Here is a 57671-nt window from a genome sequence, read left to right on the forward strand (position 1 = left end):
CAAATAAGCGCGTTCATCTTCCGTTAGTCGTACTATGTATTTCTTTTTCAATGGTGTTTATTAATGGCAATGTAAAGACATTATATGGGGGCTATCATTCGACATATCAACGCTGACTGAGTACTAGGCTTGTACCCTAATAACTGAATACTGGACGGACTAATCTCGTAATAATCACCTTGGCAATTTTTTGTTGTATGTGCAGCAAAGACCATCGAAAATTCACCGGCGACTTTTTTTACCGTTCACACTGAAACCACGAAAGCCACTATTTTTAATTTTACCAAACACCGGTTCAACAATCGTTTTGCATTTACAGTAAATCACTTTGGAGTGTTCCTTTGCCATTTTTCTATTCATCTGTTGAAGTAGTGGTTCTTTGTTATCGGTGTTGATCGTTCGAGCTTCCCCCCCTCCTTTAACCATAGCTATCTACACAACTTTTCATCATAATAAAAACAATGAAATGCAGAAACGCCAAGCTCCCTCTCTTGTTGGAGAAGGAGAAGTAGGACTTGTGTAGATACCTATGCCCTTTAACTGATGGATGGTTGCTGCAGTAACTCCTCAGACACTATATTTTCAAGCAAGATTTGCAGGCTTTAGTGGACGAAATAGGCATTGAAATACGGATAGCGCATTTTCCGTCGCATACGTCTAAATAGAATCCCATTGAGCATCGAGTATTTCCTCATATTACTCGCGCCATGTCTGGCATGGTTTTAACCAGCCATCTATTTATGAAAGTGTTAATAGAAAAAACAACAACAAAAGCGGAATTAAAAGTCTTTGCCTGTATTTTTAACAAGGTTTATGAAACAGGCAGAAAAGTCGCCGAGAGGTTTAAAGAATCAATGCGAATTGTATTTGATGAGCATCTGAGACAATGGAATTATGTCGCCATGCCTGAAGCAGCAATTTTATAAGTTGCTCAAGTTATTTCGTGCTCGTTCCTTAGCGGTTTTTGAAGGCAGGTTATAAAACAACCGCCCATTAAACAATCGCTAACTCGTCATAGTCATTATCATCTTCCGGTAAAATATCATCATGAAAGTTCTCCACCTGCTCTGCAACTTCCCGGGAATCTTCAAATTTTGCAATATGATAGACAGCCTCACCTTCGTGCACTAAGGGTATTTCACTACGACCTATAATAATACCGCTGAATGGCGAAATAACTTCGATTTCAAGACTGGAAACCGGATCGCTAATCATGCCCAACAGCTCATTCTTGGCAACTCGACAACCCAATGATTTTAAGGTACGGAAAATACCACTACCGGGTGCTCTTATCCAGCTACTGGATCGAGCGATATACGGTTCTTTGGCCGTAGCCATCTTACGGGTTTTTCTGCTGGTAATCATGCCCAAATGACGCATTACGTTTAGAATTCCCCGTACACCGGCACGAATTGATATTTCATCGAAACGCAACGCTTCGCCTGCTTCATACAGCAGCATGGGAATCCCCAGCTCAGCTGCCGACTCTCTTAAGGAGCCATCGCGCAGGTTGGCATTAAGCAAGACGGGAACGTTAAACGCCTTGGCCAATGACAACGTTGTTTCATCATCCAGATTGGCACGTATTTGCGGCAAATTGCTGCGATGAATGGCCCCCGTATGTAAATCAATACCATGTGTACTGTTTGCCACAATTTCAGTCATAAACAGATCTGCTATTCGCGAAGCCAGCGCACCGGATTTGGAGCCGGGGAAAGAACGGTTTAAATCTCGCCGGTCCGGCAAATAACGTGAATGATGAATAACGCCATAAACATTGACCATGGGGATCGCAATTAATGTTCCGTTTATGCGTTTTAAGGCAAGGTCTTTTAACAAGCGACGAATAATTTCGATGCCATTTAGCTCGTCGCCGTGTATTGCCGCACAAATAAATAATCGGGGCCCGAATTTTTTACCATGGATAATGTGTACCGGCATGGTCATCGGTGTATGCGTGTACAACGGCGGTAAGGGTAAATCAATAAAAACACTGGTATCAGGTAAAACGATTTGGCCGCTAATAGTCAAGATCTGTTGCATATAATGAATATTTATCGCAACTATGGCGATGGATTGTTAATTAATAAGGCGATATCCAAGAATGAATATACCCAAGTGGTGCAGGATTTTTATTTATTTTCAAGGCGGAAAAATAGGCGCGTAGCTGGCTACGTAACTATTTTGACAACGCAGAAAATAAATAAAAAGACCAGCGAATTGAGTATATTCTTCGCAGGAAATAGCCTAAGTACGCCTTAACTTACCAGCTTTTGTTACGATCATAATTATTTTTTGTATTTAAGGACTTGAGCGGCCGCCACCAAATCAGCAATACCCGTACGAATTATACCTATATCAATACCTTCGAGTACTTTCCGTAATTTCGTGATTTGCTCTCTAATCATTAATTCCTCGGACTCCGTTATGCGAGTGTAATAGACATTCAATGAAAGCTCGATTTCAGAGGCAAGAACTTCGGCATGGTTGCGCACGTCTGCAAGTTCGCGCAGCCGCTGCGTCGCTTCAGCATAATCTTCAGCACGTTTTATCATACAGCTAATTTCATTCTCACTAAGGCTGGTGCTACCTTCGATTCTTATCTGCTGCTCGTTACCGGAGACGATATCTTCGGCCGTTACGGTGATAATTCCATTGGCATCAATGTCAAAGGTAACATCAATTTCAAGTAAACCACGCCGCACGGGTGGCAGGTCAACAAGTACGAACGTGCCTAACGATTTATTGAAAGCAGCCATCTCCGACTCACCTTGGAGAACGTGAATTTCTACCGAGTCCTGATTATCCTCAGCCGTTGTAAATGTTTGTGTTTTACGGGTTGGAATACTGGTATTTCGCTCAATCAATTTCGTAAAGACACCGCCCTTGGTCTCTATCCCCAATGAAAGCGAAGTGACATCAAGCAACAGAACATTGGTGACTTCACCACGGAGAACCCCAGCCTGAATTGCCGCACCAACAGCAACAACCTCATCGGGATTAATGTCCTGGTGCGGCTCCTTACCGATCAACGCCCTGACTTTGTCCTGAATAGCCGGCATACGGGTCATACCACCAACAAGTACGACGTGATCAATCGCCTCGGCGTTAATGTTCGCATCAGCCAGTGCCTGCATAACCGGTCTTACGATACGAGCAATCAAGGTGGCACTTAGTTCGTTCAACTGTGTACGTGTAAGTTCGAAGTTAAGGTGCTTTGGGCCTGCAATTGTAGTTAAGATGGACGGCAGATTAATGTGCGTCACCAGCATCGTTGAGAGTTCAATCCTGGCTTTCTCTGCAGCAGCATAAAGGCGCAACATGGCAAGCGGATCTTTGGCCAAATCACAGGCTTGCTCACGCTTAAATTTGTCGAGTAGCCAATCAACGATAGCTTTATCAAAGTTATTGCCACCCAGATGGTTATCACCGCTGGTAGCCTTCACCTCGAACAGACCGGCATCAAGCTCCAGGATTGAAACATCGAAGGTACCGCCACCGAGGTCAAAAACAAGAATCATCTGGTTAGCTGCTTTATCCAGTCCGTAAGCGAGCGAAGCGGCAGTCGGCTCGTTAATTACGCGCAATACATTAAGCCCGGCGATTCTTCCGGCATCCCTGGTGGCTTTGCGCTGCGCATCATTAAAATAAGCCGGGACAGTAATGACAGCGTCAGTCACGCGCTCACCCAAATAAGTCTCGGCATCAGTTTTCAATTTCTGAAGGATTATTGCACTGATCTCTTGAGGTGCGTACGTTATATCGTTAACAGTAATAATAACATCACCGCCCTCAGCTTTTCCGACAGGATAGGTAACAATGGCCATTTCCTCGGTAACCTCATCCCACTGACGACCCATAAAGCGTTTTATTGAAGTGATGGTGCCCTGCGGATTATCGGCATGTTGTTGCTTGGCAGATAAGCCTGCCAGCCGTTGTCCGTCTTTAGTGAAAGCAACCACGGACGGCGTTGTCCGCTCGCCCTCTGCATTCGGGATAATGAGGGGCTTTCCGCAAACAAGTACCGCCATACAACTATTCGTGGTGCCAAGATCAATGCCGATAGCCTTATTCATACAGCGGACTCAGACTTACCGGCGCGAGCCAATACCGCGCCCTTATTATCAACGATAAAAGATTGCTCGACCGCCTCCCTGGCAAAAGAGTATTCATTAAGCGTTAATGACTCCCTAAATTCGGGCAGACTATGACAATACGCGCTAACAATTTCGTAAGCTTCAACTATGTCTTTAGTGCGTTGTGCTGCTTTTGGATCATCAGGATTTCTATCGGGATGATTAGCCAGAAGCAGCTGTCGATAAGCAGCTTTTATAGTCTCCCAAGAAGCCTTCTCAGGTAACTGCAATAGCTTTCGTGACTTGTCTACCATCGAAAAATTACCTTGATTCAACTCGATATTAACAAAACTATAAACTGGCAAAGGTCCTATATAACGAAAGCTTAAATAGTCTTCAAGTTCAGTCGCTATAGCATCGACAGCATCGTCAAATAATGGCTCCTGCTTTTTTTCAACCAGATAACTTCTATTAAAAATCATTGCCTCTGTTTTGAGTGGTGCATCCAGGTAGTCTTTTGACAGCGGTGATAGCTTGCCATGGATAGCCGCAATCAGCTTGCGCTTTTTTACCTCAGCTGCTTCAAAAAGCAGCTTGCCAGTCTGTACTGCATCTGCACTCGCCAAGTCAGGATTATTCTTGACGATATCCTGTAGTATCTTTGGCAGCTCCCACGAGGCTTGAATTACCAGTTCCATCGTCCCTTGTAGTCTGTCAAGGCAGGTTCTTAGATGAATATAGGCCTGCTCCAGAACCTTTTCAACTGCTTCATTACTGCTGGCTGTAAAGCCGAATTTTAGTGGCAGCATTCCATCGCTACCGATTTTTTCAAAGAGGAATGAATTGACTTGTTGATACTTTAGCAGATATGCCTTGTAATTTTCTTGTTGTTGTTCAGTTAATGCTCCCAGCGGCAAATGAGGAGCGAGCTGGTCAATATCAATGGCGCTCACAACTGCGGCAATATCCCGGTAACAGACAACTTCAAGGGGCGCAGCATTTATTCCACCCGCCGGGTATTCAGTCAAATTGGGTATTTCTGAGCGATTATCGATTGTCGCATAAATAAAGCGTTTTAATTTCATACCTGTTACCTCACAACTAACGGATAAAAATTACAATTATTCACGGCGGTTTTACCGCCAGACCCTTACCATGATAATTCCATGACCAAGCGCGGGAAACCTAATAAGCTTGCCTCTATTTTTGGAGCATGATGCACTTGGGGCGAAACACTGTCAAACCGGGATTGGTTCAGATGACAAAATTACTTTGGTTTAGATTATATTGATAAAATGCAGGCTGCCTGTTTTTTGGTCACTACCAATATTGCAAAGAAACTTCTTGTCCCTAAAATGCTGGTACTATAGCCATTTATGGCGAACTCAAGCTACAAATTCCTGTTCCTGAAATTGACTAATTATCCCAAGGAGAAAAGATGAATAACCTAAATTATGATAGTAATTCAGAAACCGACAGACTTATTGTCGTCGTGACCCATCTTGGTGGTATTTTTTTTGGATTCCTGCCGTCGTTATTGGTATATCTGGTCAAAAATGATGGTTGGATAAAGGAGAATGCAAGAAATGCACTCAACTGGCAGCTAACAACGCTTATTTATTATGGCATTAGCTGGATTCTGGTAGTGGTACTTATTGGACTATTTTTACCTTGGCTAATAGTCGTTTTAAATATGGTTTTTTGTTTGGTTGCGGCAGTTCGTTCGAGTAAAGGCGAGGCATATAGATATCCACTGACCATTGAATTTATTAAATTTTAATGTTTAACAGTTATCCCGGCAGATGCCTGTATTGGTTGCAGAATAGCAAACCTCGTTATATTTTTTAAGCGGACTTAAATCAATGAAAATACCTTCTCCCGATGAGCGCCATGCCATATTGATTGCAAGACGCAATAAAAAAATGGCTCGTTCGCCTCATGCTTATATGCGCGGTAATACTGCCCAGTATTACGAATGGCTACACAGTCAACGTGGTCACGCCTTACCACATGGACCGGCTATTTGGATTTGTGGTGATTGCCATCTTGGTAATATTGGTCCGCTAGCTGATATTCATGGCAAGGTCGATGTACAAATACGCGACTTTGATCAGACGGTTATTGGTAATCCGGCACATGATCTTTTAAGGCTTGCCCTATCATTGGCAACAGCCGCTCAAGGCTCAAACCTGCCAGGAGTGGTTACAGCACATATGCTTGAGCACATGATGGAAGGTTATGAACAAGCCCTCGGCACAGATGAGGAGCGAGTCTTTATCAAAAAACCTGATTTGGTAAAAATAGTTATGCGCGGCGCGGTCAGACGCACCTGGAAAAAGCTTGCCAAAGAACGAACGGTCAATACACAATCAGAAATTCTGCAAGGGAAAAAATTCTGGCCACTATCCAAGGCCGAGAAAAACGGCATCAAGCAATTATTTGAAACCCCCCAAATATTAGCGCTGGTCACTAAATTAAAGTCGCGCGACAATGATGCCAAGATTGAGGTATTGGATGCGGCTTACTGGGTAAAGGGTTGCAGCTCATTAGGCTTGATGCGCTATGCAGTTTTGGTCAGTGTCGATAGGGATGACTATTGCCTTATCGATATTAAAGAAGCCGTACATTCAGCAGCTCCGCGTTATCAGCATGTCAGTATGCCTCGCCATAATGCAGTGCGTGTCGTTGAAGGAGTGAGTCAAATGTCGCCAGCTCTGGGTGAGCGTATCATTGCCCAGCGTTTCCTGGATCATGGCGTATTTATTCGCGAGCTGTTACCACAAGATCTTAAGCTCGATCTTGATCAAATGAGTATAGAAGAAGCTATTTGTATGGCAAATTATCTTGCCTATGTTGTTGGTTGTGCACATGCCAGGCAAATGGATGATAGCACCCGCAAAAGCTGGCGCAGTGAACTGAGGCTTAATCAAGGCAAGTCACACAACACACCAACCTGGTTATGGAAAAGTGTTGTACAGTTAATGGCGAGTCATGAAGCCGGTTATTTGGATCATTGCTATAAATATGCGTTACCATTAGATGATGATTGATAAATACAGCTAAGTTGTCATTTTTGGTTATGTTAGATAACATAATTTGCAGGTAATGAAAATGATTTTATCTACTGTCGTGCAGACACAAGACACAAAAAGTTTTCGGTTATTTAAGGTTATTTTTTACAAGAAATACTTTCAGAAGGTAATCTTTTTATTTATTTTCTACTTTATTAATATAGCTTAGTTAGCGAGATACCTATTTTATCGCCGTAACAATAAACAAAAATCATGTACTACTTGGGGATATTGATTCTTGAATATCACCTAAACAATTCATCCCGATAAAAAAGAGATTATAAAACACCTGTGACAACTCTATTCCCGATCCCTGAAAATCATCCGCAACGCTTTGTTCTTCACAATGAAGTTCACGCCAGAGCGCCAGTTATGCTCAATTTACCGGTTAGAGCCAGTCATCTTGCGTTATTACTGTCCAGTGATGAAAAATTACAGGAACGTCAGCACTTGATCATGCTCTGTGAAAGATTTGGTGTGGCTCCGCCCGAAAAAGAAGTGGATCATTTTAGTGCCAGCTTTAATTCTTTTCAAATACGCTGGGAACAACACGGCGAGTTTAGTACTTACAGTTTTTATGTACATGATACCCCTAAAGATCCTTTTATGGATTCTGCCTTAAAAAAAGTACCGGTGGATTGGTTAGCGGCATTAACCGGGCAAGTTATTGTTGCAGCACATGCAACCATTGTCTGTGCCGATGATATTAATTATGAGGAAAGTAACGATTTAGGCGCACTCTCGGTTTACTTTGCCGGAAACTCTGTTGTTGGCTCTAAAGTAACCGGTGGGGCGGCCTCAGTGTTTACTGATTTCAGGATACATATTGATGGATTTAGCCGTTTTTTAGTTATTAATAATGACTTAAGAGCCGAACAGGCAGGACGGTTGTTACAACGGTTATTTGAAATTGAAGTCTATCGAGTGATGGCATTACTGGCTTTTCCTATTGCTCGCAAACTATATCCGGCCTTAAATAAGGCCGATCGTCAACTGTATACGATTACCAACGCAATGACGCTGCCTGATAATAATGATGCTGAATTATTGGATGAGCTAACTACTCTGGCTGCTGAAGTTGAAAACTATATATCCGGCAATCATTTTCGCTTTGCCGCTGCCAGCGCCTATTATCAATTAGTGGAACAACGTATTAGTGATTTACGTGAGGTTAGAATTCAAGGTATTCAGACTTTGGGTGAATTTACCAAACGACGACTGGAACCGGCGATTAACACTTGCGAATCCGTTTCGCACCGTTTTACCTTGCTATCAGAACGCGTCAGTAACGCCAGTCAACTATTACGAACCAAGGTCGATATTATTATTGAGCGACAAAATCAGGGCTTACTGACGTCAATGGCTTTGCGTGCAAAAATGCAATTACGTATGCAACAAATGGTTGAAGGTATCTCAATAGTTGCTATTACTTACTATCTGGCCGGCCTGATTGGTAAAATAGCCGAAGCATTCAATATTCTTGGCTGGGAAGTCAATCCAGAACTTATTGAAGGTATTTCTATTCCCTTTATTTTAATTATTATTGGTATTGGCACTAAACTAATCCATAAAATTATTGCCAACACCACTGAATAATCCGCTTATATAGACTTTCAGAAATTAACTTTCCATTTTTCAAAACTACAAACCCGAAAAATTAGTGCTATGTTGCACAGTACATGGAAAGTATTTATATGAAAGTCTATAGGCTATTAAATTAAAAGATTGATAATTTGCCTTTACAGCGTATTTCTTATCTCGTGAATAATAAAAAACATTTTTTCTCACAATACAGAAAGTGTCAGGGCAAAAATAAAAGCAATCATCAAAAAAATAGTGAATAGTGCCTTTTTAGACAGCCCTTCTTTTATCTGCTTAAGTTCGTTCAGTAACTCTTGCTTTTTATCATCTGCAGCCAGTATCCGTTTGCAATAGCCACGAAAAGAGTGCCTTTCTTCATTAGCTTCTTCTTCGGCAATAAGCTCTGCTATTGTCGGATAAAAGCTTCCGCATTCAGGACACCTAATATCAAAGTTCTCACGTTTATAGCCACACGCTAAACATTTATTCATGTCGTACTCCTAAAAATAATTTTCATAAAACCAAGGCGTGCACAGCATGCCCTAAAGGCAAGATAAAACTTGCCAGGATAACTATGAACCCGTTATCGAATTAACATAATATTATCGTCATTAAAAAGCAGATCCTGTTCCAACAGATTGTACGCAATAAAAAATCTTAAAATAGCGTTATGAATTAAAAATTCATCCATAGCAACAGCATGATTTAAAGTATCGGGATTCATTTTTATCTCTATTTAAATAATTTGCTATCATGGCATCTGGTTTGCTGACTATTACACTTCACTTACAATCATTGTGGATACTGGTTTGGTAATACTGTTCAAGGCTCAATACCATTAATTTAAGAAAACAGACGACTTCTTTCAGGGAAGCTAATCGGCATTAGGAAATTTAAAAATATCTCGCGTTTTATTTATACCTTGTCTGCAGTTCAGTCTGAAAGTTAGGCATTTTAAATAATTTATAAGGAGTTCGTTATGCTGGAACAATACCGCAAACATGTTGAAGAACGAGGCGCTGAAGGCGTTGTACCCAAGCCGCTTGATGCAGAACAAATGGCTGCTTTGGTTGATCTGATTAAAAACCCACCAGAAGGCGAAGAAGAATTTATTTTAAATCTGTTGGCTAATCGCGTTCCTGCAGGTGTTGATGAAGCCGCTTACATTAAAGCGGGTTTTCTGGCGGCGATTGCCAAAGGTGAAGTTAGCTCACCTATTTTAACAGCTGCCGATGCAACAGAATTATTGGGCACCATGCTCGGTGGTTATAATATTACGCCTTTAATAGACTTGTTGGATAACCCTGAACTGGCAGCCATTGCCGTTAAAGGCTTGTCTCACACCTTACTAATATTTGATGCCTTTCATGATGTGCAGGAAAAAGCTGATGCAGGCAATAATTTTGCCAGGCAAGTCATTCAATCCTGGGCAGATGCACAATGGTTTACCAGTAAACCACGTGTACCCGAAAAAATGACAGTGACGGTTTTTAAAGTAACCGGTGAAACCAATACTGACGATTTATCGCCGGCCCCTGATGCCTGGTCAAGACCTGATATTCCTCTTCATGCCAAAGCCATGCTAAAAATGCCGAGAGAAGGCATTACTAATGCGGAGCTTCAAATCGAAGAGTTACATGAGAAAGGCTTTCCAGTAGCTTATGTAGGCGACGTAGTAGGCACAGGATCATCGCGCAAATCAGCAACCAATTCGGTATTATGGTATATCGGTAATGATATTCCTTTTATTCCCAATAAACGCGACGGTGGTGTTTGTATCGGTAATAAAATTGCTCCCATTTTTTTTAATACCATGGAAGATTCAGGCGCCTTACCGTTTGAATGTGATGTTACCAATATGGCCATGGGAGATGTTATCGATATTTATGTCTATGAAGGCGTTATTAAACGTCACGATAGCGATGAAGTTATCTGTACCTTTGCCTTAAAAACCGATGTTATTCTTGATGAAGTTCGTGCCGGAGGACGTATTCCATTAATTATCGGACGTGGTTTGACTGACCGTGCCCGGAAAGCCTTAGGATTAGAAACATCTACCGTATTTCTACGTCCGGTTGACAAAAAAGACAGCGGTAAGGGCTACACTTTGGCCCAGAAAATAGTGGGTAAAGCTTGTGGTGTAGCGGGCGTTCGTCCCCATACTTATTGTGAACCCCGCATGACGACTGTAGGCTCGCAGGATACAACCGGCCCGATGACCCGCGACGAATTGAAAGATCTGGCCTGCTTGGGATTTTCAGCGGACCTGGTATTGCAATCGTTCTGTCATACGGCGGCTTATCCCAAGCCGGTTGATGTCGTTATGCAGCATACTCTGCCCGACTTTATAATGAATCGTGGCGGCGTGTCGCTGCGTCCTGGCGACGGCATCATTCATTCATGGTTAAACCGCATGTTATTGCCGGATACCGTCGGTACAGGCGGAGATTCGCATACCCGCTTCCCGATAGGTATTTCTTTTCCTGCAGGTTCAGGTTTAGTCGCTTTCGCAGCGGCTACAGGCGTTATTCCACTAGACATGCCGGAATCGGTACTGGTCCGTTTTAAAGGTGAGATGCAGCCAGGTATTACACTACGTGATATGGTTAATGCCATTCCTTATGCAGCCATACAACGCGGCTTACTGACCATTGATAAAAAAGGTAAGGAAAATGTCTTTTCGGGACGAATTCTGGAAATCGAAGGTTTGCCTGATTTAAAGGTAGAACAGGCGTTTGAATTATCCGATGCCTCAGCAGAGCGTTCAGCGGGTGGCTGTACAATTCGTTTAAATGAAGCACCAATACGCGAATATCTTAATTCCAATATTGCGCTATTAAAATGGATGATTACTGAAGGTTATGGTGATGTCCGCACCCTTGAACGTCGTATCAAAAGTATGGAAGAATGGCTGGCTAATCCGGTATTACTGGAGCCTGACGCGGACGCCGAATACTTTGAAATCATCGAAATTGATATGAGTGAGATCAAGGAACCGCTGCTGGCATGCCCCAATGACCCGGATGATGTAAAAACCCTCTCCGATGTCGCCGGTACCAAAATTGATGAGGTTTTCTTGGGCTCTTGTATGACCAATGTTGGTCATTTTCGGGCTGCCGGAAAGTTACTTGAAAAACATGACGGTGAATTACCAACGCGGTTGTGGATTGCTCCTCCTACCAAAATGGATCAAACCCAATTAACCGAAGAAGGTTATTACAGCACTTTTGGCAAAGCCGGCGCCAGAATGGAAATGCCGGGGTGCTCATTATGTATGGGTAATCAGGCACGAGTAGCGGAAAATTCCACCGTGGTGTCTACCTCAACACGAAATTTCCCTAATCGTTTGGGGAATGGTGCCAATGTTTATCTGTCATCTGCCGAACTGGCAGCAGTGTGTTCAATTTTGGGTAAAATACCTACGTTTGAAGAATATATGCACTACGCCGAACAGATCAGCGAAACAGCTGAAGATACTTATCGATATCTTAATTTTAATCAGATGGCTGCTTATCAACAAAAAGCCGAGGTCTAAAAGACTTAAAGCAAGCTAATGAGCTTGAGCTTAACTGCTCAGAAAGATTGATGGTTAAGCGGTTCTTGGTGAATTTTATCGAACCAAGGACCGCTTAACCTTTACTATGCTGGCTTAATTACCAACCCTGTTTACTTTGCGAATGGCTCTATTAAATTAACAACTAACTGAAGATGCTGTTAATAAAAATTGAAATATGTTCTATTTCTTCAGTGCAAACTGAGTGAGCCATCACGTAATCATGCCATTCAATATTATATTCCAAGGCATGCAGTGTATTGAATACGGCTTTACTTGATTCTATAGCCACCACTGTATCCAGTATGCCATGCGCCATAAACACCGGCATAGACTTGTTGACTGTTGGCAGTTCGATTTTTAATTTTTCAAGGGTGGGTAAATAAGCCGAAAGTGTAACAACTCCAGCCAGCTTATGTGGAAAATTTAGCCCGGTATGCAACGCAATCACCCCGCCTTGAGAAAATCCAGCCAATAAAATATGCTCTGAAGGAATGCCTTTAGCCATTTCTTGATCAATCAATTGTGTCAGTAGTTTTTCTGATTGGTAAATCCCCGCCAGATCAACTTTTCTCTCCAGTGACGATTCCAAAATATCGTACCAGGCGCGCATATGCATTCCACCATTAATGGTAATTGGCTGAATAGGCGCATTGGGGAAAATAAAATGGATATTAGGTGCCGCACTTAAATGTAATTGGGAGGCAATATCTTCAAAATCGTGCCCATCAGCACCTAATCCGTGTAGCCAGATGATAGAGTACTTGTGCGCTGATTCCGGCTGAATTTCTATTATACTAAGTTCAGAATGCATCGGTATTTTTCCATAAAATCTATAAAATTAATCAAAGTGCCTTTGCGTAAATTACCGTCCAAAACTCCCTTCCTAATTTAGGCAAGTCAGAATTAATAAACGCCAAGGCCAAACAACATAATGCTTACAACTATAAAAACTGCCTGAATAGCAACGATTACTTTAATAGTAGGCTTGCATTCAGTAGAATATCCGATTGTAGCGGTTCATATCAAATACTAAACCATGTTAAGCGATATTATTTTAATAAGTTTTATGTGTCTGGCATACGGATACTGGTTTAATGCCCAGAAAGCCAAAGAAATTGCGCTTAAAATAGCTAGCGGCCATTGCCTGTCTATGGAGGTACAAATGCTGGACGGTTATGTAGCATTAAATGGCATTGGGCTAAAAAGAAACAAAGCAGGAAAAATACGCTTGCGGCGATCATTTCTGTTTGAGTTTTCGTCGACAGGTAATGAGCGTTATAACGGGACGGTATTAATGTTGGGTCGCCAAGTCGAATCCATTTATATGGATCCGTATCGAATTGAATAAATCAGCCCATAGTATTGATCAATATTATTGCTATTGCACCCTGTTGAAACTTAAGGTACACCGGTAAAAAATTTTATTTCTTTAAAATACTCTCAAACTAAATCTTACATGCGGTGTTTTTAACCATATAGTATAAAATAATTAAGGTCATTAAATATTAACTAATCCCCTGATAAAACCATGCCTCATAGACGATTCAAAAAAAGCCAACCCGTATTTTCAATTACGACACTTCCCGATTTAGGTAATGATAAAAATGAAATAATAAGCGATTTTAAGCGCTATTATGGCCATAGACTCGGCAGAGATGAAGACTGTAGATCAGTTCATTATGTCTATGAAGCTTTATCCATGGTAATTAGCGATCGACTCACAGAGCGCTGGAAAAAAACTTATAACATCTATAAAAAAGAGGACTGTAAGAAAGCCTATTATTTATCAATGGAATTTTTAATGGGCCGAACACTCAGTAATGCCATGTTAAATCTGGGTATAACAGATAATGTGTCACAAGCCATGTATGATTTGGGTCTTGATATTGAAGAGTTAATTGATGCAGAACCCGATGCCGGTTTAGGCAATGGTGGTTTGGGCCGTTTAGCGGCTTGTTTTATTGATAGCTGCGCAACCTTACAATTACCGGTAACCGGTTATGGCTTACGTTATGAATATGGCATGTTCTCCCAAACTATTGTTAATGGTGAACAAGTAGAAGAACCTGATCATTGGCTACGTAATGGCAATGTCTGGGAAATTGAACGTCTTGAGTACAAGCAGCGTATTAAATTTGGTGGTCGTACCGAACGCCACATTGATGACAAGGGCACGATCCGGGTAAGTTGGGTAGATACTCACGATATAATCGCCGTGCCTTTTGATACGCCAATTCCCGGCTACCAAAATGGTACAGTGAATACCTTACGCTTATGGAAAGCGACAGCAACCGAAGAATTTGATTTACAAGAGTTTAATGCCGGTGATTATGCAGAATCAGTCGCTGCGCAAAATACCGCCGAAAATATTACTATGGTTCTGTATCCAAACGATGCTAATGAAAATGGTAAAGCACTACGTCTACGCCAACAATATTTACTGGCTTCAGCCAGTTTGCAAGATATTCTTGAACTTTGGTCCGGTCGACATCGTAATGATTTTTCCAAGTTTGCCGAAAAAAACTGCTTTCAATTAAACGATACCCATCCAAGTATAGCCGTTGCAGAACTGATGCGCCTGTTGATTGACAATCATGGTTTGGCGTGGAATGAAGCTTGGGCGATTACCCGTAAGACTATGGCTTATACCAACCATACACTGTTACCAGAAGCATTGGAACGCTGGTCCGTCAATCTTTTTAAACAATTATTACCACGCTTAATGGAGATAATTTTTGAAATTAACGCCCATTTTCTGGTAGAAGTATCGGCACGTTGGCCGGGTGATAAAGATCGGGTGGCGCGGATGTCGCTAATTGAAGAAGGTGGTGATAAACACGTTAGAATGGCTTATTTAGCCATAGTGGGTAGCTATTCAGTAAATGGCGTTGCCGAATTACATTCCAAATTACTACAACAAGGCTTGTTTCATGATTTCTATGAGCTATGGCCAGAAAAATTTAATAATAAAACTAACGGCGTCACACCACGCCGTTGGTTGGCTTCATGTAATCCGGAACTGGCTGAATTAATAACAGAAACTATTGGTGATGCCTGGCTAACTGATTTATCGTTATTAAAAAAACTGGAGCTTTATATTAACGATCAGGCGTTTTGCAAACGCTGGCATGAAGTTCAGCAAATGGCCAAGCAAAAGCTGATTGACTTTAAAAAGCAAGAGTTGGGGGTTGACTTAAATGTGAATGCTTTGTTTGATGTACAAGTTAAACGGATTCACGAATACAAGCGCCAACTATTAAATATTTTGCATGTTATTCATCTTTATGATCGTATCAAGCGTGGTGATACCGCAAACTGGACCGATCGTTGTGTATTGATTGGAGGTAAAGCAGCTCCCGGTTATTACATGGCGAAAAAAATTATCAAACTGATCAACAATGTTGCCCATATTGTTAATAACGATGCTGAGGTAGGTGACAAATTAAAACTTGTTTTCCTGCCTAATTATCGAGTCTCCGCAATGGAAAAAATTTGCCCTGGCGCCGATCTTTCTGAGCAAATATCAACTGCGGGAAAAGAAGCTTCCGGCACGGGTAATATGAAATTCATGATGAACGGCGCATTAACCATTGGTACGTTGGATGGAGCGAATATTGAGATTCGTGAAGAAGTCGGTGATGATAATTTTTTCCTGTTTGGCTTAACTGAAGACCAGGTTGAAAACTTACGTGGTCACTACAATCCCGTTGCAATCATTAATCAGGATAACGATCTGAAAAGAGTAATGAATCTGCTTGAAACCGGGCATTTTAACCAATCGGAACCGGGTATTTTTGAAGGCATTATTGACTCAATGAAAAGCCCTCATGATCCTTGGGTAACTATTGCTGATTTCCGTAGCTTTGTCGATGCACAAAAACGTGTAGAAGCAGCTTTTCAGGATAAAGATCGCTGGACAAAAATGAGTATTATAAATTGTGCCAACAGTGGTAAATTCTCTACTGACAGAACGATTTCTGAATATAATAATGAACTATGGAAACTCACTCCAGTTGATGTTCCTAAATAACTTTTGATCACTGTTTCCCTGTAAATGTAACATGGAAAATAGTCGTCGGAGCATACAACCAATTTAATCTTTCCACCAAGCTCAGTCGTAGTAAAATTCTAACGGTTGTGATTTACGTCAAATCATTATAATAACCTGATCCAATTCCCCTCCGGGATTGGATCAGGTTAAGATCGGGCGAAAACAGAGCAGTCAAAAGCAGATATCAATGGCAATTGAGCATTCTGGAAGATATATTTGTAAAAGGGAGTCGCTATTTTTGCGAAAGATTTTTCCAGGCTTCCTGCTCGAAAAATCAGCAAAAAATTACGCAACCGCCAATACCTTCGGCTGCCCCGATTCGTCCTCGTCACCTCGTTTCGACCCAACAAGGAGTCGAATCATAGCTTCCAAATAACTTGGCGCCGTTTCCTAAAGCCTGCATTTTATCGGGTCAGAGGAGGCCGCAGCCTCCGTCTGCCTACAGAACCGTGCGTACGGATCCGTACACGACTCCTCACGTAAGGCGTATCCATTGAGAAACCTCAAACCAATGTGCCATTTTCTGGTCGGATCGTACTTTCTATCTTTTCAGGTTAATAAACCAATTGTTGGGATAAGCCCGCGTCACCGCTCGCTCGGCTGAGAGCGCCCAACGGCTGTTATTTGAAAAGACGGCATTAGCGGCCTGTTTTCGTGGCACACCCTGCTTGACCAGCGAGTGATAAAGAGGCTTTTTACGCTTTTGCTGATAAACCAACCTTGACCGTAATCGTCGCCGAATGTGGGCTTCGATTTTCATCAATTGGGATGGGTAATAGGTCAAGCAGTAATAATTTGACCAACCTTTAATAAGCGCTCTTCATCGTCAATGCTTAATGCATCATCTTTCAGCATCTGACCAATTGTTAAAAAAAGCTGTTTTACTGGCCAAACTTGCATGGCTTTTTGATTAGCTTTAAACCAGGTATAGAGGCTTTTAGCTTCGTCATAACTAACGATACCATCAAACAGGATACCTTTGCATATTCCTATTAGTTCATCAGTTTGACGTTCTGATAGGCGCAGGCTATCTATTACGGAGTTGTTATGGTCTTGCATTGGTGTCTCCTAACATTAAATTAACGACATCTCTTTCCCGGCTGAAAATCACTCCTCCTCACCCGCGATGTTTTTACATTTTTTTTGTGTATTGAAATATCGAGCGCACAAATTTAGTACGCCTATGATTCCTGAAGGAATCTTAATTAGTGGGGTTTTAGTGATTTTTTTATTTTTGAAATGCAATCGAATGTTTGCAATATTTGAACAGAAAGTGGTGGCTCTGAAAAAATTGAACCGCCACTTTACCGCCAATCATTAATTTATAAATATAAATTAATCTTATAAATCAACAAGCTATATGGGCGGGGACAACCGAATATCGCCCTGTATCTCTTATTATTAAAGGGTTTCCTGATTAGCAAGATGCTTCAGCTGACCGAAGCCATACCTCTGAACGAGGCCCAATGGCAATAGCTGCGACAAGAAGACGCGATTGAAGCTTATCGAGTTGGAAGCGGCGATTGAAGCGATAGGCAAATGCTGCCAAATAGCGCGAGGTGTATTTTGCGAAACCAAAGGCATGATAAGCACCACCCAAGCTAGTTTTTAGATTACCTAATATCGTATTAATCCAAAGAAATTCCGGCATATCTTTGGGTTTTCGACCGCCGACTATAATACCCCGATGTTGGCACCCAGCTTCGGATACCGCAGCAAAACAGCTTAAGCGATCAGAAAGCACGGAGCAACCAGGTGCAAGATTGGTTTTGGCCCAGTCAGCAATGGCTTTTTTAGTGAAGCCAGAGACCGGTGTTAATTTGATGCGTAAAGGATGGCCATCGTCATCAAGTGATAACGCAGCAACAAAAGGTACCTTATTTTCGGAACCCCGCCACCAACCCGTACCATCACCACACAGAACAATCATATTTTTATGTCCATTTACGCGGTATTCAAGCTGGAATGTCTGAAGATAAAACACAAGGCCAATCATTTTGCATTACGAACTAAGCTATTCATCAAGGCGAACCAAATGGCTTATGCAGAGCTGCAAAAATTACGGACTGCGTAACATCAGTTAATAACATTAATTATTTACCCACGCGTGTGCGAAGTACATTTTAATACTAACTTTTACTAACAACCTTGTCGCCAATCCTTAGCACTTCACGCCTTATCCGTGGACACAGCTTTGGATACCACTTACCAAGGAGCGTACCCTTGTATAAACCTTGGTTTCTTCGGCACTTCTCGACACTCTGCCGATAATTGACAGTGTGATAATGTAACATCGGCTGATTACCCTACCCGTAACCACCCCGTCATTGATTAATTACCCTTACCGTTAATCGGTTTTAATCTCGTTGTTACATCGTTGTTTAGTCGTGCCGTAATCGTGCCGTTACCCTATGGGTAATATGGGGGTTACATCGCCGTCAGATATTCTTTAGCCTCGCTATTACATCGCTATTTAGTCGTGTGGTAATCGTGGAGTAACTTTTTTTGTTTAGCCCTTTGTTTAGTGTTTAATATTTCTGCTTTGAATCTCAACATTTCTCAACTTTCTTTTCTCCCCATTCACAGGCGATATGTTCAAAGCTATTGATGATGGTTAGCCCTGCATCAAGGCGGCTTTCATTTTCTTTGGCTACTTGTTGAGCTACTTTTGTTTCTTTTCGTGTGTTGCTGGGGTCGATACCATTTGAAACCTTGGCGCGTGTTGTTTCGGCCTTACGTCTGGCATCGCCTAATCCAGTGGCAGGATAAACCCCTACTGATAAAGTTTTACGCTTGCCAGCAAAGGTATAGTCGAATCTCCACCATTTAGCGCCATTGGATTTAATAATGATGTAAAGCCCTTCACCATCATTTAGACGCTGGTCTTTGTCGGTGGCTTTTGCGTTGCGAATAGTAACGTCCTTTAGAATTTCTTTAGCCATGCAGTAACCCCTTGAAGTAATACAGTAGATTTCCTCAAATGCAGTAACTTTTAATTTTAGTTACTGCAAAAATAGGGTTACTGTAAATCTTACTGCATAAATTGTCGACTGTTACTGCATTTCATTGCATTTCGTTGGACAATAAAAAACCCGCTAAGCCTTATGACTTGCGGGTTTCTGTACTGCTTTGAATCTTGTTGAATCAGTGTTTGGTGGAGGCGGGGGGAATTGAACCCCCGTCCGCAAGCACTCCGCCTTAAGGTCTACATGCTTATCTCGCTCTTTATTTTAGCTAATGACTACCCGTCGAGCCAAGAAAATCATCAGCGATTCCGTAAAGTTTTAGCGCATCCACACCGGACGGATTTCAACGCGATCTTATGTAAATGACCTCTGAACGTTCAGCGAACCGAACTCCACCCGCATAAGCACAGATGGTCAAAGGAATGGTGCTGTGTTTAAGCAGCTAAAGCCATTGAGTAGTTTTCGTCATTTGCGAATACTTAAGTTTCAGTAGATTTTACGAGGTGTACTGTCCTCGGCATGCGCTTAAGGTTTTGCTACCCACGTCGAAGCCATGTCGCCCCCTTGTGGTTTGCAGGCTAAAAACTCAGCCCTTATCAAGAAGTTCCATTTCACAGCTAACATAATAAATGAGCTGGCTATCTTTGTAAACTATCTTTTATTTTTAGACTCTGTTGCTGCGCACCGGGTGCCCAACAACAGACGCTAGGCATTTAGATAACGGTTACGTTTTCTGCTTGTGGGCCTTTTTGACCTTGAGTAACAGTAAACTGTACTTTTTGGCCTTCATCAAGAGACTTGTAGCCACCTGAGTTTTGAATTTGTTGAAAATGTACGAAAACGTCAGGACCTGATGCTTGTTCGATAAAACCGAAGCCTTTATCAGAGTTAAACCATTTGACGGTACCAGTTGTAATTGTAGACATGATGAATCCTATAAATATTAAATAATAAAGCCCTTAAGGCCAGTAAAGCAGGTAAATTTGGAAATTACAAAATGAAAAACAGGACGAGAAACTACAAAATAGATATCGAAATGGTAAGCAGAGGGTAAATCTTATTTTCAAGCTAGGCATATCTTAAGCCTTTATCTATCAATGTCAATTTATATTTTTCACTAGCCAAACAAACAAGCTTTAAAGATTGATTATAAATTGGCTTATTGTTGGTTATATACTCCCTCCGGTCAAATTTTCTGAAAATAAAGCTGATATAATACCCAAATTTAAACACAAAACCTGACATACTAAAGATTAATTTTATCGCAAAAGCCATTGATGAAGTGTGCCGACAATTCATGGAGCATCCATCAGGGCTGATCAAGAAAAAATTGCATATGGTTTATCTTAAAGCACTGGGCTTAGCGCATAACGAAATTGAACGCATTACATTGCCCGCACCAACCCTGATAGCCTGACGCGTTACCTAAAAGACTATGCCGAGGGCAGTTTAGCCGACCTTGGTGTGTCGCGCACTGACCGTCCGATCAGTTCATTACAGCCTTATCATGAGCAAATAAAGTCGCACTTTCTAAAGCAGCCACCTCATACTGTTTCCGAGGCATCCCATGAAATCGAGATACTGACTGGAATCAAGCTAAGCCCCAGCGCTTGTTACGACTTTATATACAAGCACCTGGGTATGAAGTTCCGAAAAATGGGGGTTATTCCTATGAGTGTTTCCCTTAAAGCCCAGGATAACAAGGAAATACTCAGGCCAATAGCTCTCTAAAGAGTGCAGTGAAGTTTTTCTTTGTATTTTATAAAATAGAGTGACGGCTACCAAAAGAAGTGACTATGGATGTATAAATTAAATAAAAAAGACTTGCAATTATAAAATAAATTTTATCATATTTTACAATTTTTTACCTTTTAATGGAAAATCTGCATGAATAATAACATTCCATTAATGATTACCTCCTTGCCCACTGCAATGAAAGCATGGAAAGAGCGCTAGCCGCAGAACGCCACCCTGCTTGGCAGCGATCATGCCCCGAAATGAATGATATCAACTTCATTCGTCTCGGACTATTGCGCTGTATTAGCGTGGTTGACAGTAGTCGTCATTTTTTACAGACAACGAAAGAGATTGATGGTGAACTCCTGCCTCACTCGACTTACTTTAAATCACTTAAGTCTTCAAGACGCGCCAGCATGCTTGAAGCAATCGAACGGCAAAACTATAAAATCCACTGTGAGCAGTTAACTGCCTCTGGCATTAGATTACCTACAATCATTTTCTGAGCTTGATGGGTATGCGGTAGAAGTCGCTGACGGACATTTTATTGACCATGCCTGTCATACTCCAAAAGGGGATAAGGGAAAAATCTACGCCGCTGGATTTATTTATGCCATGAACCTCAGAAATGGCTTACTTAGACCGCTTTGCTGTATTACTAATGGGACAAAACGACATCATGAGATCCCTATTTTACGCAATCATATTGACCATCAAAATAGTCACAGTCGCCGGCCAGAAAAAAACATCTATGTGTATGATAAGCCTGTTACCGTCTTTCCTTGGTGGGCAAAACAGAAAGGCCATCAAAATTACATGATATCCGTTTTAAAAGAAAACTCAGTGGCAACATGGATTGAATCGACTGACTTTGATGCATCTAGTGTCAGTCTGTGTGCCTGTGGCACACTCCAAGATTTTCAGCGTAAGTTTCTCGTTGCCCGGCCAAAGTAAATGGCATTTCCAAAAATCGGAACTTTACAAGAAAATCAAAGCCGCCCGATTACCCTGAATTAGCATATAACCGGCTATAACGTTCGCAGAGTAAATTAAGTCGTTCATGCGGAATGTCGGTTAAAGTTATCAAATGGTTCCATCGAAGTTGCAAACTCTGACCGAATCGTTTGATGACACCTGTACAGTGGAATATTAGTGGCACCCTTCGTAGTAAAAACTCAGCGCTCGCTCACGGCATCCAACACACATAGCGCGGTCATATTAACGATACGGCGAACGGTGGCGGAGGGCGTGAGGATATGTACCGGTCGGGCACAACCCAGCATGATAGGGCCTATCGCAACACCATAGCCGGCTGCGGTCTTAAGCAGGTTATAGGAAATATTAGCGGCTTCAATATTGGGAAAAACCAGCAGATTGGCACTGCCTTTCAACGTTGTATCGGGCTGCATCTTTTTTAGCAGATCATGGTTTAACGCGGCATCGCCATGCATCTCGCCATCAACCTCCAGTTCTGGCGCCTGTTGATTAATAATCGCCAAAGCAGCACGCATCTTTTGCGCTGACTCACTGTTGCTTGAACCAAAACTTGAATGAGACAGCAAGGCAACACGCGGCAGCATGCCTAAATTACGCATTTTTTCTGCGGCTAACAAAGTAATTTCAGCGATCTGCCCGGCCGTTGGATTTTCATTAACGTGAGTATCCACCAAGAGTATCTGCCGTTCCGGCAATACCAGCACGTTCATGGCCGCATAGATATTGGCTCCGGCGCGCTTGCCCAAGACCTGATCAATATAATGCAGATGCTGAATATTATCGCCAAAAGTACCACAAATCATGCCGTCAGCATCGCCTTTATGAACCAACATGGCACCGATTAAACTGTTGCGACGACGCATTTCCAGCTTGGCATATTGCTCGGTGACGCCTTTGCGATGAGTCATTTGCAGATAAGTCTCCCAGAAATCTCGATAACGTTCGTCAAGTTCAGGATTAACAATCTCAAAATCGACGCCGGGAGTGAGCCGTAAACCAAACTTTTCAATGCGAAATTGCAATACGGCCGGACGGCCAATCAAAATAGGCGTAGCGATTTTTTCATCGACAATTACCTGTACGGCACGCAATACACGCTCTTCTTCACCTTCGGCAAAGACAATCCGTTTTTTATTGGCGGGTGTATTTTTGGCAATCTGAAAAATCGGCTTCATGAAGGTGCCGCTGTGATAGACAAATTGCTGCAAGCGGTCAATATAAGCCTGCATATCTTGTATGGGACGCGCAGCAACCCCCGACTCTTCGGCAGCTTTGGCAACCGCAGGTGCAATTTTTGTCATCAGACGAGGATCAAAGGGCAACGGAATCAGGTAATCCGGACCAAAAGACAAGTTGGCGATGCCGTAGGTGCTGGCAACAATATCCGATTGTTCCGCCTGCGCCAACTCGGCAATGGCTCGCACGGCAGCAATTTCCATTTGACGGGTGATGGTGGTCGCACCACAATCCAATGCGCCCCGAAAAATATAAGGAAAGCATAAAACATTGTTAACCTGATTAGGATAATCAGAACGTCCTGTGGCAATAATGGCATCTTCGCGTACCGCCTTGGCATCTTCCGGCAAAATTTCCGGCGTCGGATTGGCCAGCGCCAATATCAAAGGTTTTGGTGCCATGGTTTTAACCATGTCTTGCTTTAAAATACCACCTGCCGATAACCCTAAAAAAATATCGGCGCCGGGCATAACCTCAGCCAAGGTTCGCGCACTGGTTTGCTGGGCAAAACGGGCTTTATGAGCATCTTTTTCAATGCGACCTTTGTAAATAACACCGGCGTGATCGGTAACAAAGATATTTTCAATCGGAAAGCCCAACTCTACCAGTAAATCCAGACAGGCAAATGCCGCAGCACCGGCACCAGAGACGACCAACTTACAATTTTTAATATCCTTACCGACAACTTTCAGGCCATTTAAAATAGCCGCACCGACAATAATCGCCGTGCCGTGCTGATCGTCATGAAATACCGGAATATTCATCCGTTCGCGTAATTTACGCTCGATATAAAAGCATTCCGGGGCTTTAATATCTTCCAGATTAATACCACCAAACGTTGGCTCCAAGGAGGCAATAATGTCACATAATTTATCAGGGTCCAGCTCATTAATCTCAATATCAAAGACATCAATACCGGCGAATTTTTTAAACAATACACCCTTGCCTTCCATGACCGGCTTCGCTGCCAAAGGCCCAATATTACCCAAGCCCAACACCGCTGTACCATTGGAAATAACAGCGACCAGATTGCCGCGCGACGTATATTTAAAAACGTTGGCAGGATCAGCAACAATTTCTTCACAAGCCGCCGCAACTCCCGGTGAATAAGCCAGGGCCAGATCACGCTGATTGGTCAGTTGCTTGGTAGGCGTAACACTGATTTTTCCTGGTGTAGGAAACTGGTGATAGTCGAGCGCCGCATCATGTAACTGCCGACTGATTTCTTCTTTTGGATCAATAGGGGTATTCATGTTCTGCCTTGTGCATAACGATTATTTTAACGATCAAAGCCAAGGTTATCACAGTTGTGATCATCCTAGTATGACCCGGGATTTATGTAACAATTAACGGCGAAAAAAGCGGTGTATTATAAGTTTCTTAATCACTACCCGGATAACCTGAGGCCATTAACCCAAAGCATAACAGGGTATTTATCTCCTGACCATAGTTGATAAAATCATATGGCGACCCTATCGAGACTGTATTAAGTATTCGTTTTTTGTACAGCATTAAAAAACTCACCACGAAAGACACGAAGCTTTCAAGACATTAAATAAAAGCAATTATTTTTCTTCGTGTCCTTCGTGTCCTTCGTGGTGAAGGATATTTTCAACCTGTCTTTCGATAAAAAACTAATTAATCGCCAGCATGTTATCCAATGCCCGCTTAGCCAATCCGGCCTCTTCAACCGGTACTGAAATCCGGTTAATCACATTACCCGCAGCGAGATTTTCCAACACCCACGCCAAATGTTGCGGATCCGTTCTAAACATGGTTGAACACATGCACAGCGTCGGCGACATAAAGTGGACATTTTTACCCTGCGCTTTACATTCTTCATGCAAACGATTGACCAAATTTAATTCAGTCGCAACCAACCAACGGGTATTGGGTTCAGCTTCACGAACCGTTTTTAAAATGTATTCAGTAGAGCCGACATAATCGGCTTTCTCGCAAACTTCAAAACAGGCTTCAGGATGCGAAATCACTTTGGTTTCCGGAAAACGTTCCAGAAAGTTATCAATTTGTTCCGCTTTAAAGACTTGATGCACCGAACAATAGCCATTCCAGAGTATGATTTTAGCCTTACGGATTTGTACTTCCGTTAAACCGCCCATGGGTTTATTAAAATCCCAGGTAACCATATCTTCCAACCCAATACCCATGCGATAACCAGTATTACGACCTAAATGCTGATCAGGGAAAAACAGCACCTTGGAGCGTTTGGAAAAACTCCATTCCAGAATTTTTTGGGCATTGGAAGAAGTACAAACAATACCGTCATGCTTGCCACAAAACGCTTTTAAATCAGCCGCTGAATTAATGTAAGTAACTGGTGTTACTTCATTTTCCACATCAATAACTTGTGCCAATTCCTGCCAACATTTCTGCACTTTTAATAAATTGGCCATATCTGCCATGGAGCAACCTGCCGCCAAATCAGGCAAGATGGCTATTTGTTCGGGACGGGACAATATATCGGCAACTTCTGCCATAAAATGCACGCCGCAAAAAACAATATATTCGGCTTCCGATTGTGCCGCATCTCTGGAGAGCTTTAAGGAATCGCCGGAATAATCGGCATGTTTAAACACTTCATCGCGCTGATAATGGTGTCCCAGTATGACACAACGCTTACCCAATTTGGCTTTGGCGGCAATAATGCGGGCATCGCATTCTTCATCATCGAGTAATGCATAATCTTGAATAGGAAAGGCTGTTGAAGTCATATTTTTTCCACTAGACAGGCGTTAAAAAGTTAAAGAACTTTAGTATGGCTGGCCATTGCCAGTTCATAAAAATACATGGTAAAAATTAATTCTACGCACCCAGTCGGTTTTAACACCTTAAAACGCGATAACCGGTTTATAAATAACACAGGGCAATGAGCTATTGATAAACTGTATAGCGGTTTCATTACTGTAGACGTGCAATAACTGAAGGTAATTTTTTCGGCGCTTTAATACGCAATTGCTTGTTAATATTCATGCGCCCAAATACTACGGCAATATCAGCAGTCGCAACATCGAACTCTTTGGCTAAAAAACGCACCATATAATCTGTAGCCTTTCCTGCACGGGGTGCTTCGGTGACACTGATTTTAAGTTGATTGCCTTTTATTTTGCCAATAACATCATGCTTGGCACCGGGCGTACCCAATATATTCAGTATGAGTGTATCGCCATCCCAGGCAAAAAAAGAGCTCATTTTTTTAGGATTGGTTGATATTTTGGGGTCTTTTTTTTCTTTACTTGTTTTTTTTTCTGCCATGGTTCCAATTTTATTTTTTTGATTTCCAGTCAACGCCAAAAAAATCTGACATGTAAATGTTTTGTTATAGCTGATCAATCCACAAAAAACCTAAAAACAGGATCACCACAAAGACACGAAGGATAACAAAAAAACTTCACATCCTTCGTGTCTTCGTGGTAAATAAAAACAGTTTAATCCTGCTTAACTTTTTCTTTGGGCTCTTTGCCTGCCGGTCTGATCAAGCGAATCCCCAACTCTTTCAATTGCTCATCAGTAACCACTGCAGGTGCACTAACCAATGGACAGGCAGCAGACTGGGTTTTAGGGAAAGCAATGACATCACGGATAGAGCTTGATCCGGTCATCAACATAACCAAACGATCCAAACCAAACGCCAAACCACCATGAGGCGGCGCACCGTATTTTAAGGCATCCAATAAGAAGCCGAATTTTTCTCTGGCTTCTTCTTCGCCAATACCTAAAATGCCAAACACAGTTTGTTGCATGGATGTACGGTTGATACGAATTGAACCACCACCGACTTCGGTACCGTTTAACACCAAATCATAAGCGCGTGACAACGCTGCACCCGGATTTGCTACCAAGTCTTCTACCAAACAACTAGGCGCGGTAAAAGGGTGATGAATGGCATTAAAACGGCCGCTTTTTTCATCCCAGTCAAACATAGGGAAATCAACCACCCAAACCGGCTTCCATTCACCTTCCAGCAAATTAAGGTCATGTCCCAGTTTAACGCGCAACGCGCCCATGGCTTCATTAACAATACTGGCTTTATCCGCACCAAAGAAGATTAAATCGCCGTTTTGGGCATTTGTTTTAGCCAGTACACTATCCCAAACTTCTTTGGGAGCAAACTTAACAATCGGTGATTGTAAGCCTTCAAGACCAAGCGCCAGATCATTAACCTTAATGTAAGCCAAACCTTTAGCGCCGTAAATACTGACAAATTTAGTTAATTCATCAATATCTTTACGACTTAAACTACCGGCATTAGGGACACGCAGTGCAACAACACGGCCTTTAGGGTCATTGGCAGGTGCTGAAAACACTTTAAAATCGACATTTTTCATGTCATCGCCAATATCGATTAATTCCAACGGAATTCGCAAATCAGGACGATCAACGCCGTAGCGTGACACAGATTCCTGATAGCTGATACGTGGAAATTCGGCATCCAACTCGACATTAATTACTTTCGCAAATAATTGACGAATCATTTCTTCCATAACTTCCATGATTTCGTTTTCATCCATGAAAGACGTTTCTATATCCAATTGAGTAAATTCGGGCTGTCTGTCAGCACGTAAATCTTCATCGCGGAAACAACGCACGACTTGGTAATACCGATCCATACCGGCAATCATCAACATTTGTTTATACAGTTGCGGTGATTGAGGTAGGGCAAAAAAGGCGTTTTCGTGAGTACGGCTAGGCACAATGTAATCACGCGCACCTTCCGGTGTTGCTTTGGTCAGGTAAGGCGTTTCAATTTCAAAAAACTCATTGTCATCCAAAAAGTTTCTTAAAACCCGTGTAACATCACGGCGAACTTTCATTTTTTCCTGCATCACCGTCCGGCGCAAATCAATATAACGATAACGTAAACGCAGCTCTTCGTTGACTTCAATATCGCTTTCTATCGGAAACGGCGGCGTTTCCGATTCATTTAACACTTCAATTTCCCCAGCCAATATTTCAATAGCACCAGAGTGTAGATTAGTATTGACTGTACCTGTTGGACGATCACGTACAACGCCCGTTATTTTTAATACATATTCACTGCGGACATGTTCAGCAATGGCAAAAGTGTCAGCTACATCGGGATCAACCACGACTTGAACCAAACCGGCACGGTCTCTAAGGTCGATAAAAATAACGCCGCCGTGGTCGCGACGTCTATGTACCCAACCGCAGATTGAAACGGTTTCGCCTAGCTGTTGTGTATTTAATTCTCCGCACTTGTGGGTACGCATAAATTTTCCCTGTGGATTAAAAAGTTGTGTATTGTTATTTATTAATGAGATAAAAGCATTAGGCGCAAAATAATAGTGCACCCTGATGCCATTATTGCTCTTTTTTACTACTGGCAGGAGTGGAACTACCGGCTTTTGGGGTACTGGGCGTTGGAGAAACATCACCTGCTACATTTTTCTTGTTGCCACTCTTAAAATCAGTTTCATACCAGCCAGTACCTTTTAGTCTGAATCCGGCAGCAGAGATTTTTTTCATTAACTCCGGCTTCGTGCAGGCCGGACAAATCAGTAAAGGGTCAGCACCCAGTTTTTGTAACGCTTCGTGCTCATGGCCACAGGACTGACATTGGTATTCGTAAATTGGCATTAACCACTCCGACAACAAAAAATAATAACTATAAATAAGGTCTGCATTTAGCTTTTCCAGATACTTACTATAAAATAGCGGCCTATTTTACAGACACACCGCCAACAATGAAAACATTAACCATAACCCGCCCCGATGACTGGCACTTACATGTACGAAACGGCGCCATTTTAAAAACCGTGTTACCGCATACGGCCCGGCAATTTGCCCGTGCCATTATCATGCCTAATCTTAAGCCTCCCGTGACCACGGTGGCTCAGGCTCTGGCCTATCGCGAAGAAATTTTACAAGCGGTGCCTGCCGGCATCGATTTTACACCATTAATGACCTTATATTTAACCGGTGCCACGACAGTCGCTGAAATAAAAGCCGCCGCCGGGTCTGACTGTGTTTATGCCTTTAAATTATATCCGGCAGGCGCTACCACCAATTCGGATTCAGGCGTTGCTGATATCACGGCTATTTATCCGTTACTGGCTGCCATGGAACAAGAAGATATTCCCTTGCTGATTCATGGTGAAGTTACCGATGAGCAATGCGATATTTTTGACCGTGAACGGGTGTTTGTTGACACCAGTTTGAGTGCTATTGTAAATAACTTCCCTGGTTTGCGCATCGTCGTTGAACACGTCACCACCACAGAAGCCGTACAATTTGTGCAAGCCGCCAGCAATGCTGTTGCCGCAACCATCACCCCCCAACATCTTCTGTTTAACCGTAACGCCCTACTGGCAGGCGGCATACGTCCACATTATTATTGTCTGCCTATCATCAAACGTGAAGATCACCGCCTAGCATTGGTTGCCGCTGCAACCAGCGGCAACCCAAAATTCTTTTTAGGTACCGACAGTGCGCCGCATACGACTTTGTCAAAAGAAACCAGTTGCGGCTGTGCCGGTTGTTACAGTGCTCACGCGGCGCTGGAACTTTACGCGGAAGCCTTTGACCGTGCTGGGTCATTAGACAAACTGGAAGGCTTCGCCAGTTTTTACGGTGCGGATTTTTACCGCTTACCCAGAAACTTAAACACGATTACCTTAGAAAAAACCGCCTGGACAGTGCCAGCCAGTTACGGAGAAAACGACACACTTATAACGCCACTTAAATCCGGTGAAGAGCTGAGTTGGAAAATACGGTAGAGACGCAAAATATTGTCTCTCTACGGCTAACTTGGCGTAACATGTTTTATTTTTTTACTATCTTTGGATACCACCCAACCTAATGGATACACCTGCAATTCCGCTGGCCCAACGCTTTAGAGGCTACCTTCCTGTCATCGTCGATATCGAAACAGCCGGCTTTAATGCCAAAAAACATGCTTTACTGGAAATTGCTGCCGTTATTGTTGAGCTTGACAGTAACAATGATTTGGAGGTCACCGAACGCTATACAACGCATGTTGTGCCCTTTAAAAATTCCGAACTGGATCCAGCTGCCCTCAAATTTAACGGCATCGATCCGTATCACCCTTTTCGTATGGCAATAGATGAAAAAGATGCCCTGGAGATGCTCTTTAAGCCGATTAAACAGGCCGTAAAACGTAACGATTGCACCCGGGCAATTTTAGTGGGCCATAATCCGGCTTTTGACATCGCGTTTTTAAATGCTGCTATCCAGCGAACCCAAATAAAACGTAGTCCTTTTCATCCGTTTAGCACGTTTGATACGGCAACACTAGGAGGCTTGGCTTATCAGCAGACGGTACTGGCAAAAATTGCTCAGGCCGCAGGTTTGGAATGGGACAATGAAAAAGCGCATTCCGCGTTATATGATGCAGAACAGACAGCCCAACTGTTCTGTATGATCGTCAATAAATGGAAACGACTTGAAATGCTTGATGTTTAATACGCCAAGGACACAAGGATGACAAAGAGCTAACGGGTAACGCGACAAAGTCCGTATAACCTGGTAAAAGCCTATGTCATCCGTGTGCTGTTTACTTAGGCCTCGACAACGCCAACAGCTGTCAGCATTGTCAGCAACTCGCCTTTTTTATACAAATCAATAATGATGTCACAACCGCCGACTAATTCACCATTGATATACAATTGCGGATAAGTAGGCCAGTTAGAATACTCTTTAAGGGCTTCACGCAGTTCTGCATCTTCAAATATATTGACGTACATAAATTTTGCCTGGCAGGCATTTAATATCTGTACAGATTGACCAGAAAAACCACATTGTGGAAAATCAGGTGTACCTTTCATGTATAAAACGACCGAATTGTTTTCAATTTGGTCTTTAATTCTTGCTATAACGGTCATAATAATTACTCAATTAGATTAGATCCGGTTAATTTTATCAACTTTATGCCACTAAAAAAAGCAAATTTTCTAATCCATCACTTGCCTGAGACCAGATAGGTACTTATAATCGAACATTTTTTATCAGGTAATCGATAGATGCCTGTTTTTCGTTTGCAGGCAGAAGAAACCATGACCAGCCATATTATGCCAACTTACAATCGCTTACCTGTCACTTTTGAACGGGGAGAAGGCGTGTGGTTGTTGGATGAAGATAATAATCGTTATCTGGATGCCCTGTCCGGTATCGCCGTATGCAATTTAGGGCATGCTCACCCGGCCGTACATAAAGCTATCTGCACACAAAGTGAAAAACTGCTGCATACCTCCAATATTTATAAAATCCCCAATCAGGAACGTCTTGCCGATAAACTAACCGAAAAAAGCGGCATGGATAACGTGTTTTTTTGTAATTCGGGTGCTGAAGCAAATGAAGCGGCTATCAAACTGGCACGCAAATACGGCCATGAAAAAGGCATAGAAAATCCGGCCATTATTGTTATGGCGAAAAGCTTTCATGGCCGTACCTTGGCAACGCTAAGCGCGACCGGAAACAGCAAAATACAACAAGGCTTTGCACCACTGGTTGAAGGCTTTGTACGGGTTCCCTATAACGATATCAGTGCCATCAAGCAAGCGCTTGAGCACAATAAAAATATCGTCGCCGTGTTGGTTGAACCCATCCAGGGAGAAGGCGGTATTAATATTCCCGCTGCTGATTATCTTAACCAGATCCGCAGTCTGTGTGACGAGCATGAGTTGCTCATGATGCTGGATGAAATCCAGTCAGGCATAGGCCGTACCGGAAAATTTTTAGCCTTTCAGCACAACAATATTATTCCCGATGTCTGTACTTTGGCTAAAGCACTGGGCAACGGCGTACCTATTGGTGCCTGTCTTGCGCGAGGTAAAGCCGCCCAACTACTTACTGCAGGCTCACACGGCTCTACCTTTGGCGGCAATCCGTTAGCTTGTAGCGCAGCTTTAGCGGTACTGGCGACACTGGACGAAGAAAACCTGATTGAACAGGCCGGACAAAAGGGCCAGGTTATTTGCGCCGGATTTATTGAGCACCTGCAGGGTAACCCGCATATCGTCGATATCCGCAATAAAGGCTTGATGATCGGTATCGAACTCGACCGTCCTTGCGCCGATTTGGTTAAATTAGCCTTACAACAGCGCTTGTTGATTAATGTCACCAATGAAACAACCATTCGTTTGTTACCGCCTTTAATCATCGACGAGCAACAAATCAAACTACTTGTAGAAACTTTGTCGACTATCATTACAGATTACACAAAAAAAACTACACAAGAAACACTATCATGAATCCCAGACATTTCACCAGCTTACTGGACTTATCCAGCGAAGAATTTCGTTACATAATCCATAGAGCCATAGAACTTAAAAATAATCGTGACCCTGATTACCAGCCTTTAAAAGGTCAGGTGCTGGCGATGATCTTTGAAAAATCATCGACTCGCACCCGCATTTCCTTTGAAGCGGGCATGACCCATTTTGGCGGCAACGCCCTGTTTTTATCGCCCAGAGATACTCAACTGGGTCGTGGTGAACCTTTGCATGACAGTGCCAAAGTAATCTCCAGTATGGTCGATGGCATCATGCTGAGAACTGACAAACACGAAACCGTAACCACTTTCGCGCAGCATTCCAGTGTCCCCGTTATCAACGGCTTAACCGATCAAGAACATCCCTGTCAGTTGCTGGCTGATATGCAAACGTATTTTGAATTTCGCGGCGACATTAAAGGTAAAACGGTTACCTGGATCGGCGACGGCAATAACATGTGCCATTCTTATATTCATGCCGCCATGCTGCTTGATTTTAATTTGAACATTGCTTGCCCGGACGGATATCTACCGGTACCGGAATATGTTTTACCTGCAGGTGATCGCGTCAGGTTTTTTGATACGGCATTGGCAGCGGCTAAAAACACTGACCTTTGTGTCACCGATGTCTGGGCCAGTATGGGCCAGGAAGAAGAACAAAAACATCGCGAAGTAGCATTTAAAGACTTTCAGATTAACGCAGAAATCATGAAGGCAGCACATGATGATGCACTATTTATGCATTGTTTACCCGCTCACCGGGGCGAAGAAGTGACTGCTGAAGTGATAGACGGTCCACAAAGCGTTATCTTTGCTGAAGCTGAAAATCGCCTGCATGCACAAAAAGCGCTACTGGAATTTCTCCTCTGCAAAAAATAACGTTAAAATTGTCATCACCCGGCAACTTACACAAAAACTACCTGTGAAAAAAATATTCAGTACTTTTTTTATCTTGATACTCACTTTGGGTTCGGCTCAAGCTGAAACAGTCTATGTGGCAGATGATGTTAATTTATCCTTAAGAAGTACCGCCAGCATTAAGGGTAAAACGTTAAAGTTGCTTTCGACAGGAACGCCGTTAACGCTTATCGACAAGCCAGGCAAAGCTGAATTTATCCATGTTCGTCTGTCTGATGGTACCGAAGGTTATATTAAATCGCGTTATACCCAACAACTGGCGCCCATTCTTGATCCTAAAGATAGCGCCGGCAAAGCCTTGGCACTACTCCAGTCTGATAATATGGCACTAAAAGCACAGTTGACGGCGCTGAAAGAGTCAACACCCGGATCAGCCATCGCCACAGAACGTGATCAGTTAGCCCGCGAACTCAGTGAACTAAAAAAAACGGCAGCCAGTTCAATTCAATTAAAAAACGAACGTGATGAACTTCAGGAGCGCGTTGTTAGTGTTGAACGCGATTTGCAACAATACAAACTTGAAAATCAGGCGCTAAAAGGTACAGCCAGTCAAGACTGGTTTTTGTACGGCGGCTTGCTATCGCTGGTCGGCGTTGTTTTAGGCTTTATCCTTCCCAAACTTGGCTGGCAACGAAAAAGCAGTTGGGATTCATTTTAATTTAAGGCGAAGGACACAAGGCAAAAGGCTAAAGGATCCGCATATTTTGCACCTTTCGTCTTTTGCATTTCGCTTTTTACCTTACCATCAGGAATCAATTACATGCCCCACTCAGACGACCACAACACCCGCCCCTTTTCTTCTCTTGTTGTTGACGGTATGGAGCGGGCACCGAGTCGCGCCATGCTCCACGCCGTTGGCTTTAAAAGTGAAGACTTTAAAAAACCGCAAATCGGCATTGCCTCAACCTGGAGCATGGTCACCCCGTGCAACATGCATATCAACAAACTGGCTGATGCTGCAGCGTCTGGTGTTGATAATGCCAACGGTAAAGCCGTTATCTTTAATACCATTACCATATCTGACGGTATTTCCATGGGTACCGAAGGTATGAAATATTCGCTGGTATCCCGCGAAGTTATTGCCGATTCCATTGAAACAGTCGTCGGCTGCCAAGGCTTTGACGGCATTGTTGCAATTGGCGGCTGCGATAAAAACATGCCCGGCTGCATGATTGGCATATCACGTCTGAATCGTCCGGCCATTTTTGTGTACGGTGGCACTATTATGCCGGGCTGCCATAAAGACAAAAAACTGGATGTGGTGTCTGTTTTTGAAGCCGTTGGCGCCAGAGCCAATAACCAGATTGATGATGCCGAGCTGGCTGAAATTGAAGCCAAAGCCATTCCTGGCGCCGGTTCCTGCGGCGGCATGTACACCGCCAACACCATGGCTTCAGCAATTGAAGCACTGGGCATGAGCCTGCCCAACAGCTCTGCCCAGGCAGCTATTTCAAACGACAAAAGACTTGACTGCGAACGTGCCGGCGCGGCTGTACTAGAATTAATAAAAAACAATATCAAACCCAGCGACATCATGACCAAAGCTGCTTTTGAGAATGCGATAACCATTGTTATTGCACTTGGCGGTTCAACCAATGCCGTATTACACATTCTGGCGATGGCCAATGCCGGTAATGTCGACATTACCCTGGATGACTTCACCCGCATCGGTAAGCATGTACCATTGTTGGCCGATTTAAAGCCCAGCGGCCACTACCTGATGACCGAATTAATTGAAATCGGCGGCATTCAACCCTTGATGAAAATCCTGCTGGACCAAGGTTTACTTAACGGTGATTGTTTAACCGTTACCGGCAAAACTCTGGCAGAAAATCTGGCCGATGTTAAGCCTTATCCTGAAGACCAGGATGTGATTCACTCACTGGATAACCCCATTAAAAAAGATAGTCATTTGGTGGTTTTATATGGCAATCTGGCACCGGGCGGCTCAGTTGCAAAAATCACCGGTAAAGAAGGTTTACGCTTTATCGGCACCGCCAAAGTATTTGAGGCAGAAGAACAAGCGCTGCAAAGTATCTTAAACGGCGATATCGTTAAAGGCGACGTGATTGTGATTCGCTACGAAGGCCCTAAAGGCGGCCCCGGCATGCGTGAAATGTTGTCCCCTACTTCCGCAATCATGGGCAAAGGTTTGGGTAAAGAAGTTGCCTTAATTACAGATGGTCGTTTTTCCGGCGGCACGCACGGCTTTGTGGTCGGACATATTACCCCCGAAGCTTTCGTAGGTGGCCCGTTAGCAATCATTGAAAATGGCGATACCATCATTATCGATGCAGAAACCAACGAACTTAGATTAGTTATCGATGAACATGAAATAGCCCAGCGCCTTGAAAAATGGACGCAACCTGCCCCGCGTTATACCCGTGGCGTGTTGGCAAAATATGCCAAGCTGGTAAGTTCGGCTTCGCTGGGTGCTGTTACTGATAATTTGGATTGATTGTAGGTTGGATTAGCGATAGCGTAACCCAACATTGCCGCTTCGATCTGTTGGATTACGGCTATCGCCTAACCCAACCTACGGTGCTATCTATCAACGAGTCAGCACGTAGGATGAGCTGACGTAAGCAAACACATCCTACACCCAAAGCCAGGTGGGGTAAGCATCGCGTACCTTTTTGGGAATTGGTTTACCCGTAATGTATTGAAAACGATACGCAATGCGTACCCTGCTTTGCTGTTAAACATAGCTGGATGAAGTTAAAGGTGATTTATGAATATAGAAACTATTGCCGAACAAGCATTAAAACTTGAACCTACGTCAAGAGCATATATCGCAGAGATATTGCTGGAAAGTCTGGATTACGAGGAAGACTTTATTGTTTCAGAAGCATGGCGACAAGAAATACAAAAACGCTGTAAAGAAATAGATACAAATTCTTCAATATTGGTTGACGGTGAACAATTTATGGCCGAATTGAAACTGCGTTATTTATGAAATATTTCCTGCATCCTCAAGCACAAGAAGAATTGGAACAGACTGTTTTGTTTTATAAAAAACAACAGGTAGGCTTAGAAAAACGTTTTATTGAGGCTATTGAAGATGCTATCAACAGAGTATGCCGAACCCCGTTGCTGTATCGAAAGATAGAGGATGACGTCAGAAAATGTCGGCTATTGCATTTTCCTTATGCGATTATTTTTCGAACAAGATCCGCTCACATAGAAATAATCGCTGTTATGCACATAAGAAAGCAGCCCAATTATTGGCAATCGCGAAAATAGTCAACATGAATTCACAAAACCCTTTCGTCAGTTGGTTTAGAGACTCATCACCTTACATTCACGCGCATCGCAATAAAACTTTTGTCATTTCTTTTGGTGGCGAAGCGGTACTGGCTGATGATTTTGATCATCATGTCCACGATTTTGCTTTGCTCAGTAGCTTGGGAATACGCCTGGTTTTGGTTCACGGGATTCGCCCGCAGATAGATCAACGGCTTACCAAGCTCAACGCCCCTGCCCTTTTTCATCAGCATTTGCGTATTACCGATGACTTGGCGTTGCAATGCGTCAAGGAAGCGGCGGGGTTGGTACGCGTAGAAATTGAAGCGCTGTTATCAATGGGCTTGGCAAATTCCCCGATGGCAGGAAGCGGCCTTAAAGTGGCGTCCGGTAATTTTGTCACGGCCAAACCGATGGGAGTTATAGACGGGGTTGATTACTGCCATACCGGTGAAGTTCGTCGTATTGACAGCGCTGCCATTCATCAACAGCTCGATCAAAATAATATTGTGTTGATCTCACCGATTGGCTATTCACCCAGCGGAGAAATTTTTAACCTGTCCGCTGAACAAGTTGCTACAGCAGTTTCGATTGCCTTAAAAGCGGAAAAATTAATCCTGCTAACGGAGCAAACGTGTTGCAACCCCGATGATGACGAGCAAATTCGGCAAATGACCACCAACGAAGCCGATGCTTTTCTGCAACAACATCGGGATCTTAGCGACACCATCAGCCTGCCGCTTAAAGCGGCTATTCAAAGCTGTCGCTGCGGGATAGAACGCGTACATTTGCTTAACCGCACCATTAATGGCGCACTATTGCTTGAACTATTTAGCCGTGACGGTATTGGCACTCTCATTAGCTCAACACCTTTTGAAGAATTACGTCCGGCTACACTTAGCGATATCGGTGGTATTCTGGAGTTGATTAAGCCCTTGGAGCAACAAGGTATATTAGCCAAACGTTCCAGAGAAAAAATTGAAATGGAAATAGCAGATTATATTATTATCGAAAGAGACGGATTAATCATCGGCTGCACTGCTCTGCATCCCAATATACAAGGCCGTTTTGGCGCTATTGCCTGTCTTGCCGTCCATCCTGATTATCAGGGATCGGCACGCGGCGATAGATTGCTTAATTATGTTTATCGCAAAGCCGGACAACTGGCTTTAAAAAAATTATTTGTGCTATCAACGCAAACCATGCACTGGTTTATTGAGCGCGGCTTTGTATCATCTGATATTAACAGCCTTCCCGACCCCCTTAAGGCACTGTACAACCCAGAAAGAAACTCTAAAATTTTCTGTAAGGCTATTGAATAACAAAATCATGACTTCCTTGTCCCTATTGCAAATAACAGATCTGCATATCCTCCCAGGTCTGGGCGACATTTTTTTAGGTATCAATACCGAACATTACTTTCATGCCGTTATTGATCTGGCCTTTGCTGAAAACGATCATTTTGATTTGGTTCTGGTTACCGGGGACATTGCCCAAGATCCTTGCGAGATAAGCTATCAACGAATCTTACAGAAACTTGAAGCGACCAACACACCCTGCATTTGCCTTCCCGGTAATCACGATAATTATCAACTCATGCAACAGATTTTTAATACCACGCAGGTTAATTGCCAAAAACAGGTCTTCTTACAAAACTGGCAACTGATCTGCCTTAATAGCCAAATACCCGGATCTCCCAGCGGCGGCTTGTCAAAAGAAGAATTACTGTTTCTGGAAGATTGCCTGGCAAACTACCCGAATCATCATGCGTTAATTGCCGTACACCATCATTGCCTCAAGACTAAAAGCGCCTGGCTGGACACCATGATCATAGAAAACAGCGAAGAATTTTTGACGATAACAAAAAAACATCCGCAAGCAAAAGTCATTACTAACGGACATATTCATCAAGAAATGGATATCAAAAGCGGGTCAGTTCGCATCTTGGGAACGCCATCAACCTGCTTCCAGTTTAAACCGGAAAGTAAAACCATCACCCTGGACACTACCAGTCCCGGTTATCGGGTAATAAAACTGTATGAAGATGGCAGGATAGAATCCAAAATTACCCGGCTATCGGAGCCGTTAACCGGCTTGCAAATGGATGTCCCGAATTACTGATTTTTAGCTTTCATCAATTAAAACCACAAAAACACGAAACCTTTATCTTGGCTTTTTCTTCGTGCCCTTCGTATCTTCGTGGTGATAATTATCAAGCCACTTACAATTCAAATTCAGACGGATTAAGCGCTAATTCTTTGGCTATTTTGATGGCTATCTTTTTTTCATCGTTATCAAACATACCATCAGAAGAAGCAATGGCAATAATCATGCGAACCAACAAGCGCGAGGCTTCAATGTTGGACTTCATCTTGCCTATTGCCTGATAAGCTTTGGCTTCACCAATATCTTTGTCAAACTCCAGTTGGCTGACAAAATCCTGAAAGGCTTTGATAACGTCACTGGTAGTAAAAATCGATAGCGCATCATTGCTTTCGATAAACTTGATCATTTTTTGTTTTTCTTCTGAACTAATGCTGCCATCGGCCATGGCAATAAGCGCTGAACCTGCCATCGCCGCATTGAGAAAATCCTTGTTTTTAAATTTCAAGACCTCTGTTTTTAATTCGTTCGCTTTACTTTTTAATTGACTAAGAAAATTATCAAAACTCATTAACGCTCTCCTGGTTATTTATGTAAGGTACTTTAAATTCTGTTGATCGTTATTTTAACATTTTTAAGGGATTAAAATGATAACTCTGCATATTCTTTCAATGATAAGGCCTCGTTAACACCGTAACACTGTTGCCGATTAATCATATTGGTTGCCCATTGCTGATGGGTTGCCACTTCACACATGGCATTATGCATTCTAAAAACCGCAGGAGAATCCTGGTCACTCAAACTAATTGCCATCTCATAATCTTCCACATCAACCGCATAAGCAGCTTCAATAGTCGGCACTTGAGTGGGATGAATCGCTGTTTTTCCGGTTAAACCATACGCCAGATCCAGCTTTATTTCTTTTTGTAAGGTAACTGAATCATCCAGATATTCAAACACCGGTGCAGATAGTGAAAAGCCATAAGGCCTGAAAATAGTCACCAGTTGTGAGATAACGTTACCAATCGGTGTTTCATAAAGCGTTGAAAACCGTGGCCGGCGAATACCCAAGAGATTCATCAAGTCGTTACCGCCAATTCTCAGCATTACTACACGCGATGCAATATCGTCCTGTAACAAGCCTTGGCGTAATTGAGTCATCGCATTGACATCAAAAACCTCTTTGGTCTCAAGAGTCGGCATCACCTTAAAAGACGTGCCCCGTAATTGATCAAAATAAGCATCAAATACGCTTTCAGTAAATTTTGGCAGTACAAAACCATCTACTTTTTCAATATCAGGAAGCTCCAGTAAACGGGCTAATATTTCCGGATTTCTGGCACGAATAAACCGAAATTTCTGGGTCGAATCCTTAAAACCTTGTAAACATAAACCGATATGACGCACGCAACTATCCACATCAGATTTTGATATTGCATCCTCCGTACAAAAAATCATTGAGCGCAACATTGGGTACTTCTCGCCATTGGCAATTTCCATGATGTCACGGCGATTGCCTGGCATATAAAGTGGCGCACCTAACATCCAGGGTGAAAACGACTTTAACTGATGATTCATAAGACAACCTTTTTGATTAGCGCTGCTGCACGGTAAGGTAACTCTTTAAAAACGACTATTGGAATTAACTTGGACTCTGCCAACCAGCGCAAATGCAGGGTCGCTTCACAGTCCAAATCCTGCAACAGTAATAACTGTGCTTCACGGCGTAATAAAACACGCGTCGCCTCACCGATGCCGGGCTTAATGTAATTGTGCTGGGTAATGCCGTATTGCTCGGCAATCCAGCCTAAAAACTGTTGGGAAACTCTTTGTAATTGTTGACAATGGTCTGACTGGTCGGCAAATTTGCCAGTAAAGGTAGACCTTATCACAGCTACTCGTTCAAGTATCGCATTGATAAAATAACGGGATAAATCCTGTTCGGCAAACTGCTCATAATAAAAACAACCATGAAAGTCAGTCCGGCTCGCCGCCTGTTTGTCATAGACTGACCGGCTAACCAGCCCCGATATGGTAGCGTTTAGAATGCAGGAAGGAATCAAATAATCTTCCGAAGAAGCGGCAACCGCAGCCCAACCCGACAAATCAGTCAAGACGTATAACTCCGGCGGGATATGAATGCCGTCACTGATGGCAAAATCCTGCAAGCTGGTTGCCAACTGCCGTGCAATTACGCCTTTTCCTGTCCAGCCATCAACAAAGACCAATGATTCCGGCACATGCTTTTGCAAAATATGACGCAGGGCATTTTGATCGATACCCACATCTCTAAGAATGGAAATGGAATAATGTTCCGCCTGAATGTTGAAATGACGTTTTAAAACATGCTTGAGTAACACACCTACCGGCGTTCCTGCCCTTGCCAATGAGACTAAAGTAATGCCTTTGGGACGCGTTGCTATAATACCTTCCGCCAACAATAACAAATGCTCTGCCATACGATCCTGATTTAAGGTCATGGCCCGGTAAAACAACGGTAAATAGTCAGCTGGTGGCAAAGACTCATGCGTCAGCATTTCAGAATAATGTTTTTGACCGGACTGAATCAGCGCTTCTTTAAGATGTACTGGCGTGTCGGTCACCGCCATCGGTTTTAACAAAAAGTGTACATCGTCAACGGTGTAACTGCCGGTAAAAGGCCTCGCATTGTTCATTAGGAAAAAGCCAGCGTTTTAAACAATTGCGTGTTTTTTGGAATTAACGCGTAATCACACAAGCCCATAAATGGCGCATCGGTATTACTGTCACCGGCTCCAAAAGTCAGCAGTTGCGGGTGCTGTTGTTTATAGCTGTTGATCAAATAACTGACCGCACTTTCCTTGTTGATAATCTTGGGTAATACCGCCAGATTATTGCCATTTAAATGCCAATACAAACTGCCATCAAGAATATGTGGATGCATTTTAATGACATTGTCCAGTACCGTTGTTAATGGGGTTTCAGTACCATCCACATGTTTGATGACACCGTACCAGGTGACCGAAAAATCATTAACCAAGTGGGTTTTAAAACCGCTGAAACGCTGACAATACTTTTCAATTTCTGCCCAGATATCCAGTAATTTTTCATGATAGGCCGGTAAAGCTTGCATCATGCCCTCCATCCATACACGATCAATAAGGCGTTGTTTATCCAGAATGACGGCACCGTGATTCAAGACTACTTCTTCCTGAAAAGGCAACATAACACGGTCAAAAGCATCAACATCACGCCCGGTAACCGGCACGATTTTGAAACCTTTTTCCAACCAATGCCACAACCATTGTTGTTTGTGTGTGGCATAAGAATTAGGCGAGCCATCAGGCAGGCAAGCGCGTACCTGTAACAGCGGATCATCTGGACCCAAGGCACATTTTCTCAGGGTTTGAAACAGCGTGTCATCAAGGTCTAAAAAAATGTAACTTTGCATGGTTTAAGTTTGGCTGTTTAAGTTCAAATCGGGCACTAATGGCTTGCCATTCGTGCAGCCGGTCCATTAATGATTTATCAAGCGGCGTTTCATGACACAAAATAATCTCCCGATAATCGTCCGGATTTACATTGTAAATAAAATTAGCGATGCCATCGTCGTAGTTGTCTTCAAACTGGCACACCAAAGTAATATCATTACCCTGATGAATCGGTGACCGTGTTGTACTTTGGACTTTTACGGTAAAACCGTTGCTTTCCAACTCTTGCCCCAGCAAATAAGCCGGGGCGTTGCATTCACCCGTGCCTAATACCAAAACGGGCCTGAAATCTTTGGACTCGCGGTTAAAACCACTGTGGCATAACTGTTCCAGCACATCGGCATCCAAACTAATCGGTGCAACCAATCCCAAGCGCCCGGGCCAAGCCAGCAAATGCTTTTTACAAAGGCCATTACCTGACACATTAACGGTAATGTTATCGATGGCGGCATTTTGACTATCTTCAAAACGCAATAACCCCTGTCTAAAACAAACCCATTCCACCGCGACACCCGCTTGTAATTCCAGCGCCGCACGGTCATCAGGATGAGCGAAATTAACCAGACTTACGATAAATACTTTACGCAAGGCCGGATTAACCACTTGATAGGCTTTTATGAGGCGTAAAAAAGTTTTGCCCGTACTGATTTCATCGTCGATTAGCACCAATGTTTCTGCATTTAAAAACTGCTTTCGATATTCCGGGTACTCAGGATAATACAGAAAAAAGTCAGTAGCATGACTATGGGCTTCTTCAAACTCCAGCCGGTCGGTTTTATCCAGTTGATAACGAGTCGTTTGGATAAACAAAGCCTCTTGTACGCCCTCATGGCAAGCGGCTGCAAAGACTCCATAACCCAAACCGGTTGCCGTTTCCGCCATGCCTATCCACAGCGAAGACTCACCTATCTCGTTTTTTAATACCAGTCTTGCCAAGGCACGATAAGACCAGCTCATGGTTTTTGGTGAGACCGGATAATGTTTCCCCAAGACCTTGCTAACCAATAAAAACTTGCGCTTACTGCTTACCCGTGCCGCAAACCCCAGCAAACGCTGCAATGGAATATGTCCGGGCTCTACCTCAAGCTCAAGTATTCCGGTGTCTAATTTTATGGTGACTGTTTTTTGCATCGTGTCTTCTGTGTAGCGCTATTTAAGAGGATTATTAGTTGAACAATGTGGCGGCTTGGGCAAGAAACTGCACCAAAGTAATTTTAAAATCCGGCAATGAAAATGCACTGGCTCTGAGCATGCCAACGACGCCCACCAGTATCCAAAAGATATTCAGCAAGATATAAGCACTCTCTTTTTTTAAAATAGAGCACCAGGAAAGAATAATCGCGTCTGCCGTATTAAAAGCCCAGACGAAAAAGAACGGACTTTCCGAACCCATCCAACTGACCATTGAAAAGCTGAAGATCCGCATTAATACACCGACCATTTCGATGTATTTAAGATATTTAATAACCAGTAAATTTATTTTATTGAAGGGCATGATTTGCAACAAGCTAATGCTAAGAGCATTAATGACTATAAAATAGCTGATTACAGCGTTCTTTTATGAAAGCAAAAACGGCTTCTTACACTTCTTGCAGGACCATTGGCGTATTAACCTCAATCACCTTAAGCCCATAGTGAATAACCGGTTGCGTAAAAGCTTTACCTTTAATGCCCTGCAAGGCAATATGCGCGAGGTTGGCACCTGACAAACAGGCCATGCCAAAGCCACCTGAAGGACGCGGGTTGATTTCCAGTAAACTCGGCCCGTTTACGCCTTCCTTAAACTGGATATTGAATAAACCGTTCAATCGATAATGGCTTGTTAATCGGTTTACCATACCCTGTATTTCTGCATTGTTGTCGATAATTTGTCCGCCCCCGGCCAACTGCGATTTTTTTCGTTGTACGGCACACAATAATTCACCATGTCGCCCTGCACAATCAACGCTCCATTCAGGCCCGGCCAAATGTTCCATAACCAGCAGTGTGTCAAATTGCGGTGTATTAGTCATACCTTGCCGCAACTCTTGTAACGGAATTTGGTATTCAATACCTTGGAGTAATTGGCTGATGCTATCGCGCTGGGTATCCAACACCCGAAAGCCCAAACCAAATACGGATACCGCCGGTTTAACACACAAACTTTCATGTTTTGCCGATAAAGCTGTCACCGCATGATCAAACTCAGCGCTGTTATTAACCGGAATAAAGTCCATGCTTTTAGCGACATCAGGGCTTAAATCGGCATAAAAATCGGCTTTATCATGTAACAAACTCAGTGTGTCATAATCAGCAACAGACAGTACTTGAACGCCAATTGCTTGAAACAGGACATGATGTTTACTGATTAATATGGCTTCTTTGCCGGGCCAAAACAAGCTGACCTTATGTTGCTGACAAAAGTCCACACACCATTCAAGATAGGCTTGTCCGGTTAAATCGGAAGGTTCAAGGTAGCTTTCGTCAGCGGCCAAAAAAGCCGCTGCAGTGGTGTGCGTGTGGGTACAAATCAAGGTGACTTCGCCCGCTGGAACTGACTGACGAAGATCTCTAAAAACAGCGCTAATCGTTGAAAATGTTTTGTTAAACCATATTCTCATTATAAATGAACAATAATTTTCGGCAGTAAATCAGCAATAGTTCGACCGGTTCCATTTTCACCAATGGCATGCATTTTCCATTCACCGTTATGGCGATATAGTTTAGCCATAATTTGTGCGGTATGAGACCCTTGTGAACTTAAGGTATAACGGGCAACTTCATTTTTATCGTTGTTATCAATAATCCGGCAATACGCATTTTCAACAGTATCAAACGTTTGACCGGTATAAGAACTTACCGTAAATACCAATGACTTAATATTTGCCGGAATTTTATCCAAATCAACCAGAATTTGTTCATCATCACCGTCACCATCGCCAGTACGATTATCGCCGGTATGTATAATACTGCCGTCACGACTTTTTAATTGACCAAAATAAACCGTATCAACGACCACATTTTGTTCGTCGAATAATACGCAGGAGGCATCCAAATCAATCGCGCTACTGCTACCACCACCAAACATCCCTTTCAAAAGCCCTACACTGCTTTTTTTGGCATCCCAACCCACGCCCATGACGATTTTACTTAACGCGCCGCCTGACTCTTTGGATAAAGAGATTTTTTGTCCTTTTTGTAAATTAATAGCCATAAACAACATACCTCTAAAGTTAAGCATTAATATTTAAAAGCTCCCTCTCTTAACGGAGAGGAAGCCGATACTGGTGTAAGTAGCCCGGTGTTAAAACTTAAACACTCACGCCAAAAGATGCAGCCAAAGGCCCAAGACCGCCAGCAAAACCTTGTCCAACAGCTTTAAACTTCCAGTCTGTTCCGACCCGATAAATTTCACCGAAGATCATTGCCGTTTCGATTGAAGCATCTTCGCTAAGATCATAACGGGCAATTTCCTGGCCGCCATCTTCATTAATAACACGAATAAATGCGTGATTTACCTGTCCAAAATTCTGTTTACGCGCGTCAGCGTCATGAATGGTTACCGCGAAAACCACTTTATCCAGATCAGCGGGAATTTTTGACAATTCAACCTTGACGGTTTCGTCATCGCCGTCACCGGCACCCGTTGTATTGTCGCCAGTGTGCTGAACCGCGCCATCGCCAACGACTTTATTATTATAAAAACAAAAATCGCTATCTGATCGAACTTTGCCATCCAGCTTGACCAAAAATGCACTGGCGTCCAAATCGAATGCCGCGCCATCAGTTGCACGTGCATCCCAACCTAAACCCACCACGATTTTATTTAATCCGGGTGCTTCTTTACTGAGATTAACGTTGCCGCCTTTGCTAAGTGATATTGCCATGATTGTCTCCTGTTATTATTGAAACTGATAAATTATTGTTTAAATATTGATACCGTACTGTTTCGCTAAAGCCGCCAAGCCACCGGCATAGCCTTGTCCTACGGCTTTAAATTTCCATTCATTACTGTGTCGGTAGATTTCGCCGAAAATCATCGCCGTCTCAATGGAGGCATCTTCGCTTAAATCGTAGCGGGTGACTTCGTTATTGGTATCTTTATTAACGATTCTGGCATAAGCGTGACTAACCTGACCGAAATTTTGTTTACGCATCTCGGCATCATGGATAGTGACACAAAACACAATCCGTTGGATATCGGCCGGTACTTTATCAAGCAGAATAATAACCGATTCGTCATCACCGTCACCTTCACCGGTACGATTATCGCCGGTATGCTCAACCGAACCACAAGTCGATTTAGTCTGATTGTAAAAAATAAAATCACTGTCAGACCTGACTTTGCCATCTTCCTTGACCATAAAAGCGCTGGCATCCAGATCAAAATCTACGCCATCGGTAGGCCTTGCATCCCAACCCAAACCAACTATCACATGTTTTAATGTGGGATCAGTTTTGGACAGACTAATGTTGCCGCCTTTACTTAATGAAATTCCCATAAATCAATCTCCGTTATTATCGCTATGTTGGTATAAATACAGCCTCCAATCCACGCGATTATTAAGGACAGAGGAAAATATCCTGCTATGAAGATTACCCCAATCAAGTCAATGCCTTTCGGTAAAGTTTGATTGGCGTAAAGCACTATCATACCTGCTAATACCTTGATTGCCTAGTTAACGACCGGTAGCGGAAAGACCATTTTAGTCATGATTAGAAAATAATATTGATACTTTAAACAGCTTAAGTTTCACGATGAACTTGTCATTGCCACCGAAAAAAAACACTATTTTTACCGCTGCCCTTCCAGAACAATTGCCAAGCCGCGCAACACTAAATCACTATCAATAGTCGGCTTGATCTTAAGGTGCTCAGCAATAATATCCGCATCACCCCCCGTTAAAATCAATTGCACAAAATCGTGTTGTTGACTTAACACCTGCTCAATTAAACCGGTAGCCGCCATTAAGGTGCCACTATAAATGGCGGCTTCGGTAAAACAGGCAGGCCCTGCGACATAACTTGTTTGATTAAATGGCAGCGCGGCAGTACCGGTCGCCAGAGATTGTTTCATCAGCGTTAAGCCGGGGCTAATCAAGCCACCTTGATGGTTTCCATCCGCATCAATTAAATCAACGGTAATGGCCGTGCCACAATCAACAATACAGGCCGGTTGTTGATAATGGTGACGCACCGCCACCAAAGCCAACCAGCGATCAACACCCAGTTTTTCAGGTTGCTGATAGGCGTTAACAACACCGAAGGCTTTCGCCGCTGACTTTACGGAAATAATCTCAATGGCTGGCCACAATTCAACGGCCACAGCCAGCACCAACTCCAACAAAGGTGTTAAGCCAACACAGGCAATGGCAAGCCGTTTTGGCGGTGATTGCCATTTCCAGGCAGCAATAAGTTGTTGCCGGGTAAGCTGTTGATTAAGCAACGCATGGCTCGTAAACAGTCCATCCTCTTGCAACATTGCCCATTTGAGTCGGGTATTACCGCTATCAATCAGTAAATTCATACTATTGGCGCGCTAAAACTGACTTCGCCAGATGCAAAAGCCTGAATGGTACCATCCGGCTTTTTAATCAATAACAAGCCATTATCATCAATGCCGGCAACAATACCTTCAATTTGTTGCTGACCAACAAACAAGGTCGCCAAATGACCTTTCAGACAATCATAGCTGCGCCATTCATCAAGATAAGCCTTAATGCCGACCGTTTCAAAGCCGTTAACAATAGCCAGAATATGCTTTAATACGGCTCCCGCCAGCAGGTTTCTGGGCAACGGCTTTTTACCGCTGATGTTGGTCAGATCCGTCCAGGCCTGAGTAATACTTTGGGCTTGTATTTCAGGTAAAAACAAATTTAATCCCAAACCGATAACCGCCGCACAAGGTCCATCGGCTTCACCGGATACTTCGATCAATATACCGCCCAATTTTTTACCCTGACTGTAAATATCATTAGGCCACTTTAAACCGACATCATTAATATCATGCTGCTTTAACGCCCTGATAACGGCAACGCCAATAGCCAGACTTAAGCCTGCCGTTCCAATAATGCCGCCTTGTTGAAAGCGCCAAAGTAATGAGACATAAATATTGCTGCCGTAAGGTGAAATCCATTGTCGCCCTCGCCGGCCTTTACCCGCCGTTTGATGCTCGGCAAAACAGACAAAACCGGACGCGGCATTATTACGGGAGTGCTCTACCAGATAACTGTTGGTCGAACCAAGGCTGTCATGGATTTCCAACGTTGAAACAAGTGCTTTATGCGCTTCGCCAAGGCTGGCGTTGATTTTGGACGGAGTCAATAATTCCAGCGCTTTATCCAAGCGATAACCTTTACCGCTAACAGCCGAATGGTGCAGTCCTAATTCAGACAACCCTTTTAACTGTTTACAGATAGCCGATCGACTAACACCGAATATTTCGGCTAATTCAGTGCCGGAATGAAATTCACCATCAGCCAGTAACGTTAAGATTTTTTTTTGTTTATCAGAAATAAGCACAGATTTTGTCTTTAAAATCGAAAGAATGATGATTTATTTGATCCGTAAATAAATCTTAAAAGATCACCGCAAAGAAAGAAAACCTCGTGTCCTTCGGGTCTTCGTGGTGAATAAAAACGCTTAACAACCTGCTACCGGATGCCTTTACAATTCAGCGAATTATACGTCAACCAGGCGTATTATTGTCGATATTTAAAGAACTGTCATTACCGCTTTATCGGCCAGTCATTTAAATAATAACTTGCTCCTTGCTCCGGTTTATAGAACTGTATATGATTTAGCTTTTACCCCCCTGATCCAATAATGCACGCACACACCGCAGCGGATTTTAAATAAAAAACCCCACCTTGAGTTTTCCGCAAGTTAAGTGTAACCGTGACGAGTATAAACACACACGAGGAATGCCCTTAAGGAAAATAAAATGTCCACACAAACAAATTATATCCGTTGGTTTAATGAATTAACGATAGACGATGTGCCTTTGGTTGGCGGAAAAAATGCCTCTTTAGGTGAAATGTACCGCGAATTAACACCACAAGGCGTCCAAATACCCAATGGCTTTGCAGTGACCGCTGAGGCCTACCGTTATTTACTTGAACAAGCCGGTGCTTGGCAACCATTACATCACGCGCTGGATGACTTAAATCCGGAAGATGTCGTTGATCTTGCCAGTCGTGCGCGTAAGGCACGCGATATTATCTATGCAGCCCCTTTTCCGGCTGACCTTGAAAACCAGATTCTCAAAGCCTATGCACAATTGCATCAGCAATACGGCGATGATATGAGCGTTGCAGTACGAAGCTCAGCCACTGCCGAAGATTTACCCACTGCCAGCTTTGCCGGACAACAAGATACCTTTCTTAATATACGCGGTGAGTTTTCCTTACTGGATGCCTGTAAACGCTGTTTTGCCAGTTTATTTACTGACCGGGCTATCCATTACCGCGTTGATCAGGGTTTTGACCATTTCAAACTGGCCCTGTCAATCGGTATCATGAAAATGGTGCGCTCTGATCTGAAGGCCAGTGGCGTCATGTTTTCTCTGGATACCGAATCCGGTTTTAGCGATGTCGTTTTTATTACCGGCGCTTATGGCTTGGGTGAAAATGTCGTCCAAGGCTCGGTAGATCCCGACGAATTTTATGTACACAAACCGACCTTTGAGCAAGGTCATCGTGTCGTATTAAAACGTACCTTGGGCGCAAAAAAGATAAAAATGGTTTATAGCGATGGACGTACGCGAGAACCGACTCAAAACATTGTTACCTCCGCCGAAGAACGTAATCATTTTTGTCTTAATGACCAGGATGTTTTAACGCTGGCCGACTATGCCATCAAAATAGAAAAACATTACAGCGCCAAGGCAGGTCAGAAAAAACCAATGGATATTGAATGGGCAAAAGATGGCATTGACGGCATCCTGTATATTGTTCAGGCACGACCTGAAACGGTCGTATCCCAATTGAGCGGTATGCTATTAGAGCAATATGTACTTAACAGTAAAGCTACGCCGGTGGTTACCGGGCATTCGGTAGGCAGTAAAATTGCCACCGGTAACGCCCGTATTATTGACAATGTCAGACAGCTGGCTGACTTTAAAGCGGGCGATGTACTGGTTGCCGATATTACGACACCGGATTGGGAACCAGTAATGAAAATTGCCTCAGCCATAGTCACCAACCGTGGCGGGCGTACCTGCCATGCTGCCATTATCTCACGTGAATTAGGCGTGCCTGCGGTAGTCGGTTGTGATAACGCTACCACAACACTTAAAAATAATACCCCCATAACAGTATCCTGTGCTGAAGGCGACAATGGCAACGTCTATGAAGGTATCCTTGATTTTGAAATTAAATCCACCAACCTGGCCGGCCTGAAGCGTCCAAAAACTAAAATTATGTTGAATATCGGCAACCCGGAACTGGCTTTTAAAACCAGTTTCCTGCCCAATGACGGCGTGGGTTTGGCGCGTATGGAATTTATTATCACCGAATATATCAAAGCGCATCCCATGGCGTTAATCCATCCGGAACGTGTGCAAGATAACCAAGAACGTGAACAACTGGCCGAATTAACCCGTAACTACGCAACCCCTGAAGATTTTTTTATTCAACGCCTGTCGGAAGGCGTGGGTACGATTGCCGCCGCTTTTTATCCCAAACCCGTGGTGGTGCGAATGTCCGATTTTAAAACCAACGAATACGCCACCTTATTGGGTGGTCGCTGGTTTGAGTTTGATGAACCCAACCCGATGATCGGTTTTCGTGGCGCTTCACGTTATACCCATCCCGCTTATGCCGAAGGCTTTGCATTGGAATGCGCGGCCATGAAACGGGTACGCGACGACATGGGTCTGACCAATGTTATCTTGATGATTCCTTTTTGCCGACGCGTCCAGGAAGCCAAAAAGGTACTTGATTACATGGCGCAACTGGGACTAAAGCGGGGTGAAAACGGCCTGGAAATCTATGTGATGTGCGAGATTCCCAATAACGTTATCCTGATTGATGCCTTCTCCAAGCATTTTGACGGTTTTTCTATCGGCTCTAATGATCTTACTCAACTCACTTTAGGCGTAGACCGTGATTCCGCGATAGTCGCCGAAGACTTTGACGAACGTGATGCCGGCGTTAAAGCAATGATCCGGTTGGCCGTAGAAGGCTCAAAGCGCAACGGCAAACATTGCGGCCTGTGCGGTCAAGCACCGTCGGATTATCCTGAAATGGCCGATTATCTGGTGGAAATCGGCATAGACTCGATGAGCCTAAACCCTGATACCGTGCTGCAAACGACTCAACAGGTCTTGGAAACTGAAAAACGACTGGGTCGGGGTTAAACAAGCAAAAGCCAAGGTCCACGAAAGACACGAAAAGCACGAAAAAAGACACTAAATTATTGCTTTTTCGGGGCTGGCAATCAATAAGCAGGAGGCGATAACATCCCTTCAAGGAATTAGGGGTTATTATCGGTAAAATAATCCTGCTTTAAATGGCTGATTCCCAAGTTGGAGCTTGGAAATCAGCCAATCACCTAATTAACCGATATTTTTACGACGCTTTAAGCCCATTAACCCAACTATAGCGCTACCGAAGAGCCAAAACGCACCGGGTACCGGAACGGCGGCAACATCGCCCGGGCGAACAGCCCATGCGTAGAACTGGCCGAACTTATAGGGGGCGCCCTGGTAGCCACTGCTGGTATTTAAGCCCCACGCGGCGCTTGGATCGGGCGCGTACTCACTACCCGACCAGTACACATAGCTCTGGATGTTAGTAAATAGATCATAGTTGGCATTATGAGTTGTTGCAATATCTGTCCAAGCTGCACCACCTAATTGGTCGTAAAACAAATCACCCATTTGGCTACTGGTGACATTGATTCCATCAGCTTTTACTGGTGTAGAGGGTAAGCTCCAGCCCGTAACACCACCCAGCGTCAAGTTGTTAGCCCAAGCTTGTGCGCCAAACCAGGTCATTGTGCCAGTGTCGGTATTAAAGTCTGCGCTGGTCAGGTTATAGATACCCGTATACCCATCATAATAATTCGCCGTATCATGAATAACCCCATCGTTAGCCGCGATAATGTCACTGACCATATTAGGATTACTCGCCGCCTGGGTTTGAAACAAGTTGGCATCGGCTGCCCACGTAATGTTGTTGACAGTGTCATAGACCATACCACCGGTACGTGCCAACAGCGCCGCTTGTGCTGTGCCGGTTGATACGCTACTGGCCAGCAATGCCAATACCAGCGCTATTTTTTTATATTGCATGTTGTTACCTACGTAAAATTATCATTAAATTTAACGCAACCCGGCTGGCCTTTATTAAAGGCTCCGTAGCTTTCCGTCCTTATCTTGCAATAAGTTTGGCTTGTTCATCCATGAATCATGGGCACTTGGATAAGTGGAACACGAGCTTGCAATTTTATTAAGCAGATAACTTTGCTTGAACATAAATACCTAAAGTATTTATGTAATCTTTAAACTACTAAAAGACTATAACAGATAAAAATACCAAGTACAGCTTTGAATTGTATCGAAATGCATCGAAATGTATCAAGTAACCTAAATATACTAAATTCATAGACTGTGCTGAATAAACTGGTTGCTAAGTTGGAACTTGGCAACCAGTTTATTCAATATTGATTTCGTGTATTTAATATATTTTTTTGTCTTTCATGTCTTTCGTACTTTTCATGAGCTATGGCCATCATTTCATGAAACAGTGGCAAAATTGAACGAAAGGTGAATTATTCGATACGGTTCACACTTTTGTAACAAATAAAAAGTAAATTAGGATTCAACTTGACAGACCTAGCGTGTTGTTGAGGGTGAAAGCAATTATTAGCGGCTCAATTATGCCTGGCTTATTTAATTGCAAATTAACCATTTATATTAACAACATCAAGGATTCCAAAGCTTATGAAACATACACGTATTACCCTCGCTATTGCCGTTGCCGTAGCGCTAGCCTCCACAACCGCCAATGCAACCGGTGGTTTTAGCTACTCTCATGAATGGACTTTCAGCCATACTGCCGCTAATGGCTCAAATTCAATGGGCTCTGAAATTCTCTCCTACGACGCCCTAAACAATCGTCTATGGGTGGCAGGTACGGATGCAAACCAATTAAACCTTGGTCAAGGCGGTATTGATATCCTTGATTTGTCCGGCAATCTGGTCAATTCCTTTTCTACTAGCTCGCTAGGCGGCATCAATAGCGTCGCTGTAAAGAACGGCCAAGCAGCGATAGCCATCACAGCCCCCAACAAGACCAATGCCGGTTTGGTGAGTTTTTATAATGCTAATACCTATGCACATCAGGCGGATGTGACGGTCGGCGCTAATCCTGATGCTGTCACTTACACACCAGATGGTAGTCGTTTGTTAGTGGCCAATGAAGCCGAACCAAGCAGTTATTTGGTTGGCCCTGGTGGCGATCCAGTTGGCTCAGTGAGCATTATCAATACAACCACTTTTACTTCACAGACCGCTGGTTTTGAGAGCTTTAATGGCTCGGCTGCAGCACTTAAGGCTGCAGGTGTCAGACTTACCGGCCCCAATGCTTCTGTTGCCCAAGATCTTGAACCCGAATACATCGCAGTAAGCGCAGATGGCACCAAAGCTTACGCAACCCTGCAAGAAGCTAATTCAGTGGCGGAGATCGATATCGCTACGGCAACCATTACCAACATTAAAGCCATGGGCTTGAAAGACCACAGCCTGGCGGGCAACGGCCTGGATGTTTCAGATCGTGACGGATCAGGCAAAAGCCCCCTGAACGGCAATATCCAAAATTGGAACGTGATGGGAATGTATATGCCAGATGGCATAGCGAGTTTTACCAACAGCGGCAGTCAATACTATGTAACGGCCAACGAAGGCGATTCTCGTGGCGATTGGGCAGGTGGTAATGATGAAATCCGCGTCGGCGATGCAACCATTGATTCCGCTCTAAACGCTACTCTGACCGCTGCGCATGGTGCTGACTGGCAAACCAATAACGACAAACTAAATCGTTTAACCGTCTCTACCAGCGGCGACACCGATGGCGATGGCGACCTTGATCAGTTGCAAGTGTTTGGTGGACGATCTTTCTCGATTTTAGATGCTAACGGTACAATGGTGTCCGATTCCGGCGATCAGATAGAGCAAATCATAAAGGCTAATTACCCGTCAATTTGGGATGACAGCCGTAGCGACAATAAAGGACCAGAGCCAGAAAGCGCAATAGTGGGTAAAGTTAATGGCCGCGATATATTGTTTCTGGGCCTGGAGCGATCCAATGCCATCATGGCTTGGGACATTAGCAACTTGGCGAGCATCCTATACCTCGATACAATTTTCACTGCAGGTGATGTAGGTCCGGAAGGAATAAGCTTTTTCTCTAACGCCGCAGGCAGCTATCTTGCTGTAAGCAACGAGGTTAGCGAAACCACTTCGCTGTATCAAGTCGCCGCAGTTCCTGTTCCTGCAGCAATTTGGTTATTCGGCTCGGCAATGGCAGGCTTTGGTGTCTTGACTCGTCGACGCAAAGCCTAAAAGCCGGTATTTTATCAGCATAAAGCGTTGGGCTACATGCATTACCGGTTCCCAAGCCGAAACTTGGAGTCAACGCGGTAAGGTATAAATAGGTAGGGCATAAATATCTATAGTCTTTTAGAAATTAAATTTCGATTATATTAAATTTAAAGCCCGTACGGATAACATCCCTTGAAGGGATGGTATCCGTTTGCATCGAAATTATTTATCTGAAAGTCTATAGCATATTGCGCCCTACTTTTAATCCGTCTTATGGCTTTAATTAATGAGTAGGATGGGTAGAGCGAAAGCCATCGAATAACCGATTGAATATGATGGGTTTCGGCTATTGCTTCTACCCATCCTACGCGCTTTAATAGCTTTTGAAACGTTTGGGACGGGGTTATAAAACTCCGTCCCGCGTTATAATTTGCGAACCAGCTCAGTAAATACCGCAACGGTGTTTTAAAAAACCTTTATTCACTCTCCCCGTCAAGCCACTGGCACTGCCAGAACCTTTACCGGCAATGCCGAAACCTTTAGTAGCACTGCCAGCAGCTCTACCAGCACTCTCAGTACCTTTACTCGCTTTTCCAATACCTTTATTGGCTCTATCAGAAGCTCTCAAGTAGTCCCAATACCTTGCTTGGCAATGCCAGTAAAGGTGCTGGCAGAGGCAATACCTTTATCACCAATGCCAATACCTTTGCTGGCAATGGCGTTAAGGTTTTGGCAGTGCCAATAAAGGTACTGGCATTGTCACTAAAGGTGATTGAGTAGCCACTAAAGGTACTGGCAAAGCGACTAAAGGTACCGGGATAGTCAGCATAGATACTGGCAGTGCAAATAAAGGTGCTGGCAGTGCCAGTAACTTGCTGAGCAGTGCCAATACCATTATTACTTAATGCAACCCCTTTACCCGCATAACCGGTAAAGGAATCAAGCTATCCAAGCGCCAAACGACAAGGGATAAAAGCACTATGCGATTTTATAATACGCTAAAAGTTTTGCAGGTTATTATTATTAATACCGCCGGGACATCAGGTTTTATTGACGCTTGCCGGTAATAATCCGTGCAAGCATCTTCAGACCGCTATAATAACTATCAGGCATCTGCCCCATACCCGTTTTAATTAATCCATCAGAGGGCTTTTATTAACATGACATACTTTTTTATAACACTAGTCTTTGTTGCCAGCTTCTTGTCTGGATGCGCTGATAACGCTGGCTCTCATCAATTGCTGGGTTCAGCGATGAGTAGTAATCAGGCAGACCGATTTTCTGATTTGGTTATTACCGTTAAAGCGGATAATCACGTGACGTTAAATCAAACTGATACCGATAGAATGACGAAACTGATTGTGGCAGATATAAAAACCACTAGCCCAAAGCGTTTTAAAAGCATCAATACCGGCGCTCCCGGTTCGACAACGCTCAACGCTTCGGTGGCTATAAAAAACTATGATGAAGGCAGTGCTTTTGCGCGATTTATGATGATAGGCTTGGGACAAATGCATATTGATGCCGAGGTAACGCTTGCCGACTCTTTATCCAATGAAAAAATGGCCCGCTATGAAGTCAATAAGACTTTCGCATGGCATGGTTTTTATGGTGCACTGACGGATATAAAAGATACCGAGGTTGGCTTTTGCAAAGCGGTTGCAGATGCCATTCTTGGCAAAGATTAGCAAGAAGGCTGTCCAAGTAACTTCGCTATAGACTTTCAGAAATTAAACTGTCAATTCATGCGCTGTAAGCTCACACAGATAACATCCCTTGAAGGGATGGTATCTGTCAACATGGAAATTATTTATCTGAAAATCTATAGTCTTTATTGTGCTGCCATTTTGGCAGCAAAGCCCAAGGTGATTTTTTGTGAAGACTCAATCAAAGATGGAATCAGTGGATACCTGCACCCAATTTAAGCCGGTCTTTTTTTTGCTCTCAATTAAATTCAACTCTGCCGTACCAAGCAAGGCAATCATGCTTAACTCTGACTCTGCTGAGCGCAATTGCTTTATTTCATTGAGCTGTGCTGCCAAATCGAATAAATCTGTTTGATCGACATTTTTTTTAAAATAGCGGCGCATGGTCATTGCATTAATGGCAAAAAGTTAAAGTGAGATATTTCACAAATCGTCAACCGTCAAGATCTTGTAAACTTCATAGGCAGGTTCTTCATAAGGATGTACGTCAAGTAGGGTCTGTACAACTTCCTTGATGACGACAGCCGTACAAATCATCTCTACTTTATATTCAATAACCTTTTCCAACCGGTTAATTTGCCCCAGCGTTGGTTGGCTATTTGGCAAAGGTCGAAACTGACCTTCTCCGCGCACTTGCCAGCAGCATTGGTCATAAGCTTTGTAATGCCCCGCGCCTTTTGCAAACAAGGCATTTTTTACTGCTTCAAGCTGCGCTTCGGGAACGTAAAAACTTAATTTATACATGGCAACAATACATTTATGCCGTCTTGCGCTGTAGTGCTGCCCGCACACAACGCAAAATACTGTAACTGTATTGACCATCAAAGTGCTCATAAACCGGTTTTAAGGCATTTTGTTGTTCACCGGGCAGACTTAAAATAGCCTCTTCAATAGTTTTTATTTCCGGCTCAGGCAATTCCACGACATCAACCAACGCCAGTAGTCCTTGTTCCAACGCTTGCGAAAGATGTGTATAAATAGTATCGGCTTTCAATGTTCTTTTTTGGGCAATCTTGTTAACGCTGTAACCTAATTTAAACAAATCTACCGATTCTGTCGCCGTATCGTGTCCGCTGTGGTCATCGCTATAATCTTTGATAACCGCTAAAAACTGATCGCCATAAAGGCTTAATTTTCGCTCACCCACTCCCGACAACAAGCGCATTTGTT

Annotated in this window: 54 protein-coding genes, 1 other RNA gene, 3 pseudogenes and 1 riboswitch (1 of these 59 running past the window's edge); of the genes and pseudogenes, 24 read left to right on the forward strand and 34 right to left on the reverse strand. The window is 43.3% G+C overall.

Features of this window, described 5'->3' with window-relative positions:
• The first annotated feature begins 578 nt into the window (after positions 1 to 578).
• A pseudogene (locus tag N7974_RS06410) lies at positions 579 to 926 on the forward strand (ISAzo13-like element transposase-related protein).
• A 67-nt stretch (positions 927 to 993) separates the two neighbouring features.
• On the opposite strand, the gene N7974_RS06415 reads toward N7974_RS06410, so the two are convergent.
• From N7974_RS06415 to N7974_RS06425, 3 genes are all read right to left on the reverse strand, one after another.
• Complete coding sequence (locus tag N7974_RS06415) at positions 994 to 2043, reverse strand: succinylglutamate desuccinylase/aspartoacylase family protein (protein ID WP_262964812.1); 1050 nt, start codon at positions 2041 to 2043, stop codon at positions 994 to 996.
• A gap of 245 nt (positions 2044 to 2288) precedes the next feature.
• On the reverse strand, positions 2289 to 4076 hold the full coding sequence (gene dnaK, locus N7974_RS06420) for a molecular chaperone DnaK (RefSeq protein WP_262964813.1): 1788 nt from the start codon (positions 4074 to 4076) through the stop codon (positions 2289 to 2291).
• Positions 4073 to 5161: a GvpL/GvpF family gas vesicle protein gene (locus N7974_RS06425; RefSeq protein WP_262964814.1), complete on the reverse strand. Its 1089-nt coding sequence runs from the start codon at positions 5159 to 5161 to the stop codon at positions 4073 to 4075. Before N7974_RS06425 ends, dnaK begins: the two co-directional genes overlap by 4 nt.
• A gap of 353 nt (positions 5162 to 5514) precedes the next feature.
• Here N7974_RS06425 and N7974_RS06430 point away from each other — a divergent pair, with 353 nt between their 5' ends.
• The 3 genes from N7974_RS06430 to N7974_RS06440 all read left to right on the forward strand — a co-directional run bounded on the left by N7974_RS06430 (position 5515) and on the right by N7974_RS06440 (position 8743).
• Positions 5515 to 5856, forward strand: coding sequence for a DUF4870 domain-containing protein (locus N7974_RS06430; protein WP_262964815.1), 342 nt, complete (start codon positions 5515 to 5517; stop codon positions 5854 to 5856).
• Between the two features lie 82 nt (positions 5857 to 5938).
• Positions 5939 to 7126 (forward strand): DUF2252 domain-containing protein, encoded by a 1188-nt coding sequence (locus N7974_RS06435; RefSeq protein WP_262964816.1) that lies wholly within the window; start codon positions 5939 to 5941, stop codon positions 7124 to 7126.
• A 312-nt stretch (positions 7127 to 7438) separates the two neighbouring features.
• Positions 7439 to 8743, forward strand: a complete 1305-nt coding sequence (locus N7974_RS06440) for a DUF3422 family protein (RefSeq protein WP_262964817.1) — start codon at positions 7439 to 7441, stop codon at positions 8741 to 8743.
• A gap of 188 nt (positions 8744 to 8931) precedes the next feature.
• Here N7974_RS06440 and N7974_RS06445 read toward each other — a convergent pair whose 3' ends face one another.
• Positions 8932 to 9219 carry a hypothetical protein gene (locus N7974_RS06445; protein ID WP_262964818.1) on the reverse strand — a complete coding sequence of 96 codons (288 nt, stop codon included), beginning with the start codon at positions 9217 to 9219 and terminating at the stop codon, positions 8932 to 8934.
• A 488-nt stretch (positions 9220 to 9707) separates the two neighbouring features.
• On the opposite strand from N7974_RS06445, the gene acnB reads away from it, so the two are divergent.
• The gene (gene acnB / locus N7974_RS06450) at positions 9708 to 12263 is read left to right on the forward strand and encodes a bifunctional aconitate hydratase 2/2-methylisocitrate dehydratase (RefSeq protein WP_262964819.1); all 2556 of its coding nucleotides are present in this window, start codon (positions 9708 to 9710) and stop codon (positions 12261 to 12263) included.
• Positions 12264 to 12426: 163 nt separating this feature from the next.
• On the opposite strand, the gene N7974_RS06455 is transcribed toward acnB, so the two are convergent.
• Complete coding sequence (locus N7974_RS06455) at positions 12427 to 13095, reverse strand: alpha/beta hydrolase (RefSeq protein ID WP_262964820.1); 669 nt, start codon at positions 13093 to 13095, stop codon at positions 12427 to 12429.
• Between the two features lie 225 nt (positions 13096 to 13320).
• Here N7974_RS06455 and N7974_RS06460 point away from each other — a divergent pair, with 225 nt between their 5' ends.
• Entirely contained in the window at positions 13321 to 13632 is a 312-nt protein-coding gene (locus tag N7974_RS06460) for a DUF3301 domain-containing protein (RefSeq protein ID WP_262964821.1), read from the forward strand.
• 180 nt (positions 13633 to 13812) lie between these two features.
• Positions 13813 to 16314, forward strand: a complete 2502-nt coding sequence (locus N7974_RS06465) for a glycogen/starch/alpha-glucan phosphorylase (RefSeq protein WP_262964822.1) — start codon at positions 13813 to 13815, stop codon at positions 16312 to 16314.
• A gap of 562 nt (positions 16315 to 16876) precedes the next feature.
• Here N7974_RS06465 and N7974_RS06470 read toward each other — a convergent pair.
• From N7974_RS06470 to N7974_RS06480, 3 genes and pseudogenes are all read right to left on the reverse strand, one after another.
• Complete coding sequence (locus N7974_RS06470) at positions 16877 to 17095, reverse strand: hypothetical protein (protein WP_262964823.1); 219 nt, start codon at positions 17093 to 17095, stop codon at positions 16877 to 16879.
• Between the two features lie 20 nt (positions 17096 to 17115).
• On the reverse strand, positions 17116 to 17394 hold the full coding sequence (locus tag N7974_RS06475) for a hypothetical protein (RefSeq protein ID WP_262964824.1): 279 nt from the start codon (positions 17392 to 17394) through the stop codon (positions 17116 to 17118).
• A 358-nt stretch (positions 17395 to 17752) separates the two neighbouring features.
• Positions 17753 to 18229: pseudogene (locus N7974_RS06480) on the reverse strand (IS1595 family transposase); the annotation flags it as partial.
• 3 nt (positions 18230 to 18232) lie between these two features.
• On the opposite strand from N7974_RS06480, the pseudogene N7974_RS20890 reads away from it, so the two are divergent.
• A pseudogene (locus N7974_RS20890) lies at positions 18233 to 18409 on the forward strand (IS701 family transposase); the annotation flags it as partial.
• A 475-nt stretch (positions 18410 to 18884) separates the two neighbouring features.
• On the opposite strand, the gene N7974_RS06485 reads toward N7974_RS20890, so the two are convergent.
• From N7974_RS06485 to N7974_RS06495, 3 genes are all read right to left on the reverse strand, one after another.
• On the reverse strand, positions 18885 to 19277 hold the full coding sequence (locus tag N7974_RS06485; protein ID WP_262964825.1) for an Arm DNA-binding domain-containing protein: 393 nt from the start codon (positions 19275 to 19277) through the stop codon (positions 18885 to 18887).
• A gap of 210 nt (positions 19278 to 19487) precedes the next feature.
• Positions 19488 to 19865: a transfer-messenger RNA gene (ssrA, locus tag N7974_RS06490) on the reverse strand.
• A 149-nt stretch (positions 19866 to 20014) separates the two neighbouring features.
• A complete protein-coding gene (locus tag N7974_RS06495; protein WP_305852358.1) occupies positions 20015 to 20227 on the reverse strand; it encodes a cold-shock protein in 213 nt (70 codons plus the stop codon).
• A gap of 1014 nt (positions 20228 to 21241) precedes the next feature.
• On the opposite strand from N7974_RS06495, the gene N7974_RS06500 reads away from it, so the two are divergent.
• Together N7974_RS06500 and N7974_RS06505 are read left to right on the forward strand one after the other, a co-directional pair.
• A complete protein-coding gene (locus tag N7974_RS06500) occupies positions 21242 to 21544 on the forward strand; it encodes a hypothetical protein (protein WP_262964826.1) in 303 nt (100 codons plus the stop codon).
• 109 nt (positions 21545 to 21653) lie between these two features.
• On the forward strand, positions 21654 to 21992 hold the full coding sequence (locus N7974_RS06505) for a hypothetical protein (RefSeq protein WP_262964827.1): 339 nt from the start codon (positions 21654 to 21656) through the stop codon (positions 21990 to 21992).
• 221 nt (positions 21993 to 22213) lie between these two features.
• Here N7974_RS06505 and N7974_RS06510 read toward each other — a convergent pair whose 3' ends face one another.
• The 5 genes from N7974_RS06510 to N7974_RS06530 form a co-directional block, all read right to left on the reverse strand.
• Positions 22214 to 24523 (reverse strand): NADP-dependent malic enzyme, encoded by a 2310-nt coding sequence (locus tag N7974_RS06510; protein WP_317451588.1) that lies wholly within the window; start codon positions 24521 to 24523, stop codon positions 22214 to 22216.
• A gap of 381 nt (positions 24524 to 24904) precedes the next feature.
• Positions 24905 to 26002 carry a quinolinate synthase NadA gene (gene nadA, locus N7974_RS06515; protein ID WP_262964828.1) on the reverse strand — a complete coding sequence of 366 codons (1098 nt, stop codon included), beginning with the start codon at positions 26000 to 26002 and terminating at the stop codon, positions 24905 to 24907.
• 187 nt (positions 26003 to 26189) lie between these two features.
• Positions 26190 to 26543 (reverse strand): DUF167 domain-containing protein, encoded by a 354-nt coding sequence (locus N7974_RS06520; protein WP_262964829.1) that lies wholly within the window; start codon positions 26541 to 26543, stop codon positions 26190 to 26192.
• Between the two features lie 173 nt (positions 26544 to 26716).
• Positions 26717 to 28519, reverse strand: coding sequence for an aspartate--tRNA ligase (gene aspS, locus N7974_RS06525; RefSeq protein WP_262964830.1), 1803 nt, complete (start codon positions 28517 to 28519; stop codon positions 26717 to 26719).
• A gap of 91 nt (positions 28520 to 28610) precedes the next feature.
• Positions 28611 to 28886 carry an FmdB family zinc ribbon protein gene (locus N7974_RS06530; RefSeq protein ID WP_262964831.1) on the reverse strand — a complete coding sequence of 92 codons (276 nt, stop codon included), beginning with the start codon at positions 28884 to 28886 and terminating at the stop codon, positions 28611 to 28613.
• A gap of 107 nt (positions 28887 to 28993) precedes the next feature.
• Here N7974_RS06530 and pyrC point away from each other — a divergent pair, with 107 nt between their 5' ends.
• Positions 28994 to 30025 carry a dihydroorotase gene (gene pyrC / locus N7974_RS06535; RefSeq protein ID WP_262964832.1) on the forward strand — a complete coding sequence of 344 codons (1032 nt, stop codon included), beginning with the start codon at positions 28994 to 28996 and terminating at the stop codon, positions 30023 to 30025.
• An 82-nt stretch (positions 30026 to 30107) separates the two neighbouring features.
• Positions 30108 to 30731, forward strand: a complete 624-nt coding sequence (gene rnt, locus N7974_RS06540) for a ribonuclease T (protein ID WP_262964833.1) — start codon at positions 30108 to 30110, stop codon at positions 30729 to 30731.
• A gap of 95 nt (positions 30732 to 30826) precedes the next feature.
• Here rnt and grxD read toward each other — a convergent pair whose 3' ends face one another.
• Complete coding sequence (gene grxD, locus N7974_RS06545) at positions 30827 to 31150, reverse strand: Grx4 family monothiol glutaredoxin (protein WP_317451589.1); 324 nt, start codon at positions 31148 to 31150, stop codon at positions 30827 to 30829.
• 171 nt (positions 31151 to 31321) lie between these two features.
• On the opposite strand from grxD, the gene N7974_RS06550 reads away from it, so the two are divergent.
• The 8 genes from N7974_RS06550 to cpdA all read left to right on the forward strand — a co-directional run bounded on the left by N7974_RS06550 (position 31322) and on the right by cpdA (position 38820).
• Positions 31322 to 32518: an aspartate aminotransferase family protein gene (locus tag N7974_RS06550; RefSeq protein WP_262964903.1), complete on the forward strand. Its 1197-nt coding sequence runs from the start codon at positions 31322 to 31324 to the stop codon at positions 32516 to 32518.
• Positions 32515 to 33417 (forward strand): ornithine carbamoyltransferase, encoded by a 903-nt coding sequence (gene argF, locus N7974_RS06555; RefSeq protein WP_262964834.1) that lies wholly within the window; start codon positions 32515 to 32517, stop codon positions 33415 to 33417. Before N7974_RS06550 ends, argF begins: the two co-directional genes overlap by 4 nt.
• 43 nt (positions 33418 to 33460) lie before the next feature.
• Entirely contained in the window at positions 33461 to 34114 is a 654-nt protein-coding gene (locus tag N7974_RS06560; RefSeq protein ID WP_262964835.1) for a TIGR04211 family SH3 domain-containing protein, read from the forward strand.
• 102 nt (positions 34115 to 34216) lie between these two features.
• A complete protein-coding gene (gene ilvD / locus N7974_RS06565; RefSeq protein WP_262964836.1) occupies positions 34217 to 35914 on the forward strand; it encodes a dihydroxy-acid dehydratase in 1698 nt (565 codons plus the stop codon).
• Positions 35915 to 36187: 273 nt separating this feature from the next.
• Complete coding sequence (locus tag N7974_RS06570) at positions 36188 to 36412, forward strand: addiction module protein (protein ID WP_262964837.1); 225 nt, start codon at positions 36188 to 36190, stop codon at positions 36410 to 36412.
• A complete protein-coding gene (locus N7974_RS06575) occupies positions 36409 to 36699 on the forward strand; it encodes a type II toxin-antitoxin system RelE/ParE family toxin (protein ID WP_262964838.1) in 291 nt (96 codons plus the stop codon). Before N7974_RS06570 ends, N7974_RS06575 begins: the two co-directional genes overlap by 4 nt.
• A 5-nt stretch (positions 36700 to 36704) precedes the next feature.
• The gene (gene argA, locus N7974_RS06580) at positions 36705 to 38021 is read left to right on the forward strand and encodes an amino-acid N-acetyltransferase (RefSeq protein WP_262964839.1); all 1317 of its coding nucleotides are present in this window, start codon (positions 36705 to 36707) and stop codon (positions 38019 to 38021) included.
• Complete coding sequence (gene cpdA, locus N7974_RS06585; RefSeq protein ID WP_262964840.1) at positions 38014 to 38820, forward strand: 3',5'-cyclic-AMP phosphodiesterase; 807 nt, start codon at positions 38014 to 38016, stop codon at positions 38818 to 38820. Before argA ends, cpdA begins: the two co-directional genes overlap by 8 nt.
• 100 nt (positions 38821 to 38920) lie before the next feature.
• On the opposite strand, the gene N7974_RS06590 is transcribed toward cpdA, so the two are convergent.
• The 12 genes from N7974_RS06590 to birA all read right to left on the reverse strand — a co-directional run bounded on the left by N7974_RS06590 (position 38921) and on the right by birA (position 48773).
• Positions 38921 to 39373: a tellurite resistance TerB family protein gene (locus N7974_RS06590; RefSeq protein WP_262964841.1), complete on the reverse strand. Its 453-nt coding sequence runs from the start codon at positions 39371 to 39373 to the stop codon at positions 38921 to 38923.
• A gap of 71 nt (positions 39374 to 39444) precedes the next feature.
• Positions 39445 to 40380, reverse strand: a complete 936-nt coding sequence (locus N7974_RS06595; RefSeq protein WP_262964842.1) for an HpcH/HpaI aldolase/citrate lyase family protein — start codon at positions 40378 to 40380, stop codon at positions 39445 to 39447.
• Positions 40377 to 41477 (reverse strand): cysteine protease StiP family protein, encoded by a 1101-nt coding sequence (locus N7974_RS06600; RefSeq protein ID WP_262964843.1) that lies wholly within the window; start codon positions 41475 to 41477, stop codon positions 40377 to 40379. The genes N7974_RS06595 and N7974_RS06600 overlap by 4 nt, the downstream gene beginning before the upstream one ends.
• A complete protein-coding gene (locus N7974_RS06605) occupies positions 41477 to 42232 on the reverse strand; it encodes an HAD family hydrolase (protein ID WP_262964844.1) in 756 nt (251 codons plus the stop codon). The genes N7974_RS06600 and N7974_RS06605 overlap by 1 nt, the downstream gene beginning before the upstream one ends.
• Entirely contained in the window at positions 42204 to 43403 is a 1200-nt protein-coding gene (locus N7974_RS06610; protein ID WP_262964845.1) for a phosphoribosyltransferase domain-containing protein, read from the reverse strand. The genes N7974_RS06605 and N7974_RS06610 overlap by 29 nt, the downstream gene beginning before the upstream one ends.
• 34 nt (positions 43404 to 43437) lie before the next feature.
• Positions 43438 to 43767, reverse strand: coding sequence for a hypothetical protein (locus N7974_RS06615; protein ID WP_262964846.1), 330 nt, complete (start codon positions 43765 to 43767; stop codon positions 43438 to 43440).
• A gap of 85 nt (positions 43768 to 43852) precedes the next feature.
• Complete coding sequence (locus tag N7974_RS06620; RefSeq protein ID WP_262964847.1) at positions 43853 to 44872, reverse strand: ATP-grasp domain-containing protein; 1020 nt, start codon at positions 44870 to 44872, stop codon at positions 43853 to 43855.
• Positions 44872 to 45492 (reverse strand): TerD family protein, encoded by a 621-nt coding sequence (locus N7974_RS06625; protein ID WP_449566805.1) that lies wholly within the window; start codon positions 45490 to 45492, stop codon positions 44872 to 44874. Before N7974_RS06625 ends, N7974_RS06620 begins: the two co-directional genes overlap by 1 nt.
• 70 nt (positions 45493 to 45562) lie before the next feature.
• On the reverse strand, positions 45563 to 46138 hold the full coding sequence (locus N7974_RS06630; RefSeq protein WP_262964848.1) for a TerD family protein: 576 nt from the start codon (positions 46136 to 46138) through the stop codon (positions 45563 to 45565).
• Between the two features lie 39 nt (positions 46139 to 46177).
• Entirely contained in the window at positions 46178 to 46753 is a 576-nt protein-coding gene (locus tag N7974_RS06635) for a TerD family protein (protein ID WP_262964849.1), read from the reverse strand.
• Between the two features lie 293 nt (positions 46754 to 47046).
• Positions 47047 to 47778, reverse strand: coding sequence for a type III pantothenate kinase (locus N7974_RS06640; protein ID WP_262964850.1), 732 nt, complete (start codon positions 47776 to 47778; stop codon positions 47047 to 47049).
• Positions 47775 to 48773 carry a bifunctional biotin--[acetyl-CoA-carboxylase] ligase/biotin operon repressor BirA gene (gene birA / locus N7974_RS06645; protein WP_262964851.1) on the reverse strand — a complete coding sequence of 333 codons (999 nt, stop codon included), beginning with the start codon at positions 48771 to 48773 and terminating at the stop codon, positions 47775 to 47777. The genes N7974_RS06640 and birA overlap by 4 nt, the downstream gene beginning before the upstream one ends.
• Positions 48774 to 49194: 421 nt before the next feature.
• Between birA and ppsA the strand changes: the two genes are divergently transcribed.
• Positions 49195 to 51609 carry a phosphoenolpyruvate synthase gene (gene ppsA, locus N7974_RS06650; protein ID WP_262964852.1) on the forward strand — a complete coding sequence of 805 codons (2415 nt, stop codon included), beginning with the start codon at positions 49195 to 49197 and terminating at the stop codon, positions 51607 to 51609.
• 198 nt (positions 51610 to 51807) lie between these two features.
• On the opposite strand, the gene N7974_RS06655 is transcribed toward ppsA, so the two are convergent.
• On the reverse strand, positions 51808 to 52545 hold the full coding sequence (locus N7974_RS06655) for an Lcl C-terminal domain-containing protein (protein WP_262964853.1): 738 nt from the start codon (positions 52543 to 52545) through the stop codon (positions 51808 to 51810).
• A gap of 31 nt (positions 52546 to 52576) precedes the next feature.
• A riboswitch (cyclic di-GMP riboswitch) is annotated at positions 52577 to 52655 on the reverse strand.
• Between the two features lie 541 nt (positions 52656 to 53196).
• On the opposite strand from N7974_RS06655, the gene N7974_RS06660 reads away from it, so the two are divergent.
• Entirely contained in the window at positions 53197 to 54816 is a 1620-nt protein-coding gene (locus tag N7974_RS06660; RefSeq protein WP_262964854.1) for a choice-of-anchor I family protein, read from the forward strand.
• A 421-nt stretch (positions 54817 to 55237) separates the two neighbouring features.
• Here the strand turns inward: N7974_RS06660 and N7974_RS06665 are convergent, their stop codons facing one another.
• Positions 55238 to 55423 carry a hypothetical protein gene (locus N7974_RS06665; RefSeq protein ID WP_262964855.1) on the reverse strand — a complete coding sequence of 62 codons (186 nt, stop codon included), beginning with the start codon at positions 55421 to 55423 and terminating at the stop codon, positions 55238 to 55240.
• A gap of 14 nt (positions 55424 to 55437) precedes the next feature.
• Here N7974_RS06665 and N7974_RS06670 point away from each other — a divergent pair, with 14 nt between their 5' ends.
• Together N7974_RS06670 and N7974_RS06675 are read left to right on the forward strand one after the other, a co-directional pair.
• Positions 55438 to 55575 carry a hypothetical protein gene (locus tag N7974_RS06670; RefSeq protein ID WP_262964856.1) on the forward strand — a complete coding sequence of 46 codons (138 nt, stop codon included), beginning with the start codon at positions 55438 to 55440 and terminating at the stop codon, positions 55573 to 55575.
• Positions 55576 to 55955: 380 nt separating this feature from the next.
• Entirely contained in the window at positions 55956 to 56483 is a 528-nt protein-coding gene (locus N7974_RS06675) for a DUF4410 domain-containing protein (protein ID WP_262964857.1), read from the forward strand.
• Between the two features lie 195 nt (positions 56484 to 56678).
• On the opposite strand, the gene N7974_RS06680 is transcribed toward N7974_RS06675, so the two are convergent.
• The 3 genes in view from N7974_RS06680 to recQ are tightly spaced (at most 39 nt apart) and all read right to left on the reverse strand, a layout consistent with a single transcriptional unit that may run on beyond the window.
• Positions 56679 to 56885, reverse strand: coding sequence for a hypothetical protein (locus N7974_RS06680; RefSeq protein ID WP_262964858.1), 207 nt, complete (start codon positions 56883 to 56885; stop codon positions 56679 to 56681).
• Between the two features lie 39 nt (positions 56886 to 56924).
• A complete protein-coding gene (locus N7974_RS06685) occupies positions 56925 to 57245 on the reverse strand; it encodes an NGG1p interacting factor NIF3 (RefSeq protein ID WP_262964859.1) in 321 nt (106 codons plus the stop codon).
• Positions 57246 to 57258: 13 nt separating this feature from the next.
• A protein-coding gene (gene recQ / locus N7974_RS06690; protein WP_262964860.1) for a DNA helicase RecQ crosses the window boundary here: on the reverse strand, positions 57259 to 57671 show its 3' end. The gene runs 1717 nt beyond the window's last position; the window shows 413 of its 2130 coding nt (coding positions 1718-2130); its start codon lies off the right edge, out of view; the stop codon is at positions 57259 to 57261.

This window comes from Methylobacter psychrophilus (assembly GCF_025583945.1).
GTDB classification, from domain to species: Bacteria; Pseudomonadota; Gammaproteobacteria; order Methylococcales; family Methylomonadaceae; genus Methylobacter_C; species Methylobacter_C psychrophilus.

Excerpts from the sequence above, each read along its gene's own strand:
- N7974_RS06675 (WP_262964857.1), top strand. The coding sequence starts at position 55,956 with ATGACATACTTTTTTATAACACTAGTCTTTGTTGCCAGCTTCTTGTCT.
- N7974_RS06475 (WP_262964824.1), bottom strand. The coding sequence starts at position 17,394 with ATGCAAGACCATAACAACTCCGTAATAGATAGCCTGCGCCTATCAGAA.
- N7974_RS06600 (WP_262964843.1), bottom strand. The coding sequence starts at position 41,477 with ATGAACAATGCGAGGCCTTTTACCGGCAGTTACACCGTTGACGATGTA.
- N7974_RS06530 (WP_262964831.1), bottom strand. The coding sequence starts at position 28,886 with ATGCCAATTTACGAATACCAATGTCAGTCCTGTGGCCATGAGCACGAA.
- N7974_RS06640 (WP_262964850.1), bottom strand. The coding sequence starts at position 47,778 with ATGAATTTACTGATTGATAGCGGTAATACCCGACTCAAATGGGCAATG.
- aspS (WP_262964830.1), bottom strand. The coding sequence starts at position 28,519 with ATGCGTACCCACAAGTGCGGAGAATTAAATACACAACAGCTAGGCGAA.
- N7974_RS06590 (WP_262964841.1), bottom strand. The coding sequence starts at position 39,373 with ATGAGTTTTGATAATTTTCTTAGTCAATTAAAAAGTAAAGCGAACGAA.
- N7974_RS06660 (WP_262964854.1), top strand. The coding sequence starts at position 53,197 with ATGAAACATACACGTATTACCCTCGCTATTGCCGTTGCCGTAGCGCTA.
- N7974_RS06430 (WP_262964815.1), top strand. The coding sequence starts at position 5,515 with ATGAATAACCTAAATTATGATAGTAATTCAGAAACCGACAGACTTATT.
- N7974_RS06615 (WP_262964846.1), bottom strand. The coding sequence starts at position 43,767 with ATGCCCTTCAATAAAATAAATTTACTGGTTATTAAATATCTTAAATAC.
- N7974_RS06610 (WP_262964845.1), bottom strand. The coding sequence starts at position 43,403 with ATGCAAAAAACAGTCACCATAAAATTAGACACCGGAATACTTGAGCTT.
- N7974_RS06620 (WP_262964847.1), bottom strand. The coding sequence starts at position 44,872 with ATGAGAATATGGTTTAACAAAACATTTTCAACGATTAGCGCTGTTTTT.
- N7974_RS06425 (WP_262964814.1), bottom strand. The coding sequence starts at position 5,161 with ATGAAATTAAAACGCTTTATTTATGCGACAATCGATAATCGCTCAGAA.
- rnt (WP_262964833.1), top strand. The coding sequence starts at position 30,108 with ATGGATACACCTGCAATTCCGCTGGCCCAACGCTTTAGAGGCTACCTT.
- argA (WP_262964839.1), top strand. The coding sequence starts at position 36,705 with ATGAATTCACAAAACCCTTTCGTCAGTTGGTTTAGAGACTCATCACCT.
- N7974_RS06605 (WP_262964844.1), bottom strand. The coding sequence starts at position 42,232 with ATGCAAAGTTACATTTTTTTAGACCTTGATGACACGCTGTTTCAAACC.
- N7974_RS06655 (WP_262964853.1), bottom strand. The coding sequence starts at position 52,545 with ATGCAATATAAAAAAATAGCGCTGGTATTGGCATTGCTGGCCAGTAGC.
- argF (WP_262964834.1), top strand. The coding sequence starts at position 32,515 with ATGAATCCCAGACATTTCACCAGCTTACTGGACTTATCCAGCGAAGAA.
- N7974_RS06680 (WP_262964858.1), bottom strand. The coding sequence starts at position 56,885 with ATGCGCCGCTATTTTAAAAAAAATGTCGATCAAACAGATTTATTCGAT.
- grxD (WP_317451589.1), bottom strand. The coding sequence starts at position 31,150 with ATGACCGTTATAGCAAGAATTAAAGACCAAATTGAAAACAATTCGGTC.
- N7974_RS06485 (WP_262964825.1), bottom strand. The coding sequence starts at position 19,277 with ATGGCTAAAGAAATTCTAAAGGACGTTACTATTCGCAACGCAAAAGCC.
- N7974_RS06495 (WP_305852358.1), bottom strand. The coding sequence starts at position 20,227 with ATGTCTACAATTACAACTGGTACCGTCAAATGGTTTAACTCTGATAAA.
- N7974_RS06500 (WP_262964826.1), top strand. The coding sequence starts at position 21,242 with ATGGAAAGAGCGCTAGCCGCAGAACGCCACCCTGCTTGGCAGCGATCA.
- N7974_RS06595 (WP_262964842.1), bottom strand. The coding sequence starts at position 40,380 with ATGAATCATCAGTTAAAGTCGTTTTCACCCTGGATGTTAGGTGCGCCA.
- pyrC (WP_262964832.1), top strand. The coding sequence starts at position 28,994 with ATGAAAACATTAACCATAACCCGCCCCGATGACTGGCACTTACATGTA.
- N7974_RS06635 (WP_262964849.1), bottom strand. The coding sequence starts at position 46,753 with ATGGGAATTTCATTAAGTAAAGGCGGCAACATTAGTCTGTCCAAAACT.
- N7974_RS06455 (WP_262964820.1), bottom strand. The coding sequence starts at position 13,095 with ATGCATTCTGAACTTAGTATAATAGAAATTCAGCCGGAATCAGCGCAC.
- acnB (WP_262964819.1), top strand. The coding sequence starts at position 9,708 with ATGCTGGAACAATACCGCAAACATGTTGAAGAACGAGGCGCTGAAGGC.
- ppsA (WP_262964852.1), top strand. The coding sequence starts at position 49,195 with ATGTCCACACAAACAAATTATATCCGTTGGTTTAATGAATTAACGATA.
- N7974_RS06470 (WP_262964823.1), bottom strand. The coding sequence starts at position 17,095 with ATGAAAATCGAAGCCCACATTCGGCGACGATTACGGTCAAGGTTGGTT.
- N7974_RS06575 (WP_262964838.1), top strand. The coding sequence starts at position 36,409 with ATGAAATATTTCCTGCATCCTCAAGCACAAGAAGAATTGGAACAGACT.
- nadA (WP_262964828.1), bottom strand. The coding sequence starts at position 26,002 with ATGACTTCAACAGCCTTTCCTATTCAAGATTATGCATTACTCGATGAT.
- N7974_RS06415 (WP_262964812.1), bottom strand. The coding sequence starts at position 2,043 with ATGCAACAGATCTTGACTATTAGCGGCCAAATCGTTTTACCTGATACC.
- N7974_RS06550 (WP_262964903.1), top strand. The coding sequence starts at position 31,322 with ATGACCAGCCATATTATGCCAACTTACAATCGCTTACCTGTCACTTTT.
- N7974_RS06570 (WP_262964837.1), top strand. The coding sequence starts at position 36,188 with ATGAATATAGAAACTATTGCCGAACAAGCATTAAAACTTGAACCTACG.
- N7974_RS06520 (WP_262964829.1), bottom strand. The coding sequence starts at position 26,543 with ATGGCAGAAAAAAAAACAAGTAAAGAAAAAAAAGACCCCAAAATATCA.
- N7974_RS06685 (WP_262964859.1), bottom strand. The coding sequence starts at position 57,245 with ATGTATAAATTAAGTTTTTACGTTCCCGAAGCGCAGCTTGAAGCAGTA.
- ilvD (WP_262964836.1), top strand. The coding sequence starts at position 34,217 with ATGCCCCACTCAGACGACCACAACACCCGCCCCTTTTCTTCTCTTGTT.
- N7974_RS06445 (WP_262964818.1), bottom strand. The coding sequence starts at position 9,219 with ATGAATAAATGTTTAGCGTGTGGCTATAAACGTGAGAACTTTGATATT.
- dnaK (WP_262964813.1), bottom strand. The coding sequence starts at position 4,076 with ATGAATAAGGCTATCGGCATTGATCTTGGCACCACGAATAGTTGTATG.
- N7974_RS06625 (WP_449566805.1), bottom strand. The coding sequence starts at position 45,492 with ATGCTTAACTTTAGAGGTATGTTGTTTATGGCTATTAATTTACAAAAA.
- N7974_RS06510 (WP_317451588.1), bottom strand. The coding sequence starts at position 24,523 with ATGAATACCCCTATTGATCCAAAAGAAGAAATCAGTCGGCAGTTACAT.
- N7974_RS06465 (WP_262964822.1), top strand. The coding sequence starts at position 13,813 with ATGCCTCATAGACGATTCAAAAAAAGCCAACCCGTATTTTCAATTACG.
- N7974_RS06460 (WP_262964821.1), top strand. The coding sequence starts at position 13,321 with ATGTTAAGCGATATTATTTTAATAAGTTTTATGTGTCTGGCATACGGA.
- N7974_RS06630 (WP_262964848.1), bottom strand. The coding sequence starts at position 46,138 with ATGGCAATATCACTTAGCAAAGGCGGCAACGTTAATCTCAGTAAAGAA.
- N7974_RS06505 (WP_262964827.1), top strand. The coding sequence starts at position 21,654 with ATGAACCTCAGAAATGGCTTACTTAGACCGCTTTGCTGTATTACTAAT.
- N7974_RS06435 (WP_262964816.1), top strand. The coding sequence starts at position 5,939 with ATGAAAATACCTTCTCCCGATGAGCGCCATGCCATATTGATTGCAAGA.